General features: G+C 40.1%; 39 protein-coding genes (1 of these 39 running past the window's edge). 25 read left to right on the top strand and 14 right to left on the bottom strand.

The features are described 5' to 3' along the window. Positions 1–182: the start of an RNA polymerase sigma-70 factor gene (locus R2S08_RS27385; RefSeq protein ID WP_316838088.1), read on the bottom strand. 406 nt of this gene lie to the left of the window's left edge; 182 of the gene's 588 nt are visible here — the first part of the coding sequence; its start codon is at positions 180–182; its stop codon lies off the left edge, out of view. Between the two features lie 266 nt (positions 183–448). Between R2S08_RS27385 and R2S08_RS27380 the strand changes: the two genes are divergently transcribed. Together R2S08_RS27380 and R2S08_RS27375 are read left to right on the top strand one after the other, a co-directional pair. Then, complete coding sequence (locus R2S08_RS27380; RefSeq protein ID WP_316838087.1) at positions 449–3,139, top strand: hypothetical protein; 2,691 nt, start codon at positions 449–451, stop codon at positions 3,137–3,139. Positions 3,140–3,336: 197 nt separating this feature from the next. Then, positions 3,337–6,276: a glycoside hydrolase domain-containing protein gene (locus R2S08_RS27375; protein ID WP_316838086.1), complete on the top strand. Its 2,940-nt coding sequence runs from the start codon at positions 3,337–3,339 to the stop codon at positions 6,274–6,276. 5 nt (positions 6,277–6,281) lie between these two features. On the opposite strand, the gene R2S08_RS27370 is transcribed toward R2S08_RS27375, so the two are convergent. Further along, complete coding sequence (locus tag R2S08_RS27370; RefSeq protein ID WP_316838085.1) at positions 6,282–9,377, bottom strand: glycoside hydrolase domain-containing protein; 3,096 nt, start codon at positions 9,375–9,377, stop codon at positions 6,282–6,284. A gap of 347 nt (positions 9,378–9,724) precedes the next feature. On the opposite strand from R2S08_RS27370, the gene R2S08_RS27365 reads away from it, so the two are divergent. Continuing rightward, the gene (locus tag R2S08_RS27365; protein WP_316838084.1) at positions 9,725–10,279 is read left to right on the top strand and encodes an RNA polymerase sigma-70 factor; all 555 of its coding nucleotides are present in this window, start codon (positions 9,725–9,727) and stop codon (positions 10,277–10,279) included. Between the two features lie 10 nt (positions 10,280–10,289). On the opposite strand, the gene R2S08_RS27360 is transcribed toward R2S08_RS27365, so the two are convergent. Continuing rightward, complete coding sequence (locus R2S08_RS27360) at positions 10,290–11,333, bottom strand: Fic family protein (protein WP_316838083.1); 1,044 nt, start codon at positions 11,331–11,333, stop codon at positions 10,290–10,292. A gap of 214 nt (positions 11,334–11,547) precedes the next feature. On the opposite strand from R2S08_RS27360, the gene R2S08_RS27355 reads away from it, so the two are divergent. The 8 genes from R2S08_RS27355 to R2S08_RS27320 all read left to right on the top strand — a co-directional run bounded on the left by R2S08_RS27355 (position 11,548) and on the right by R2S08_RS27320 (position 29,303). Next, positions 11,548–12,465, top strand: coding sequence for a FecR family protein (locus R2S08_RS27355; protein ID WP_316838082.1), 918 nt, complete (start codon positions 11,548–11,550; stop codon positions 12,463–12,465). A gap of 32 nt (positions 12,466–12,497) precedes the next feature. Further along, positions 12,498–15,860 carry a TonB-dependent receptor gene (locus R2S08_RS27350; RefSeq protein ID WP_316838081.1) on the top strand — a complete coding sequence of 1,121 codons (3,363 nt, stop codon included), beginning with the start codon at positions 12,498–12,500 and terminating at the stop codon, positions 15,858–15,860. A gap of 25 nt (positions 15,861–15,885) precedes the next feature. Further along, on the top strand, positions 15,886–17,493 hold the full coding sequence (locus tag R2S08_RS27345; protein ID WP_316838080.1) for a RagB/SusD family nutrient uptake outer membrane protein: 1,608 nt from the start codon (positions 15,886–15,888) through the stop codon (positions 17,491–17,493). A 211-nt stretch (positions 17,494–17,704) separates the two neighbouring features. After that, positions 17,705–19,582 (top strand): right-handed parallel beta-helix repeat-containing protein, encoded by a 1,878-nt coding sequence (locus tag R2S08_RS27340; protein ID WP_316838079.1) that lies wholly within the window; start codon positions 17,705–17,707, stop codon positions 19,580–19,582. Between the two features lie 96 nt (positions 19,583–19,678). After that, positions 19,679–23,560 (top strand): beta-galactosidase, encoded by a 3,882-nt coding sequence (locus tag R2S08_RS27335; protein WP_316838078.1) that lies wholly within the window; start codon positions 19,679–19,681, stop codon positions 23,558–23,560. A 61-nt stretch (positions 23,561–23,621) separates the two neighbouring features. Then, positions 23,622–24,758 carry a glycoside hydrolase family 88 protein gene (locus tag R2S08_RS27330; RefSeq protein WP_316838077.1) on the top strand — a complete coding sequence of 379 codons (1,137 nt, stop codon included), beginning with the start codon at positions 23,622–23,624 and terminating at the stop codon, positions 24,756–24,758. Between the two features lie 139 nt (positions 24,759–24,897). Beyond that, on the top strand, positions 24,898–26,772 hold the full coding sequence (locus tag R2S08_RS27325; RefSeq protein WP_316838076.1) for a hypothetical protein: 1,875 nt from the start codon (positions 24,898–24,900) through the stop codon (positions 26,770–26,772). Positions 26,773–26,828: 56 nt separating this feature from the next. After that, positions 26,829–29,303: a glycoside hydrolase family 3 N-terminal domain-containing protein gene (locus R2S08_RS27320; protein ID WP_316838075.1), complete on the top strand. Its 2,475-nt coding sequence runs from the start codon at positions 26,829–26,831 to the stop codon at positions 29,301–29,303. A 124-nt stretch (positions 29,304–29,427) separates the two neighbouring features. Here R2S08_RS27320 and R2S08_RS27315 read toward each other — a convergent pair whose 3' ends face one another. The 11 genes from R2S08_RS27315 to R2S08_RS27265 form a co-directional block, all read right to left on the bottom strand. Continuing rightward, on the bottom strand, positions 29,428–30,690 hold the full coding sequence (locus R2S08_RS27315) for an MFS transporter (protein WP_316838074.1): 1,263 nt from the start codon (positions 30,688–30,690) through the stop codon (positions 29,428–29,430). 41 nt (positions 30,691–30,731) lie between these two features. Continuing rightward, positions 30,732–32,954 carry a HEAT repeat domain-containing protein gene (locus R2S08_RS27310; RefSeq protein ID WP_316838073.1) on the bottom strand — a complete coding sequence of 741 codons (2,223 nt, stop codon included), beginning with the start codon at positions 32,952–32,954 and terminating at the stop codon, positions 30,732–30,734. A gap of 11 nt (positions 32,955–32,965) precedes the next feature. Continuing rightward, positions 32,966–33,712, bottom strand: a complete 747-nt coding sequence (locus R2S08_RS27305) for a ThuA domain-containing protein (protein WP_316838072.1) — start codon at positions 33,710–33,712, stop codon at positions 32,966–32,968. Positions 33,713–33,724: 12 nt separating this feature from the next. Then, entirely contained in the window at positions 33,725–34,129 is a 405-nt protein-coding gene (locus tag R2S08_RS27300) for a c-type cytochrome (RefSeq protein ID WP_316838071.1), read from the bottom strand. Between the two features lie 89 nt (positions 34,130–34,218). Continuing rightward, a complete protein-coding gene (locus R2S08_RS27295; RefSeq protein WP_316838070.1) occupies positions 34,219–35,619 on the bottom strand; it encodes an alkaline phosphatase family protein in 1,401 nt (466 codons plus the stop codon). 1 nt (position 35,620) lies between these two features. Further along, complete coding sequence (gene eboE, locus R2S08_RS27290; protein WP_316838069.1) at positions 35,621–36,844, bottom strand: metabolite traffic protein EboE; 1,224 nt, start codon at positions 36,842–36,844, stop codon at positions 35,621–35,623. A gap of 1 nt (position 36,845) precedes the next feature. After that, a complete protein-coding gene (locus tag R2S08_RS27285) occupies positions 36,846–38,021 on the bottom strand; it encodes a 3-dehydroquinate synthase (RefSeq protein ID WP_316838068.1) in 1,176 nt (391 codons plus the stop codon). A gap of 9 nt (positions 38,022–38,030) precedes the next feature. Beyond that, on the bottom strand, positions 38,031–38,909 hold the full coding sequence (gene eboC / locus R2S08_RS27280) for a UbiA-like protein EboC (protein ID WP_316838067.1): 879 nt from the start codon (positions 38,907–38,909) through the stop codon (positions 38,031–38,033). Positions 38,910–38,916: 7 nt separating this feature from the next. Continuing rightward, positions 38,917–39,903, bottom strand: a complete 987-nt coding sequence (locus tag R2S08_RS27275) for a TatD family hydrolase (RefSeq protein ID WP_316838066.1) — start codon at positions 39,901–39,903, stop codon at positions 38,917–38,919. Positions 39,904–39,910: 7 nt separating this feature from the next. After that, positions 39,911–40,615, bottom strand: a complete 705-nt coding sequence (locus R2S08_RS27270; RefSeq protein WP_316838065.1) for an EboA domain-containing protein — start codon at positions 40,613–40,615, stop codon at positions 39,911–39,913. 7 nt (positions 40,616–40,622) lie between these two features. Beyond that, positions 40,623–40,994, bottom strand: a complete 372-nt coding sequence (locus tag R2S08_RS27265; RefSeq protein ID WP_133777924.1) for a transmembrane 220 family protein — start codon at positions 40,992–40,994, stop codon at positions 40,623–40,625. A gap of 231 nt (positions 40,995–41,225) precedes the next feature. Here R2S08_RS27265 and R2S08_RS27260 point away from each other — a divergent pair, with 231 nt between their 5' ends. The 14 genes from R2S08_RS27260 to R2S08_RS27195 all read left to right on the top strand — a co-directional run. Next, a complete protein-coding gene (locus R2S08_RS27260) occupies positions 41,226–43,619 on the top strand; it encodes a glycosyl hydrolase family 95 catalytic domain-containing protein (RefSeq protein WP_316838064.1) in 2,394 nt (797 codons plus the stop codon). Between the two features lie 21 nt (positions 43,620–43,640). Next, positions 43,641–46,184, top strand: coding sequence for a hypothetical protein (locus tag R2S08_RS27255; protein ID WP_316838063.1), 2,544 nt, complete (start codon positions 43,641–43,643; stop codon positions 46,182–46,184). A 219-nt stretch (positions 46,185–46,403) separates the two neighbouring features. Then, positions 46,404–47,063, top strand: a complete 660-nt coding sequence (locus R2S08_RS27250) for a glycosyltransferase family 2 protein (RefSeq protein ID WP_316838062.1) — start codon at positions 46,404–46,406, stop codon at positions 47,061–47,063. Between the two features lies 1 nt (position 47,064). Then, positions 47,065–47,679, top strand: a complete 615-nt coding sequence (locus R2S08_RS27245) for an FkbM family methyltransferase (protein WP_316838061.1) — start codon at positions 47,065–47,067, stop codon at positions 47,677–47,679. Between the two features lie 206 nt (positions 47,680–47,885). Then, positions 47,886–48,869 (top strand): hypothetical protein, encoded by a 984-nt coding sequence (locus tag R2S08_RS27240; RefSeq protein ID WP_316838060.1) that lies wholly within the window; start codon positions 47,886–47,888, stop codon positions 48,867–48,869. 9 nt (positions 48,870–48,878) lie between these two features. Beyond that, positions 48,879–49,967, top strand: a complete 1,089-nt coding sequence (locus R2S08_RS27235; protein WP_316838059.1) for a hypothetical protein — start codon at positions 48,879–48,881, stop codon at positions 49,965–49,967. 17 nt (positions 49,968–49,984) lie between these two features. Further along, positions 49,985–50,602: a hypothetical protein gene (locus R2S08_RS27230; protein WP_316838058.1), complete on the top strand. Its 618-nt coding sequence runs from the start codon at positions 49,985–49,987 to the stop codon at positions 50,600–50,602. Between the two features lie 5 nt (positions 50,603–50,607). Then, positions 50,608–51,456 (top strand): hypothetical protein, encoded by an 849-nt coding sequence (locus R2S08_RS27225; RefSeq protein WP_316838057.1) that lies wholly within the window; start codon positions 50,608–50,610, stop codon positions 51,454–51,456. Between the two features lie 118 nt (positions 51,457–51,574). After that, positions 51,575–53,158, top strand: coding sequence for a cysteine peptidase family C39 domain-containing protein (locus R2S08_RS27220; RefSeq protein WP_316838056.1), 1,584 nt, complete (start codon positions 51,575–51,577; stop codon positions 53,156–53,158). Positions 53,159–53,298: 140 nt separating this feature from the next. After that, the gene (locus R2S08_RS27215; RefSeq protein WP_316838055.1) at positions 53,299–53,568 is read left to right on the top strand and encodes a hypothetical protein; all 270 of its coding nucleotides are present in this window, start codon (positions 53,299–53,301) and stop codon (positions 53,566–53,568) included. Between the two features lie 164 nt (positions 53,569–53,732). Beyond that, a complete protein-coding gene (locus R2S08_RS27210; protein ID WP_316838054.1) occupies positions 53,733–55,175 on the top strand; it encodes a TlpA family protein disulfide reductase in 1,443 nt (480 codons plus the stop codon). Positions 55,176–55,223: 48 nt separating this feature from the next. Then, positions 55,224–55,871, top strand: a complete 648-nt coding sequence (locus R2S08_RS27205) for a hypothetical protein (protein WP_316838053.1) — start codon at positions 55,224–55,226, stop codon at positions 55,869–55,871. Positions 55,872–55,894: 23 nt separating this feature from the next. Further along, a complete protein-coding gene (locus R2S08_RS27200; protein ID WP_316838052.1) occupies positions 55,895–56,596 on the top strand; it encodes a hypothetical protein in 702 nt (233 codons plus the stop codon). Then, on the top strand, positions 56,586–57,671 hold a 1,086-nt coding region (locus R2S08_RS27195; protein WP_316838051.1), incomplete at its 3' end, for a peptidase domain-containing ABC transporter. The genes R2S08_RS27200 and R2S08_RS27195, both read left to right, overlap by 11 nt.

Below are 57,671 nucleotides of genomic sequence, written 5' to 3'. Positions count from 1 at the left end.
TCTTGAACAATATCTTCAGCGGCTGTCATATTACCGGTTTTTTGAGCCGCGTAATAAAGTACCTGTTTCCAGTGGCGGTTGTAAATCTCAGTAAAAGCACCGTCATCTCCTTCAGAAAATAAAGAAATGAGCTCTAAATCCGTAAGATTATGATAGGTCGCTATCTTTAGGAGAGGTATCATAACATGCTATTTGGTTTTAGTAGAGTAAGTTGCTGCTTACTTTTCACTGATCAGGAACTGGCATCTAAGCTAATAAATAAACAGAATAGTTGTTTAAAAATTATCACTTTGCTAATTGTGCTGATTCTTCTGCTGTTTTGGCTGATTCAAGTTCTGATGTTTAAGCAAAAAAAACATCTATTTTGGTCAATTTAGCATCAGTAAAGAAGAGCTGAAAACTGGTTATTTGAGTTCATGATTATCGGAAATAAAAAAATTAAAAGATAATGAAAAGAATTAATCTGGGATTTTTACTGTTGGTTGGTTTTACCACATTTGGACAAAACAAACCGTCTGAAATACCGTCTGTAAATCCGAATGTTAAGGAGATCATTGTGATTTTTAAAACACATTTCGATATTGGCTATACTCATCGTGTGAAAGATATAGTGCAATACTATCGTACCGAAATGATAGATAAAGCATTAGACATCATGGACCAAACAAAGGACTTGCCTAAAGAACAGCAGTTCGCCTGGACAGCTCCGGCCTGGGTAATGGCTAAGGTACTCGAAGACTGGCCCGGACAAACACCAGAAAGACGCCGGCGATTAGAAGATGCCTTTAGAAAAGGGCGATTTGTAACCCATGCTATGCCATTCTCTGTTCAATCGCAAATTTTGTTTCCAGAAGATGTAGCCAGGTCTTATGAATCGGCGTCTTTTGTTAACCGTAAATATGGATTGTCATTGCCTTGGGCCGCTAAAATGACGGATGTACCCTCTCAGGCAGGTGTTTTGGCAACTGGACTGGCTCAAGGTGGGGTGAAATTTATGCATATAGGAAGTAATTGGCCTAGTCCTTATGTAAAGTATCCTCCGCTTTTTTGGTGGGAAGGCCCAGATGGGAGCCGCGTTTTGACACTTTATTCACATGATTATGGAACTACGCTTGGCTTGGGATTTAATACATGGGGCGAAAATGATGTTACTATTGGGCGAAACCTTATTCCGCCAACTGATTGGCCTTATCCTGTATGGCCTGCAATTTTTGTGACTTCTGATAATTCCGGGCCTCCAAGTGCCGAAGCTGTAAAGGCATTATTTGATGAAGCTGCTAAAAGGATGCCTGGCGTAAAGGTTAGGGTGGGAAGGCTTGAAGATTTTGCCACTGCAATTCAAAAAATACATCTTAAACTACCTGTTATTAAAGCCGAGGCACCTGATACCTGGATTCATGGTAATATGGGAGATCCCGGTGGAATGAAGATTTCCCGTCATATTAATCCACTAATACCTGCTGTGGAGGGCCTAAATACTCAACTCAAAAATTGGAATATTGCTGTGGCAGATCCAACCAAAGATATTTCGGAAGCTTATGAAAATGTTTTACTTTACGCTGAACATACCTGGGGTGGTGCAAGTTCTGTTGATAAATATGGAGAAGCATTCAAAAAACTGTCCCCGGACAGTTATAAGGATCTGGAAGGATCTTGGGAAGATAAGACAGATTATATTCGAAAAGTAGAGAATATTATAAAACCGATGTTGTCAAAAAATCTGAATGCTCTTGCTCAAAATGTCAACATCGCAGGTAAACGTTTTGTTGTTTATAATCCACTCCCATATGCTCGCTCAGGATGGGTGGAAGTAAAGAATGAAAACAAATTCATCTATGCTCAGGATATTCCCCCGAGTGGTTATAAAACATTTACAGAAAAGGATTTGACAGCAAATAAATTAAGCGTGTCAAATTCAAACCAGATGGAAAACAAATACTTCATCATTAAATTAGATCCTGCCCGTGGTGTCATTTCTTCATTTATTGATAAGCGCACAGGAAGGGATTGGGTTGATGCCAATGCTAAAGAGGGTTTAGGGCAATATATGAATGAACGGTTTACTTATGAACAAACTGTAAAGTATGTGACCGATTATCAGGGTAATCGTGCTATAAGTGAAAAGGGGAACTGGCTTCATCCTGGTTTATATAAGCCTGGGATGATTTCAGAAAAACAAGTTCCATATCGTGCAGCTTTATCTAAGAATGGAACGTTGAGCATCACCAATGATGGGTATCAGCAAACCGCTATAGTTGATATGCCTTCTGATACCACAAATCATTTCCCCGCTTCTTCTTTGAAGGTAACATTACAAAATGATGAACCATTTGTTGATATGGAAATTACCATTAAAGATAAGGCAAAAGACAACTGGCCAGAAGCAGACTGGTTCTGTTTCCCATTTAAATTGAATTCAGCTAAATTTACAGTAGGAAAGTCTTTAGGTATGATGGATCCTTCAAGTGATATTATAGAAGGTGCAAATAAAGACTTGTACGCTGTGGGAACTGGAGTTACCATAACAGATTTGGATGGATCCGGTATTGCTTTTTCTCCGTTTGATCATCCATTACTTAGTTTGGATAGACCCGGGATTTGGAAGTTTTCTAAAGATTTTGTCCCTAAAAAACCAGTTATTTATCTTAATCTTTATAATAATCAATGGAATACTAATTATCGTTACTGGTATTCTGGTACCTGGAGTTCTAAAGTCAGAATTTGGACTTTTACTAAAAATAGCACAACAGAGTCCAGATTAGTAACACCAGCTCTCGAAGCACGTACCCCGTTGTTAATAGCAGAAGCTGAGGGTAAAGCGGGTTATCTTCCTGTCGAACAAAGTGGGATTTCTGTTTCAAAAAAAGGGATACAGATTACAGCCTTTCGTCATGATGCTAGAGAGAATCCAGTATTTGCAACAGCTCCAGTTGACAAAAAACACACCTTGTTTCGATTATGGGAGCAAGGGGGTGTTTCTGGTAATCTTAAAGTAACTTTCCCTAAAGGAGTAAAGTATACTAAAGCAACCCCGGTAAACCTTCGTGGGGAGATAACGGGTAAACCTATCCCAGTCATTGACAACAAGCTTAACTTAATGATCAAAGCCTATGCCCCTATAAGTATTGTATTGCAATAGATAAAAATCAAACGTATTTTTCTTGGGTGCAGATCCGTAAAACTAATCAGAAAACTCATTGTATGTCCCTTCTTCTGAAGTGATGCTTTTAAGCAATCGTTTGTGTTGTGCTTAAATGAAAAGATAATTTATTTAGTTTCTATATTCAAAATTGGTTGTTGATTATTGAGGAGATTCATTATTTATTCATAAAGAAAATGCTAAAATTAAGTAGGATTATAGGTTTGTTAAATTTAATCTTTTTGGTTTCTCCGGCTTTTGCCCAGGAAATTAAATATGAAACAGCAACAGATTTATGGGCTGATACCTTAGGTAATCATCGTGCGGTTATACAAGTAGATAAGCCGGAAAATGCAGTGGAAGTCAACATTGACTGGCGTAGAAGGGACTTGAATGCTGCTGACCGGTGTCTGATCATTACGAATGAAAAAGGTGTTGCTGTTCAAAATATATATCGTATTGAAATCAACCGGGAGTTTGGACATTTTATTTTCCAGCCAAACAGCGGTATTGGTAAGTATTTTGTTTATTACTACCCCTGGAAAGGACACAAGTACGATGGGGGTTTTAGCGGGGATTATATGAAAAAGGAGGATAGCCCTTCAGGTGCCTGGCTTGCTGAAAATAAGATTGGATCCAGGGGTGATGTAAATTTTTCAAAAGCAAAAGTTTTAAAAATAGAATCCCGTACTGCTTTTGATAGTTTTTATCCAATGGAGGTTGTTGCAAAACAATCGGAAGTAAATGCATTGACTGCAAAAGAACAGAAATCTTATTTGATCTTTCCGGAGGATAGAAAAAATGCGATTAAAATGTTTGAGGATATCCCTGTTAAATGGATTAAATCGGGGGCATCCAACTCCTTTACCGGAACTGCCCTGAAAGATGAATATTATGTTTTTCAACTGGGTGTTTTTGCATCAAAAGCAGCGCTTAAAAACATCAAATTATCCTATATTAATGCTCCCTATCCAATTACCTGTTTTAATTTGGAAGGCAATGACTCTAAAGGCAATTACTTTAAAAAGAATGTAAGTTTAGCTAAAGGTAAAGTGCAGCCGTTATGGATTGGTTTGGATGTTCCTAAAAGTGCTTTGGCGGGTACCAGGACATTTCAAATCAAAGTAAAGCCGGAAAATGCTGCTGAGCAAATTGTAACGGTTAAAATTCATATAGACAACAAAACGATTAGCAACAGGGGAGATGATGAACTATGGCGTTATTCCCGCTTGCGCTGGTTAAACTCTACCATGGGTATTAATGATAAAAATACCAGGAATTATAGCCCCTTACAGGTAAATAACCTGGAAATTAAGGCTAAAATGACACAAGTTGTTTTAGATCATCTGGGGATGCCGGCCAAAATCTCTATACACAACAAACAAATTTTGCAAAAGCCAATTTCTTTTGAAATAGCAACAGATAAGGGTGTTCTGCAGTTAAATGCAGGTAAGGTCCAGTTTATAAAAAGAGCATCTGGAATTGTGACATGGACGAATACTTCGGAAAATGAAAAAGTGAAAATAGTTTGCCTGGGGACCATGGAATCTGATGGTTATTTGCGCTATAGCTTGCAAGTGCAAGCAAAGGAGAACTTTACAGCAAAGGATTTGCACCTTAATTTACCTGTAAACAAAGGCGATGCGAAATATTTTATGGGAATGGGCAGGCCTGCTGAGCTAACGCCCGAAAGTTATAACTGGAAATGGAAGGGACCACAGGATGCTTATTGGATAGGAGACTATGATGCCGGATTGTATTGTAAGCTTTTAGGTGCTACTTATGCCGGGCCGTTACTTAACTTATACAGACCTGCGCCGCCTCAATCCTGGTACAACAATAATGCAGGTGGTTTTAACATCAGTTCAACTGAAAAAGCAGTCAACACGCAAACTTTTACCGGCGAAAGAATATTAAGAAAAGACAGTGTTTTAAAGTTTGAGTTTTCTTTATTGATCACGCCTTTTAAGGAGATTGATCCAAAAAGTCAGTTTACGGACAGGTATTACCAGGACTATATGGGAAATCCAACTCCGCCTCAGTCTGCGATTGATGCAGGGATAAAAATTATCAATGTCCATCATGCCAATCATTTTAACCCCTATATCAACTATCCTTTTATACGGGCCGATAGCATTAAAGCTTTTGCCGATAAATGGCATAAAAGAGGCATCAAATCTAAAATATATTACACCATACGTGAGTTAAGCAATCAGACTGCTGAGATTTGGGCTTTACGAAGTTTAGGTACAGAAATTTATGCCGATGGGGATGGGGGTGGTTATATGTGGCTGCAGGAACATTTGGTTAAAAATTATGATGTACAATGGTTTACACCAATTGTAGGCTATGAGGCCTGTGATGCAGCAATACGTACCAGTGGTGATTCTCGCTGGTTTAATTATTATATTGAAGGTTTAAATTGGTTATTGCGTAAAACGGACATTGATGGCTTGTATTTAGATGATGTTTCTTACGACAGGACGATGTTAAAACGGATGCGTAAGGTTATGGAAAATGTGAAGCCGGATGGTATGATCGACCTGCATTCCAATACAGATTTTTCTAAAGGACCTGCAACACAATACACGGAGTTTTTCCCTTACATTAATAAGCTGTGGTTTGGAGAGAGTTTTCTTTATAAAAAAATGTCACCGGCAAATTGGCTGGTTGAAACTTCAGGTATTCCTTTTGGTTTAATGGGAGATATGTTGTTTCAATGTGGAAATACAGCCAGAGGAATGCTTTATGGCATGTCGGCAAGACTTGGATGGAGTACTGATAATATGGTTTGCGACCCGAAACCATTATGGAAAGCCTGGGATGAGTTTGGAATAGCTGATGCTAAAATAGCAGGCTATTGGCAAGCTGATGCTGTGGTAAAAACATCAAACCCAAATGTTTTGGCAACGGCTTATGTGAAAAACAACAAAATGTTAATTTCTATAGCCAGCTGGGAAAAGGACAAAACGGAGGTTACACTGACCATTGACTGGGAAAAATTAGGTTGGAAACCAGGAAATGCAGTACTCAAAGCAAAAGCCATAGAGAATTATCAACCTGCTAAAACCTTTGCATTAACAGATAAAATTATGGTAGAACCCTTAAGTGGATGGTTGCTTGAAATTGACAGATAAATAATTTAGTTGGCATAAGATTTCTTTGAAATAATAATAAATCCTCCTTGACCGGGAGAAACGTCAATCTTTTCCAGATTGGCGTACTCCTGTTTTTCCTGAAGGCCGGCTACGGCAGGTGCAAGGATCGAAGCCTGCGCTGGCGTCATCTTTAAGGCATTCCAATCTGGAGTAAGCTGGATCTGTACATGCTCTTTAGCCCAGCTGGCGTAAACGATCAATATCTTGTCCTGCTGTTGGTAAACGGTTACTTTGACATCCTCACGGTTGCATTTTACGGGGATGGCGGGATCCCAATAGCCAATCATTCTGGAATTCTGGATACCAAAACTGTCCCAAAGTTTCCATAGGGCAGCAGGATCACAACCCAGCCAGCCCAGGCGGGAGGTCATTCCGTAAAGCATACCCCGGTAAGCATTTCCACAGCCATTGAGCATTTCGCCGTATAGCCCAAAAGGTAGACCAGCTACTTCCGTTAGCCAGTAATCCGGTGCTTCGTTGTAATTATATCCTTCACCCAGCCAAAGAGTATTGATGCAGGGAAAGAGTTCCATGTATTGATTGGCAGGGCTGTTCATTCCATAAGAAGCACTGAAATTATTGCCGGAATGGAAGTCAATCAAACAACTGTCTGCTGATCTGTCCAGTACTTTGCGGACCCGTTTCATGATTTCCCGGTCGTAACCCACACCGTCCAGATAGATCCCACGCATTCCGGTATTCTTGGCCAGCCAGCCCAGCCCTTCCAGGTAATAGTTGTGCAAACGGGAAAGTCCCTGTGTGCGGATGGACATATCATATTCACCACCTTGCAGTGGGGTATGCCAGGCGGCGTCGTACCTGGTGCGGAGGTGTTCTACCAGCCAGGGTCCTCCTTTTGCATAGAGATTGCCTCCAAGTCCATCATCTGCAAACTGATCGGCCAGTTGTGCTCCAAGGCCAGGTGTGAAAATTTCATCACCCAGACTGCGGAATGCCCAGATCTCGGGTGCATAATTGCTCAACTCCCGGACTGTATAATAGATTTTGGTCCTTATTCCGGATTTTCTATTTGCTGAGATGTACTTCTTTAAGGTATCTGTAGTTAGGAATGGATAATTGATATAAGGGTTCAACAAGTTGCCCTGGTGAACGTTCATAACAGTAGCGCCTTTATCCAAGGCTTCTTTTCTCCAGTTGTCTACCGGAGGATCGGCTTGAAAATACCGCTCGTTCCAATGGTTATTGTCCAGCGGTTTAAGGGGTGTAATCAGTAAGCCGAAATTAAGGTGAATGCTCTGGCCTGCATGAAGCGTCTTTTTGCCTGTAAAGGCTTTAAGCATCACCTGTCCTTTAGACTGTCCTTCGTCATCTAAGGTACATCCCCCAAGTCCTTCATTGCTCCAGTCTTTATAAGTACCGGTCTTACTGAAATTATACAGTGACCAGTCCGGACTTTCATGCTTGAGTTTGCATTGAAGACCTGCATTCATATCTCCAAGCCAAATCAGGTTATTGGCCAGTTGTTTATCCCATTTCCAGTCCCAATGATCTGGCCTTTTGCCCCCTTTTCGGCCCAGTCCCATCATATAGGTGGCTACTTTGGAGGAATAGGGGATCTGTAGTTGAATGTCATCAAGGGGCAGGTCTTCTCCGGCCGTTAGTACAACCTGGTAATCGATATGCCCATCGCATTCCATTTTCGCAGCAATTTCAAGCAATGTTTTTCCATTGTGTAATTGGGTCTTCCAGCTTACTGCACCTTCTGATTTCTGAGTGATAAGCGGTTTACTACCCTTCCATAGGAGCTCTTTACCCTTATATATAGCCGTCAAACGCATGGAACCATTCAGAATATCCTTGTCTGGTCCGCCGGTTCTGTCGTTAGAACCTGTAAAATTGCTGGTGATTTTTTCTGGTAAGCCGTATTGGTTAAAACGGAGTTCCCGGCCTAAAATCCGAATGGTATTATCCCGAAGCTGAACAGGAGTATAGGGCTTGTACAGGCTGTCGTCCAACCCGATCTTTGAATCGAGCCAATTGAGCCTTGCCATCCTGAACAATTCTCCGTAGCCGCGATCTGCCAGTACGGAATCCTGCACATTCAGCCTGATGGTGACCTTCCGGCTTTCTATACCTTCTGCCTGAACTTCTATCTCTCCTTCATAGGCACCTGGTTTGGCCGTAGAGGAAATGTCTATACCGATCCACAAAGGCTGGACTTTATCTTTTTGAATATCTACTTTTTTGGTGAAAGTTTTGCCCAGCCAGTCTGTTCCGGCCATGTTGAAACAGCGGATGGCCGATCTGGGGATCTTGGCACCCTGTTTATCTCTTAGATCGGAGAAGATCAGATGCACATTTCGCAATTCCTGGAAAGGCGTATATATGCCCAGCTGAAAAGCAAAGAATTCATTTCGCAAGGCTGTAGCGTTAAAGGGCTCGTTGTCTTTTCGTTGCGTCCAGCGCACAGGGATATCAGCATCCATACGGATCGGGTGTTTTCTGTCCTCGGGGAAAAGGAGGAATTCCTTGTTCTTATTGGCAGACAGCAGGTCTTTCCTCTCACTGGCCGTAGCAACGATTTCCATAGGATAGAAACTGTCGAACTCCGTTACAGATTCGAAACGAAGTAGCTGGGCAGAAGCTAATTTTCCGCCTTCATTTTTCAATGTCCATTTGGGATCTGCAGTTTCGTGTGCAACTGGATAGACTGTATTTGGGAAATACCAGCTGCCGGTATTTTTATAGGGCAGGTAATATAAATAATAAAGGCCTTTTCCGGTACTTGGTTCGAAAGCCAGATCTGCAAATTCTTTACCGAGTGTCTGGAAGCTATAGTTGTGTATAGATTTTCCGTTTGAAGCATCTACCAGGATAACGGATTTGCCAGCAGGGTTGTCTACCCGTCTCCAGGGGATATGGACCACAACAGATGGAGCATCGGTACTTACTTCTATCACTGCCCGGTGGTTGCCAAACTCCTTGCGGTCCCATTGGCCGGTTCCATAAGGAATCGTTTGGGCAGATAATTTTCCAATACCTTGCAAAAGCATCAGCGAAGCACCGAATATGAATGAAAATATCTGAGCTTTACGCAGCAATTTCCCAAAATCTGTCATGCAAAAATGTTTTAGATTTGAAAATTAGTTAATCAATTTTGAAATTTAGGTTTAAGGTCAAAAATGCATAAGTATTGATCAAAATAACAGAGCTTTTAATCTTATAATTCAGCTTGTTGGTCAAAATAACATCTGTATTGGTCAAAATAGTATTGATTTATCAACCAAATGGAATCTTATTACAAGATCAAATTGCTGTATATTCGTTACAAATAAAAAGTCATGAGCTTTAGTATCAATGCTTATGACCAAAGTTTGTACGGTTAAAGTTACAAGCAATATGAATAGTGTATAAATTAACGCTTATCGGCATAATTAGTTTTTAACCAGCACTTTTAAATAGTTTTGTGAAGAAAATAAGTGATATAGAACTTGTTCGCCTGGTTAAGGCGGGCAATAGGGCGGCTTTCAACGAACTATATGAACGTTATTGGGAGGTAGCGTATGATATTGCCTACAAACAATCGCATGATGAGGATGACGCCAAAGATATTGTTCATGATGTCTTTATCCACATTTGGACCAAACAGGGACAGTTGAGCATTGACAAATCTTTTATAGCCTATCTGTATACCTGTTTGAAAAACAGGATTATTGATAAAGCCAGAAAGGAAAATTTCAGATTAAAGCAATTGGAGATCTTACGGTATACACTTTCAGAAGAAGACAACTCCACAATGGAACATCTTATTTCCAGAGAATTAGGAGGGCAAATCGAATTGAAAGTAAATAGCCTTCCGGAGAAAATGAAAGAAGTTTACAGGCTTAGCCGGGAAGAAGAATTATCAATTGAAGAGATTGCAGAAAAGTTGTCCTTATCTCCACAGACTGTAAAAAATCAAATCAGTAGTGCTTTGAAACGCCTGCGTTCGTCTATTTATACCGTCATTGGTTTTTTATGAGTTTAAAAAGCTATCGGGTATAGAATGTTCCCTTACCTACACCGTTCTTTTGCAATTGCTTGCTCAACACTAAGTTTTCCAAATGCTTTTTAATGGTATTTCTATTGGCCCCGGTAATGGTAACAATATTACTAATAGTTACTTGTCCCCTTGATTTTACCAGTTCTAAAATATCTACAGACAATTGCGGAAGTTGTCCCAATAATAAATATTCTTTCTCCAATTTTGTCTCCAATCTTTGTTTTTGTTTCAATAAGGCTTTCAAAAAAAACAATACCCAGGGATGCCAATCAGGAGCCTCATTTTCCAATGTTCCCTGTGTTTGTCTAAGTGCCAGGTAGTATCCTTCCTTGCTATGTTCAATAATAGATTCCAATGAACTGTATGGCACATAAGCATATCCTGCTGATAGCAATAAATAAGTAGTCAATACCCTCGAAAGTCTTCCATTACCATCTTGAAACGGATGTATTGCTAAAAATTCTACAACAAAAATAGCAGTCACCAATATTGGATGTAATGATTTATTAGCCAGGGTTTCATTTGTCCACTCTACTAAATGTTGCATTCTTAATGGTGTATCAAAAGGGCTTGCCGTAACAAAAATAACCCCAACACTTTTACCACTAGCATTAAATGCCTCTACCTGATTGCTATGTTTTTTGTATTCCCCTCTATGACGGGAGTCCTTATCACTATACTTTAATAAGTCTCTGTGAAACTGTCTTATGTAATTTTCAGTAAGAGGAATTTCCTGATAATTTTCAAAAACGGTATTCATTACTGCTGCATAACCTGCAACTTCTTGCTCGTCACGATTTTCAAATTTTTGAATCTGTAAATTAAATAGTAGTACTTCCACCTGCTTGTCACTTAACTTACTGCCTTCTATCCGGGTTGATGACCCTATACTTTCGATAGTAGCGACTCTTCGCAACGAAGTTAATTGTTCAGGTGCAAGATTGCCCAATACCCTCCATGTACCTTTAAATTCATCAATGCCCGAAATAATGCTTAAAATTTCAGGAGTTATTCTAAGTGAGTTGATCTTCATTATCCAAAAATATACCCAAAAATACCCATAAAAGAATAAATACCCAAAAGAATACCCATAAATATCCATAAGGATATTTACTTAAGTAATTTTAGGTCATAATATATAAAGTAGGCCACTAAAAGATGTAGACTTTATTTTAAAAAAAAATGAAATCTATATAGTACCATAATCTGGTACATTCGTCTATTAGATATACGGCCACATAGAACGAATGGATTTAAACGAATTATATAGAAAATTTGGTCTCAAAAGAGAACCTTCGTCCATAAAGGATGAAGTTGAACGGGAGAGAATTAAGCAGGAGATCTTAAACAGGATCAATGAGACCAAATTGAACTTCGATCAGCATAAGATAAAAGAAGACAGGAGGAGTAATCACCTTGTTCCTCTTTTAAAGATCGCGGCTTCTATTGTTCTTTTATTGGCTATAGGTACATTGACGTATAAATCTGTTGTTAAGAGAAACAGTGAAATTGACTACCTCACTTTTAGCGCCCCTAAAGGACAAATTATCCAGGTGTTGCTGCCTGACGGTTCAAAAGTCTGGCTGAATGCAGCCTCTACAATTAAATACCCGAGGCACTTTAATAAAACCCGGGATATTTACTTGTTAGAAGGAGAAGCTTACTTTGATGTAACGCACAACCCGGCTAAACCATTTATTGTTCACGCCTCAAACGTTAGTACAAGGGTTTTAGGCACCGCGTTTAGTGTTAAGGCCTACAGGGCATTACCAACTGTAACCGTTACTGTAGCGAGAGGAAAAGTACGTGTAAATGAAAAAGAGAAGCAGTTGGGGGTATTGACTCCCGATCAGCAATTGGTTTTTGAAAAAGGGAACCACTCGGTTCGAAATGAAACTGTCAATTCGTCTTTTGCAACAGCTTGGAAACAAGGTGACTTTATTTTAACGGGTGCTTATTTTAGTGAAATCATGCTGGCCATTTCAAACCGGTATAATGTAGAGATCATTTATGATCATAAAGTTTTCAGTAATTGTCAGAACAGTATTCATTTTACAAAAAATGAGTCATTGGCAGAGGTGCTATCCGTATTAAAGGAAATACAAGGAATAAATTATACAATAAAAAATAACCAGATCATCATTACAGGCAAGCCATGTAAATAGTCAAGAAAATAAACCAACAACTTTAACTAAATATGAACTTAAATCTACAAAAGTTAAGGCGACGTGTCGCCCAGGGAGGGCTATGCGCCTTACTCAGCATTGCTACATTAACCACATGGGCGGCGGCCCGCCTTCAGGATCTTCAGGAAATTAAAGTGACCATAGGCTTTAAAGGGGGAGAAACGCTTGAAAAAGCATTTGGCCGTTTAAGTGAAGTATCAAAAATTCCGTTTAATTATAACCATAATGAGCTTAGGCAGGTCTCTGCTAAACATTTGGAGTTTAAGAACGAAGCGTTAATCCATGTATTGAATTCCATTTTAAGCGGTACAAATTTTCAATATAAAGAAAGCAATCATGGTATTGTTATTTATTATAAACCTGTTGAAAAACAAAGTGCTTCTAAAACGGTAGCCGAACAGGCAATTGTACATGGAGTTGTCTCAGATGAAACAGGGCCTCTGCCGGGGGTAACAATAAGTGTTAAGAACAGATCGAGTACAACCATCACCAGAGCCGATGGAAGCTATTCGATAAAAGCAGAGCAAGGAGATGTTCTGCTGTTTTCTATGCTCGGTTACAAAACAAAGGAGGTTGTAATTGGTACGGAAACCAATATTAATCCAATGTTGGAGCCAACAACGAATTCGTTAAGTGAAGTAGTGGTAGTGGGTTATGGAACACAGAAAAAGATAAATGTAACGGGTTCTGTTGTAACTGTTGATGCAAAAGATTTTGCCGACCGACCAGTTACCAGTGTGACAAATGCCATACAAGGTAAAATGGCAGGCATCACCATCACCACAACAAATGGACAGCCGGGAAGGGATGATGGTACAATAAGAATACGTGGTATTGGTTCTGGTTTGGGATCTGCTGGAGCAAGTGCCAGTCCTATTGTTATTATTGATGGTGTACCTGGTTCAATGGGGGAGGTAAACCCAAATGATATTGAATCTATTTCAGTACTAAAAGATGCAGCCTCCTCTGCTATTTACGGAGCACGTGCTTCCAATGGAGTCGTTTTAATCACCACCAAGAAAGGGAAGAAAGGAGCACTTCAACTGCATTACGATATGTATGCAGGCAAGCAAAGCATAAACAAACGTCCGGATTTTTTACCGTCCTGGCAGCAAGCTGAATTGTATAATGAGGCTAGGGCAAATGAAAAGCTGGCACCTAAATGGACAGCAACTGATATTCAATTGTTCAAAGACGGAAGCGATCAGACCGGTGCACACCCGAATACCGACTGGTTGTCACTTTTGTACACTGAACCTGGGTTGCAGCAAAATCATAATCTGAGCCTGAGTGGTGGCGATGAAAAAACAAAATATATGTTTTCACTGGGTTATCTGGGGCAAAAAGGAAATGTGAAAGGCACAAGCTTTCAAAAATACAATGCTTTGTTTAACGTGAGTTCACAATTGAACAAAAGTCTTGCAATTAATGCTCGCTTAGGTTTTTTATATTCTCCGTTTAATGAACCAGTAAGTACCTATGCAACAGGTTTTTCGCAACTTGTTCGTATGATTAACCGGGTGTCTAACACGGTTCCTTATAAGTGGGGTAATGGTGCATACGGCTATGTGGCGGATGGCAGCCCGATGGCGTGGCTGGAATCTGGATCCTATAACAGAACACAAGACTATAGACTTACCGGTAATGTGGGCTTGGACTGGTCTCCTTTGTCGGGTTTGCATGTTAAACCCAATTTTGCCTATCGTTTAGCCACAGGCCAGGGGCAACAGTATGTTAACGATATTCAGTATTACTCCGGCGGCCCCGCTGGCACTCCTCTTGTACCAACTAAATATGAAGGGCCTAATAATTTAACCAATAGTAACAATAGAACAACTTATACGCTGGTACAGGCAGTGGCCGATTATGAAAAATCTATCAGCAACAATAATTTCAAATTGCTGATCGGTGCATCTCAGGAGCATTCTGCCTACAATGATTTCTCTGCTTATCGTCAGGGATTCCTGAACAATTCGTTGCAGCAAATTAATGCTGGTCCTCAATCGGGTCAATCTACAACCGGTAGTGCAAATGAGTGGGGGCTGGAATCGGCTTTCAGCAGGTTGAACTATAATTTTGAGGAGAAGTATTTGTTTGAAGCGAATTTTCGGGCGGATGGATCTTCCCGCTTTGCGCCAGGCCATAGGTGGGGGTTCTTCCCTTCTGCTTCTGCGGGATGGGTAATTTCAAGAGAGGATTTCTTCAGTCCTTTGGCTGATGTGGTAGACGTATTTAAATTGCGTACTTTTTGGGGCAAACTGGGTAACCAGCAGATTTCCAATAATTACGCCTATTTTGAATCCATCGCTACCAAGGACAATCAATATTCTTTCAATCAAAATTTATCCACAGGTATTGCGCCAGGAACGGGAGGAAATCCGAATGTTTCCTGGGAAGTAACAGAGTCTTACGGTGCTGGTTTGGATGCTGTTTTGATACACAATAAGCTTAATTTTTCAATTGATTATTTTGTAAAAAATACGAACAACCCTTTGATGCCGGCTGTGGTTGGTGCACCTTATGCTTTCACCGCTCCATATGTAAACGTAGATGGTGGTATTAGTAATAAGGGTGTTGAAATCTCTACAGGCTATGCAGATGCGATTGGAAATGTGAAGTATAGTGTGAATGGAAATTTTTCCTACACGGAAAATAAAGTGACCAGGTTAACTGGTGGTAAGGTGATTAACGGAAATACTTTTTACGATGTGGGTACGCCGCTAAATTCTCTCTATGGTTTTCAGGCAGAGGGGATTTACCAGAGCGCAGCAGAGGTCAACGGAACAGCCGTGCTTAATAATAAGGTCTCTGCCGGAGATATTAAATATAAAGACCAAAATGGTGATGGTAAAATTGATGCGGATGATAGAGTTTATTTAGGTACTTATTTTCCAAAAATCACCTACGGGCTTACATTAGCGGCCGATTGGAAGAATTTTGGACTATCTCTTTTCTTGCAAGGTACAGGTGGTGTAAAAGCCATGGGGGGGAGCATGATTGGCCAGATCGGGGCAGATGTTCAGAAACCAACCCCCGTTTTTTTAGATAGATGGACATCAACCAATCCAAGTGAAACCTTTCCGAGGCTGTGGTATAATAACAAACAAAATGACCCGGGGAGTAATCCTTCTTCCTTTTGGGTAAAGGATGCGTCATACCTGCGGGTTAAAAATTTAACTTTCTCTTATACGATTCCAACAACTTTGGTTAAAAAAATAGGTTTAAGCAATCTCAAAGTATATTACAGCGGACAGAATTTGCTCACCTTCACTAAGTTCTACAAATGGATTGATCCGGAGATCGGGTCTGCAGGAAGTATTTACAGCTATCCACAGGTAATAACGAATACCATTGGTTTGAATGCCTCATTTTAAAATGAACATCGTAAAAAATTAAACAATGAAAACAAAATTCCTCTATATATTTCTTGCTGCAGCTGCTTTAACAGGCTGTAAAAAAGATCTTTTAAACACCGCTCCACTGGATGTGTACAGTAACAGTTCCCTATGGACGTCTAAAAATGATGCTATGGCTGCCTTAACCGGTTGTTATAGCGGATGGGAATATGGTGATGATGTCATTTATGACGACTGTATATCTGATAATGGGATTGATCAGTTTCCCTGGGAAAACTATGAAACCTTTGCATCAGGTCTGGCCTCTGCTTCCAACCCTGGCGTCAATAAGTACGATTATAAAACCATTCAAAAATGCAACTGGTTTTTAGCCAATGTAGACAAGGTACCGGCAACAGCTCTGGATGCGAACCTCAGACTACGGATGAAAGGGGAAGCCCGGTTTTTAAGGGCCTACAAATATTTTGTAATGAGCCAGGTGTATGGTGATGTTCCGTTGGTTGTGCAGAGCCTTAGCATAGATGAATCAAAGACACTTAAACGTACAGAAAAGGCAGCAGTAGTTGATTTTGTTTTGAAAGAACTGGCTGAGATTGCGCCTGCATTACCTGTGAGTTATGCCAGTGGCGATATTGGTCGGATTACCCGTGGTGCAGCTTTAGGTTTAAAGGCAAGGGTGGAATTATTTAATTCTAAATATACAGATTGTATCACGACCTGTCAGCAATTAATGACAGCACCATTTACTTATGGGCTGTATAATGATTATGAAGGACTGTTCCGTCCGCAAAATTCGGGTAACAAAGAGGTGATTCTGGATGTTCAATACCTTATTAACACCAATAGTTTTGCTACACTGGGAAATATGACGATCAGTTCTCAGGGTGGCTGGAGTTCTATGGCACCTACGCAGTCGTTGGTGGATGCCTATGAAACCAAGAATGGGATGCTCATTCAGAATGATCCTTCTTATAATCCGCTTCAACCTTACCAGAACAGAGATCCCCGCTTAGATGCTTCTGTTATTCGTCCGGGTTTGAAGTATATGGATGCTTATTTTGATCCATTGTCAAAAAGTTCTCCGGATTTGGTTGGAGGTAACAATGCTTCTCCAACTGGATATAATTTTAAAAAATACCTGGCCAACCTTGATGACTATAATAATACAGCATATGGTGTTGATATTTGGAATACGGGTGGAAGTATTATTGTAATGCGTTATGCCGAGATTTTGCTGACTTATGCGGAAGCCAAAATTGAAGCCAATCAAATTGATGCCTCTGTTTATACAGCGATTAACCAGATCAGACAAAGACCAACAGTAAATATGCCTGCTGCGACAGTTGCAGTTTATCCTGATCAATCTTCGTTACGTACATTGGTCCGTCGTGAAAGAAGGGTAGAATTATCTGGTGAAGGTTTGCGCTGGTATGATATTCAACGCTGGAAAATTGGTTCAACTGCATTGAATGGTGAGGTAAAAGGATGTTTAACCGGATCAGTTGATCCTTCAAATGGTCATCTTACACTGAACCCGAATTCAAATGTGGTTGCAGGAACAAGGACATTTCAAGATAAATTTTATCTATGGCCTATTCCTCAAAAGGAAAGAGACATTAATTCGGGATTAACACAAAACGCTGGATATTAAATGTACAAGGACTTCGTTTGATGAAATCTTTGAAAATTGGCACGGGGGTATTAAGTTACCCCCGTGTTTTTAAATTATAACCATAAGATGTTAACAAGAACATTGTTTGCAATCTTGAGTGAAGATTTTATCTTTTTTGGTGGAATATCTTGTTTAAAGGGGGAACTCATTTAAAATAGTTGTTTTTTTGGAATACTTATATATAACCAAGATGTTAAAAAGAACATTGCTTAACTTCTTCATTCTATCAGGAATGCTTTTCGTTCTATTGCCTATGACAACGAAAGTGTGGGCCTTGGATAAAAGAAAGCAGGTTTCAAAGGAATATCATGTTGCGGCTAACGGTAACAATAGCAATAGCGGTAGTATTTCAAAGCCGTTTAGAACAATAATGGCGGCTGCAAAAGTGGCGATGTCCGGAGATGTCATTACCGTACATACGGGTGTTTACAGGGAGCGGATTAGTCCTCCACGTGGTGGTCATTCAGAGAAGGAACGGATTTGGTACAGGGCTGCCAAAGGTGAAAAAGTTGAACTAAAGGGATCTGAAATCATCAAAGGGTGGAAAAAATCAAATGCATCTACATGGATGGTTACCATACCTAATCATTTCTTTGGGAAATTCAACCCCTATTGCGATACCATCCATGGCGATTGGCTGGAAAAAGGGAAGTGGTGCCATACCGGTGAAGTGTACTTAGGTGGGAAACCTTTGACAGAAGCCAGGGATATTCAGCAATTATACTCTACGAACACTGAAGCTCCACTTTGGTATTGCAAAGTAGACGAAAAGAATACGACGATCTGGGCTAATTTTTTTAATGCAGATCCGAATAAGCAAATGGTGGAGATCAATGTTCGTCAATCTGTATTCTATCCATCGCAGCCAGGAATAAATTATATTAGGGTTTCGGGTTTTGTGATGAGTCAGGCAGCAACGCCATGGGCGCCTCCTACGGCCGAGCAGATTGGCTTGATTGGTACACATTGGAGTAAGGGATGGGTAATTGAAAATAACCAGATCAGCTATTCAAAATGTGTAGGTATTACACTTGGTAAATATGGAGATGAGTGGGATAATAAGTCTGAATCGGTGGCGGGCTTCGTTAAAACAACAGAGCGGGCACTTGATCATTCATGGGATAAAGAACATATTGGAAGCCATTTGGTTAGAAACAACCAGATCAGCTATTGCGGACAGGCGGGTATTGCAGGCAGTCTGGGGGCAATTTTCAGCACTATTTCCAGAAATTCTATTCATGATATTGCCGGACAAAAGTTATTCTGGGGCTATGAAATGGCTGGGATAAAGTTGCATGCGGCTGTTGATGTAGAGATCAGCAACAACCATATATACCGTACAGAGGGTGGAATATGGTTGGACTGGATGGCGCAGGGAACCCGCGTGTCAAAAAACTTTTTGCACGACAATCGTGTACAGGATTTTTCTTTGGAAGTAGATCATGGACCAGTATTGGTAGATAATAATTTATTTCTTTCGCCAGAGCAGGCACAGGTGAGGTTGTCGCAGGGTGTTGCGTTTGTACACAATCTTATTGCTTGGCAGCTCTGGGAAACAAAAGATGTTGATCAACGGCCAACTCCCTTTCTAAAACCACATTCAACTGCTATTGCCGGTTTTCATGATAATCCCTGCGGCGATACCCGGTTTTATAATAATGTGTTTTTAGGAAGAACAGATTTGTCGCCTTACAATAATGCGGCATTACCCGTGCAAATGGAAGGGAATGTATATTTGATGGATGCCAAACCTTCAAAACATGAACAGCAGGCAGTATTGCTACCCGGATATCATCCAAACCCTCAACTGGAAGAAAAAAATGGGGAATGGTTTCTTACTGTTCATCTGGAAAAATCATGGTCGGAAAAAACACATCCGAAACTGATTCATGGTGAATTGCTTGGAACGGCCATCATTCCTAAGCAATCATTTGAAGACAGTCATGGTCGCAGCCTTGTTTTTAATACGGATTATTTAGGAATGGAAAGAAATACGGAGCGGCCAAGTGCCGGGCCTTTTGAAATAAAAAACAGTGGGCAGCAAAAAATAAAGGTTTGGATGAATTAATTTTAATGCATCTGGAAAAAAACGATTTAAAGATATATGATTAAAAAAACGATTCTCCTTTTTGTATTCGCTTTTTGTGTACAAAGAACCTCGCTTATGGCGCAAACTCCATTTGTGTCCAAGGGATGGACAGCAGATCAGGGCAATGGGCATTATAAAAATCCTCTGCTCTGGGGCGATTGGCCAGATCCGGATGTGATCCGTGTAGGCGATACTTTTTATTTTGTTTCTACGAGTATGCACTATGTACCGGGTTGCCCTGTTCTGAAATCGAAAGACCTGGTGAACTGGGAAATGGCCGGATATGCTGTAGATAAATATACGGAAGATCCCCGTTATAATTTGCAGGGTGGCGATCGATATCTCAGAGGCTCCTGGGCAGCAACTATCCGGCATCATAACGGATTATTCTATGTGGGCTTTTGTACACCAAACTGGGATAAAGAGAAAGGCAATTTTTCGATCTGCACAGCGAAAGACATCAAAGGTCCGTGGAAAAGAACAATTTTTCCTGAATATTTATATGATCCAGGCTTGTTTTTTGATGATGATGGTAAGGTGTATGTGGCACATGGGCAGCAAAAGCTTTATATCACTGAATTGAATGCTGATGCCCGATCGGTGAAAACGCCGCAAAGGGAAATTTATAACAATCGGGATTACCCTTATCTGGAAGGATCTCATGTATACAAAATCAATGGAAAATATTATATCCTGGGCTCTACCGGAGGTACAACAGGGAGACAGGTTTGTTTGCGATCGGATAATATTTATGGACCTTATGAATCTAAGGTAGTGATTAACGACGACCATACTTATCCTGGCAATGGTTTGCATCAGGGAGGTATGGTACAACTTAAAGACGGTTCCTGGTGGTTCATTATTATGCAGGACCGTGGAGCGATTGGACGTACTCCGAATCTGGAACCTGTTACCTGGGTAGATGGATGGCCCATGTTGGGCCTGGATGGAAAAGGAGTAGAAACTTATAGAAAGCCCGATGTTGGCCAGATTTATCCGCCTGCTGTTCCCGCTACTTCCGATGAGTTCAATACCTCTTTACTTGGTTTGCAATGGCAGTGGAACCATAATCCCGCTGATGACCAATGGTCGTTAAAGGAAAGAAAAGGATATATGCGTTTACATGCCTTGCTGGCAAAAGAACTCACCACTGCGCGTAATACCCTTACGCAAAGGGTACAAGGGCCCGTTTCGGAAGGTGTCGTGGAGATGGAGGTGTCTGGACTGAAAGAGGGAAATGTTGCTGGTTTTGGTGTTTTTCAATCTCCCTATGCTTATATCGCCGTTCGAAAAAGAGGAAATGGAAAGACTTTGCTGATGGTAAACAATGGTAAAGTGATCGACAGTATCCTGAATTTCCGTCCTGATAAAATATGGTTAAAGGCAAATGTTACGCATCTTGGTTTCACCGCTTCATTTGCTTACAGTGTGGATGGAAAAAAATTTATTCCCTTTGGCAACCAGCTGAGCATGGGCTTAGGTTTGGATTGGACAGCCAACCGATTTGCATTGTTCAATTATAGTACCCAAAAAGAAGGTAGCGGTGGTTATGCTGATTTCAATTGGTTCCGTTTCAAAGGAGAAGACGTTAACCTGAATAGTCAAAAGGTAACTTATAATGGCAATAGTCTTAAAATTGATGGTAAAGAAACTTTTGTGTATAGTGCAGCATTCCATTATTTCAGGTGCCCTAAAGAATTATGGAGAGACCGGTTTAAGAAAATAAAAGCGGCAGGTTTTAATACCGTTGAGACTTATATTCCCTGGAACTGGCATGAACGGAATATGCCTAAAAACATTAATGATTATTCACAAATAGATTTTTCTGATTTGCAGGAGTGGCTGCACATGGCTCAATACGAATTTGGATTGTATACCATTGTGCGTCCTGGCCCTTTTATTTGTGCAGAATGGGCAGGTGGGGGCTATCCCCGCTGGCTGGCGAAGTTCAGACCTGAGGGGCTAAAAGACTTTTGGCTGAGAAGCAATGATCCCGAACATGTAAAGTGGAGCCTTCATTGGTACAAAGCCGTGAATAAGTTCATCGCCGATGAACAAATTACCTCCAAGCAAAAGGGCGAAAAGGGGATCATCCTGGTTCAGATAGAAAATGAATATGATGCAGATGAAAGCAAGAACAAGACGGCTTTTTTACAGTCTTTATATGGTTCTGTTAAAGGCGCAGGTGTAACCGTTCCTGTATTTACCTGCCTTACCGAACAATGCAGAGCAAGTAAGGACGGTTTGCTGTCGCAAGTTTTTGACTGTGATAATTACTATGTGGGTTTAAATGATGCGCTTAGTTGTGCCAAACGCATGAGCGATTTAAAACACAAGCAGCCCAACGCACCTGGTTTTGTAACCGAATTGCAGGGGGGCTGGTTTTCTACCGTGGCCGGACGTTTAGGCGAAGACCATGAATCTAATGATAAACATTTTTATGCGATAGGAATGATGTCTATTTTGGGCGGTGCTACGGGCCTGAATTATTACATGTTTTATGGAGGTACTCATTTTGATGGATGGGGAGCAAGAGGTCAAACAACAAGCTACGACTATAATGCAGCGATTAGGGAAAATGGTTCACTATCAAAAAAATATGATGCCGCTAGCAATATTGGAGCTTTTATTAAGAAATATGAACATCAGCTGATTCATTCTAAGGGTGGAATTTGCGCTTTTGAAAAAGCCGCAGGTGAATTGGTAGGTGGGGTTCGTATTGCAGAAGATGGGACCAAATTTGTTTTTCTTCATAACAGTTCGGAAAAGAAGAAACTGGCAGGAACTGCAATGGTTAAACCTGGTGTCGATGCTGCAATAACCACACCCATTTACAATGTAAATCAGAACGAAGAAAAAGTTTTGATCACCGCTGATTCCAACAGGAAAAACGAATTGTTCTCGGAACCTTCATTTGAAATAAAATATGAGCTGGATTCTTTGGAGACAAAAGTACTGGTCATTCCTCCCAAAGCCAGTGCCAGTAAAGGTTTATGGTGGAGCATGCGGGGGGATTTAAATCAACAGCCAAAGGCACAGAAACCTAAAGTGCATATTCCAATAAAGAAAGTGCTGGCTTTCGATGAGGATTTTGATGCAAAATGGAAAGTATTAAAGCCAAATGTTTCCTTACCTGAATTGGAGGTGAATGATTCCAGATATGTTCTCTATCGTTCACAAGATTCATTGACGCAACAAGAAGCCAGCCGTTTTTCGAAATTGTTGTTCAACACGTATTCAAGAGATGTATTGAACGTTCAGGTAAATGGCAAAATGGCCACCCGCCTGTATCCTACGGATAAATATGCTGCGGTGGTTAGCAGAAACGTAAACAAGTCCTTTGCCCGGATTAAAGACAATGAATATGATAATATTTTCGATATCGCCGGATTATTGCATGCGGGTGAGAACGAGATCATCGTGGTGTATGAAAACATAGGCCACGAGCATGGTTATTATCCGATGGAAGAATTGAGCGGCATTAAAACGGCCGGCTTTTCTGATGCCACAACAGAGATACAAAAAGTGCTGAAATGGAAGGTTGCAACCAATCTGGCTGGCGTTGATCATGGTTTTATGAAGCCAGGTTTTGTAGCAGACGGATGGAAGGAAGTGCAACTGGATACCAGTTTTTCTATTCCAAGAAAAGGAAATGGGATACAGCCCCAGGGAAAGCAAACTGCTTTGTTTACCTGGTACAGGGCAGAATTTGAGTTTCCTGAAAATGTCGATCCGGCAACCACCTGGCGGCTTCTGATTAATGCTTCTGGTAATGGTTATATGTACCTGAATGGACACAATATTGGAAGACATTGGGAGGCAGGTCCTCAACGCGAATTTTATCTGCCTGAATGCTGGTTGAATTTTGGAAAGGGTAAAAAGAACGTGATCACGATTGGACTGCGTCAAACCATGAATGGAGCCGTAATTAGAGGCATGGAAGTAACAGCATATTGACAGCCAAGGTAGTACATGATTGCTTTAAAATAATGAACGTCAAATCAATAATTATATTCTGATGAAAAAAAGTATACTATTTGCTTTTACTTTATTTACAGTGGCAAATGTATTTGCCCAGAAATCGCAAAACGAACAGCCTTCTGCAGATTTAACAAAACAATCCATTAATAAAGTAATGAGCCTTGTTGTAAATTGGCAAATGATGGAAACGCAGGGAAAGGAAACCGCTGATTGGACCTATGCTGCGCTTTATACAGGGATGGTTGAATATGCAAAGACGACCAACGATACAACATGTTTCCATTGGCTTAAATCGGTAGGTTCGAAATTAAATTGGGCGCAAAAACTTGAAGCAGATCCGAGTTTGAGATATCACGCCGATGATTATGCTGTTGGAATGATGTATGCCGAAATGTTTCGTGTTTTTAAAACTAAAAACATGTACCGTCCGATGGAACGCTATTTTGATTTTATTTTGAAACATCCTTCAAAACGAAATCTGAAACATACTTTCGAACCGGGTAATTATTGTACCGAGCGCTGGAGTTGGTGTGATGCCTTGTTTATGGGGCCTACCGTATGGGCAAAGATGGCCAACATTACGGGTAACGAGGCGTACTTGAAATTTATGGATAAGGAATACCGGTTTACTTATAAATATCTTTATAGTAAGGAAAATCATTTGTTTTTTAGGGACGATTCCTTTTTTGATAAGAAAGAAGAGAATGGTCAACCCGTATTTTGGGGACGAGGAAACGGTTGGGTTTTAGCTGGATTGCCTATTATTATTAATGAGCTTCCTGCCAATTTCAAAAACAAGAAATTCTACGAAACCCTATTTGTAGAAATGGCAGAAAAAATAGCTGGTCTGCAAGACGAAAAGGGCTATTGGCATGCAAGTTTGTTAGATCCGAACAGCTATCCAAATCCAGAAATGAGTTGTACTGGTTTTTATACTTACGCTTTAGCATGGGGGATCAATCATGGTTATTTAGATAAGGCAAAATATCAACCTATAGTTGAAAAAGGATGGCATTCGATGGTGAAATCAGTGTTTCCCAACGGTAAATTGGGCTGGGTGCAACCTGTAGGTGCTGATCCGCAGAAAGTAACTGAAGATATGACTGCACCTTATGGGATAGGCGCATTTTTATTGGCAGGTACAGAGCTCGTTAAGTTAGTTGGCAATAAATAGTAATTTTTAAACTCTTTTATATCTCATGCAAATGAAATCATATATTCTCCTGGCTTTTTTAGCATTTACTTCGATATCATATGCTCAAAGTCCAAATATACAGCCGAATAATTTAGTAAATAAAAATGTTCAAAAAGTTATGGACTGTAAACTTTCTGATCCTAAACTATATGAGAAAGAAGAAGCGCGTATATACAGATTAATTGAAGGGCAGGTTCATTATTTGCGTGGATTAATCCATCCGTGGAAAAACGATTCATCCATGTTACTCATTACAGAAAGTAAATCATGGGAGCATTACATCAGGCCTAATGCTACTTTTGCAGCTGATTTAGCATTTCTGTATCGTTTTGGAGATTTTGATGAAGGAGTTGTAGGAACGTCGCGTGAGTTAATGTTATCTAAAGAACTGATTCCTTTGCTGCGGTATTTGGTGCGGACGCATAAAACGGGTGATCTTAAAACAGATGACGGTAAATCGTGGGGAGATGCATGGCAATCGGCACATTGGACAGCCGATTTAGGCAATGCAGCCTGGTGGAGCTGGAAAGCTTTACCGCCTGATGTAAAGGAGGGTGTTCGCCATGTTGTAGCGCATGAAGCAGATAGAATTGAGCGGACTATTCCGCCGCATCAGGTTAAATTAGATAGCAAATCTGAAGAAAATGCCTGGGATAGCCAGGTTCTTTCGGCGGCCCTTTTGCTGATGCCTGATGATCCTCGTTGTGCAAAATGGGATTTAGCCGTAAAAAGGTGGAGTCTTTCCTCGTACTTACGTCCTGCTGATGCTGCTTCGGAAAAGCTTGTTGACAATGTTCCCATTTCCAAACAATTTACGGGCCCCAATATCCACGATGATTTTAGTCTGGAGAATCATGATATTGTTCATCCGGATTATATGGGAGCCTGGATAATGAATGCAGGCAATGATCTGGATTATCTTTTAACAGGCCGAAAAACATCTGAAACTTTTTTATATAACCTCAGCGATATATATACTTTGCAAAAAAGATTTCTTTTGCCCGATGGGGGGTATTGTTACCCGAATGGTCAGGATTGGGCTCTTTTTAGAAATGCAGACTGGATGCCGTGTCATGCAACTGCTCTGGCTCGATTTAATGATTCGGAAGCATTGTATTATTTACATAATGCCATTGAAACTGCAGAGAAAATGCAGGCGCGCAATTCAGATGGTGCAATTTATGCGCCGGGCGAAAATTATTTCCCATCTGCACAACCACATTTGGCATATTGGATGACACAGGCTTGGTTGATTTTGCATTTTGCTGAAAAGGAATTGAAAGAAGCTACTCCCGTAGCTGGATTAAATTATCTTCAGGAGGGAAAAATAATCTTACATCGGGACAGTAAAGCAATTCAAACTGTTTCATGGGGAGAAAAGGTAATGATGCAGATGATGCCATTGGCGAAAGATCATATTGTTTCTCCTGATCAAAGAAATGGCATTGGCAGAGTAGTTGTAAAAAGCTCAATAGATAAAGACTCCATACTTGCTGTCACTGTAAAGAATATTGAGGTAAAACCAAATAACGATGGTTTCCTTGTGAAAATGACGCTTAATCATGGTAATTTAATTCAAAGCAATATCATCTGCGAAACGCATACCGATGGAAGTTTTACCATAAGCGAAGAGCTTAAGGCACTAAAACCATGCAGTACAAATGCAATTGAAACACTAACATTTGGCATTCTAAACAATCCGAATTGGGTATACGAATCAGGTAAAAGAAATTTGATGATTGGTCATGGATCCTTTGTGGCAAAAGCGGCAAGTGGTTTAGAGTATACAGGCACTGCAGCAACTGCATCTATAGACAATTTACTTTTTAAAATGAATAAACCATCTGCAATTATGTATAAAGTTGCACAACAAATAGATCGTTCACGTTTTACGGACATGTTAATATTAAATTCAATTCCAAAGAAACATGAATGGAAACAGGATGAAGTTATATCAGAACGTCAGTTAACCGTTACGGTACAAGTAAAATAATTCAGTAAGCTTTGTTCATTTATCAAATTTTAAATTTTTATTTATTCAATTAGATTATGAGATCAAAATTCTATCTGGCATGCATACTGATGATTGCACAGAGTTTCCATTTGTTTTCGCAACAAATTAATCCATATCCATCTAAAAGTGAGATTTATAAGAAGGGATGGATCGATTTTAATAAAAACAACAAGAAAGATCTTTATGAAGATCCGGCTCAGCCGATAGAAAAGCGGATTAACAATTTGCTTTCTCAAATGACACTGGAAGAAAAATCTTGTCAGCTGGCTACTTATTATGGGCATGGAAAAGTGCTCAAAGACAGCTTACCCACTGCTGCCTGGCAACAGTTAATTTTGAAAGATGGAATTGCCAATATCGATGAACATATCAACAATACCCCGCGTATAAAGGAAAATGAAACGCCCTTTAATAATGCGGTGGCAATGAAAGAAACCCAGCGTTTTTTTGTGGAATATACCCGCCTGGGTATTCCCGTAGACTTTACCAATGAAGGTATTCGCGGATTGTGCGCCAGGCATGCAACCAGTTTCCCGTCAATGAATGCGCTGGGCTGTACCTGGGATAAAGAACTTGCGCTGTTAGAAGGAAAAGTAGAAGGAAAAGAAGCCCGTGTATTGGGTTATACCAATGTATATGCGCCTATTTTGGATGTGGTCAGGGATCAGCGCTGGGGAAGATGGGAGGGCTGTCTCGGTGAAGATCCCTTTCTCGTAGCCCGTATGGGTGTAGCTATGGCAAAAGGTATTCAGTCTGAGCATGTGGTTTCTACGCCTAAACATTTTGTTGGCTATGGGGATACGAAAGGTGCACGGCAATGGGATGCCCGTACCGATCCGCACATCACACCATCGGAAATGTATTATATCCATGAATACCCTTTTCGGAAAGTATTTCAGGAAGCGGGTGCATTGGGTGTAATGAGCTCCTACAATGATTACAATGGTGTGCCTATGGCGGGTAACTATTTTTACCTGACAACAAAACTTAGACAGGAGATGGGATTTAAAGGATATGTTGTTTCTGACAGTTATTCTATTGAAAGGCTTTCTGATATTCATAAAGTGGCCGCTGATCATAAAGAGGCCTGCCTCCTTGCGCTTAAAGCCGGTTTAAACGTCAGGACTGATTTTGATAAACCAGATGAATACATTGAGAATGTGAGGAGCCTGGTGAAGGAAGGAAAGATCTCTATTCAGCGAATTGATGAACTGGTGCGTAATGTCCTGTACGTCAAATTCTGGCTCGGATTGTTTGATCAGCCTTATACGAGTAATCCGGAAGAGGCAGAAAAAATTGTTGCGGGAAAGGAGCATTTAGATATAGCATTGCGCGCATCAAGAGAATGCCTGGTTTTATTGAAAAATGACAACAGCGTACTTCCTTTAAAGAATAATTATAAGAAAATTGCGCTGATTGGTCCAAATGCAAATAGTAATGCTTATGTGCCAACGCATTATGGCCCTATGGACTACAGCTTTACCAGTGTGTATGATGGATTGAAAAATGTCTATAAAAATGATCCTGTGGAAATTAAATATGCCAAAGGAATAGACCTGGTTTCTAAAGGCTGGCCAGAAAATGAACTTATACCGGATACTTTATCGGCCAACGAGAAAAAGTCTATAAAAGAGGCTGTGGATATCGCTTCGCAAAGTGATGCAGTAGTTGTTGTATTAGGGGATGGGAACAGTACCTCGGGAGAAAGCCGTACCCGGAGCAGTCTGGATTTGCCGGGGCACCAGGAACAATTGCTGGAAGCGCTTGTGAAAACAAATAAACCCGTGATTTTGGTTTTGGTATGGGGCAGACCTGCGACGATCAACTTTGCGAACAAATATTGTAAAGCGATTCTGAGTGCTCCTTATCCAGGGGCCCAGGGGGGAACGGCTATTGCCGAAGCCTTGAAAGGGAATTACAATCCTGGTGGAAAACTCAATGGGACATGGGTGAAAACTGTTGGTCAGCTGCCCTTTAATGTTCCAACAAAACCACATGCCAACTGGGAACCGATGAACAATTATTCTATTGCGAATAAAGGCCTTTTGTATTGCTTTGGTTATGGCTTATCTTACACCAAATTTGCCTACGACAGTATTACGGTTGACAGTGTAAACACCAAAACGGGCAATATTTTGGTGGGCTGTAAAATAACCAATACAGGATCAGTAGCTGGAGACGAAATCGTGCAATTATATGTTAATGACGTGATCAGTTCCACGACGACTTATGAAAAACAATTACGTGGCTTTGACCGTGTTCATCTGAATCCTGGTGAATCGAAATGGGTACAATTTAAGATTGTTCCTGATGACCTGGTCTTGATCAATGCAGAGCATAAAGTTGTGCTCGAGCCCGGAGAATTTAAACTGATGATTGGGGCATCGTATGAGGACATCAGGTTACAGAAAAGCTTCTTTGTTACTGGTAAGTTTCCTCAAAGATCAATAGAAAGGAAGGAGAAAGCGCCTGTGAAAAAATCAAAAATGATGCGGGATACAGATGCCTAGCAATAAGCAAAATTCAAATAGAAAGCAGAAACATATTAAGACACATCTTGTTTATTGATCAAAATAGTAGAGCTTAGGGGGCATATAAGGTGAATATGCTCCCTAAGCTCTACTTACCGAATGATTAGAGACTTTCCTGGACTGCTATGGGCCTGGAACGCATATAGAACGCCAGTCCGCCAAAGGCCAGGATCAATACCACAGGAATGATTAATGTGGCCTGTAGAATCTCCGGGCCAGCCAGGTTTTTTGCATGGGCAAGTGCTTGGGCAGAAGCGGAATTCTCCGGAGCTTTTAAATACATATCCAAATCCTTTCCTGAAGGTAAATGTTTTACAATTAGACGGTCATAAAAACTACCCATAAATATGGTGTAAACAGAAACAGCAAACATGCCTGCTCCACCCATCAGATTCAAACCTAATGCTCCGGATTTAGGAATATTCTCGGCTACAAAGCCAATCATGGTAGGCCAGAAATAACAAACACCTATACCAAAAATGATCGCGGCAAAGAAAATTGAATTTCCGGTGAAGGTGCTTAGCATGTAAAGTCCAGCTGCAGCAAATATTGCAGATAGCAGTAATACACCCTGTGGGGCTAAGCGGTGCACAACCGGCTCGGCAAAACCACGTCCGATCACCATAATGCCCGTGGTAAGGGTGAGCAACAAAATGGCATTATCTGTTACATTTTTAAGCAATAGACCAATCCATTGACCAGTAAACAATTCTGTAATGGCCGTGCCAAACATGCAGATGAACATAAAAATAAACAATGGAGAAAGTACGGCTTTATACATATCCTTATTCGAATAGCCAGAAGATACTCTTTCTGTAACCGGGAAATCCAATTTGGAAAACATGTATCCATAAATTAAAGTAGGAATAAGCATCATAGCTACCTGTACCTTCCAGCCCAGGCCAATCTGAACAAAAAGGGCAACCAGTAATGTGCCGATAACAATACCTCCCGGAAACCATAAATGGAAATGATTTAAACGGGTAGTTTTGTTGTCTGGATATAAGGTAGCCACCAGTGGATTGCAGGTTGCCTCTACCAAACCGTTGGCAATGCCGATGAGGAGGGTAGAGAAAAATAAGGTCCAGTAACCCTGTGCAAAAATGGTGAATACAATTCCAAAGAAGTGAAATATAAAGGCCATGACCAGCAGCCTTTTCATTCCAATGATATCGACAATAAATCCTCCGATCACAATGGCGAGTGGAAATCCCCAGAAGGCAGTGGCTGTAATGGTACCCAGTTGGGTTGCGCTCAGATGAAAATCGATCCCGAGTTGGTTCATCATTCCGGCACGGATGCCGAAAGAAAGGGAAGTGACGAGCAGGGCCAGGCAACTTGCACGGAATAGTTTGTTCTTTTGCATGTTTAGCATATGTTTAGGTTTATATTGGTTTTAGCATTGGATTATTTTTTTATGGTTTCCAATTCTTTTTGAGTCCAGGATTTGGTCCTTCCAGTCGTTTCCTTCCTTACTTTTTTAACGTCTGACGGTTTTACGGCCCGAGCTTTATTTCCGATATCATTCCGGATATAGCTCAATACTGAAGCGATGTAATCATCATCGTTTGCACCAAGTGAAGGCATTACATCAGGATAGCTTTTTCCATTTATAGGTCCAGATAGTCCATGAAGGAGGATTCTAATCAATTTCTCCGGATCTCCGGTAACATCAGAAGAATTGGCCAGAGGAGGGGCAATCATATTTTTTCCACCAATTGCCACACCTTTTCCGTCGGCACCGTGGCAGGTAGCGCACAGCTGTTTAAAGATAAGTGAACCCTGTTTAACCAGCTTCTTATCGGCCTCGCTCAATAACTCCTCACTTTTCTTAGAGGAAGCTCTGGCATCCAGACTACTTTGGTATCTGTTTTGCGACGCTGTCAATGCCGGATCATTCGGATTTTTAAGGAGTAGTTCTTTAATCATAGCCTGTGCTTGTTCCGAGCTGCTGAACCTCAGTGTTAAGGCAAGTTGAAAACGTACATCAGCACTTGGATCATTAATGATTGGCTTCATTGCACTAATTAGTGACTCATCTCCTTTAAGGATCCTTTCCTCGCTCGCCCAGATGGTTGTTTTGCGTATTTCAGGATCTTTGTCTTTCAGAACGCTAAGAATGGTTTCATCATCCAGGGATTTTAATCCATTTAATGTCCATAGCGCATGAATGCGGCCGAGTTGCGATAAGTTGGTATTCAGAACCATTGTTTTTAGTACAGGGACAACGGATTTATCACCATGAAGTACAATAAGTTTCTGGGCATTATCTCGCCACCAACCATTGGCATGACTTAAATAAGGAATTAACTGGCTGGATGACATGTTCAGCATTCCTGGTTTGGTTCTATCTGGTTTTATCCCATCATATACCACCCGGTAAATTCTTCCTCGTCCAATGTTCTTGTCCAGTTTCTTTTCTTCAATTTGCTTACGCAGATAAGCCCCTTTTCTTGTCCAATTGCTTTCCTGGATAATACCCCGGTACATATCTAAGATATATAAACAGCCATCCGGACCTGTTGCTGTATTTACGGGCCTGAAATTCATATCGGTAGAAGCCATAAATTCTTCTTTATCGTAGGCGTTTTTCAGCGTTATTTTCCCTTCGGTATCGGTTAATTTTGCCCGCCTGATCAGCCTGCCTACAGGTTCACAGATAAATAGATCACCAATGGCATCCGGAGGCAATGAATTTCCCCTGAATATCGACTGCCCGCAGGACGCGGTAAAATGGTTTAAGGTACTGTCTGCTCTAAGCCTACCTAGTCCCCCCTGTACATCAGGGGTGGAGATAATTGGCCATACGGCTTGAAAATCCTCATTAAACTGATCGCTAAAATCGAACCTTCCATATGCAGGGTTTTGCTGAAAGGTATTTGCAGGTACTTCTCCTCCTGCGGAAGAAAAGAATAAACGGCCATAATTATCGTTTGTTAAACCCCACTGTCCGCCAGGTCCTTCATAAAGATCTTCTGATTTAATCATTCCATCTTCATAATAGTAACGCTTACCTTCTACTGTGACATAGAGCTTATTGTCAAGGTTCCAGATCAGTCCGCTTTTCTGGTGTTCCAGATTACTCGTGTTAATCTCATCATTTTTAAATACGATTTTCTTTTCATCAGCTATTCCGTCGCCATTGGTATCACGGTAACTGTAGATGTTATTGGAATTGGTTTCGTTCACCAGCAAACGGTCGTCCAGCGCCAGGATCATGCGAGGCAATACCAGGTTACTGATAAATACAACAGATTTATCCATTTTTCCGTCACCATTGGTATCTTCTAATCTTTTTACGGAGCAAACAGGTTTCATCTGCCCGTTGCCATCTGCGTCCTGCATATAGGTGTTCATTTCAGCAACGTACATTCTGCCATTTCCATCCCAGGCCATGGCTACGGGTTCATGAATCATAGGTTCTGCTGCAACGAGCTCCAGCCGGTAGCCTTTTGGCAGGTGTATGGTTTTAATGCTTTCTTTTGGGGAAAGATAGGCAGGAGAGGGATTTGTATTCACTATTATTTTGCCTTCGGCATCTCGTTTCAGGGTATTCTTGGAAACCTTGCAGGTATAAGCCAGTAAGGACAGTCCCATGATGGCCGGTATCCAGAGTTTATTTTGTCTCATTTTTTGAAGTTTTATTTGTTTTGACCTAATGCATACTTAATTCCACCCAGCAGGTGCTGTAGAAAAAGGGGTTCAGTGTAAGATTCTGCAGTATGACCAAGCTCTGTATAAAAGGCTCTGCCACCATCATATTCGTGATACCATGCCATAGGATGATCAGCCCCCATTTTTCCTTTGCCAGCGTCATAGCTTGTTTCATCAATGGACATCAGGATATTTAATCCTTTGGCTACCCATTTGAAATTGTACCATTCGTCTCTTTTTTTGTATTTCTCCGGAAGGTGTTTGGTCGAAATATGCTTTCTGTCGGTTACGTTTAATATCGCTTCCTGTGGTGAAGGGTGATTGGAAAAATAAGCACCAACAAGGTTTCCGTACCATGGCCAGTCGTATTCGCAATCCGTTGCCGCATGAACGCCAACAAAACCACCTCCGGAACGAATGTATTTTTCAAATGCATTTTGCTGCTCATTATTCAATACATCACCAGTAGTGCTTAAAAAAATTACGGCCTTGTATTGTTTCAGGTTAGCTTCTGTGAACTTTTCAGCATTTGTGGTACTGTCCACCTCAAACTTATTTTCTTTACCGAGCAGTTGGATGGCTGCTACGCCCTCTTTGATAGAGCTGTGGTGAAAACCTGTAGTTTTACAGAAAATTAATACTTTTTTTCCTTTTGCATAAACCATATGATTTATGGATACCATGATCATCATAAGGAGAAGAGTGATCACTGGTTTTGAACCAAAAACTTTCATGTATAAAATTATTTAACGAAGTGAAAGGATATATTTTACCATTTTCTTAGCATCGGCCATAGGTAAAGTTGAATGTGGCGCCATAGCAACCTCTCCCCACACGCCAGCACCACCTCTGATGATTTTAGCGGCCAGTTGTTCATAATTGCCGGGGGTGGCAGGGTACTTTTGAGCTACATTATTGTATGCAGGTCCTACCAGCTTGACATCCAGTTTATGACAGGCCAGGCAGTCAGACTTTGTTAACAGGGCTTTTCCTTCAACAATTTCTTTAGATAGACTACCTGTAGCTGGCTTGGCCGGAGCAGTGGTTTTAGCGGATTTAACCAATTTTTTCTTGGCCTTTTGGCCAAAACTTAAATTTGGAGCGATTGCAAAAAGTGCAATGAGTGATGTGATCATTAGTTTTTTTTTCATTGTGTGTTAAGTGTTTATATGTGTAATTTAAATTGACAATCGATTGCCTAAAATTGATCTCAGCGTTTTTATTGTATGATGACTATTATCTATGACATAGGGGGAAGATTGAAGTTAACCTCATCATCTGCAGATGACTGAGGAAATAATGCTTTCCAAATGACTTCATAAACGCCCGTCGCATGTATATCTCGGGAGTTGATCTGCTGATCTGTAATGAGTACCGGATGGAATGCCACAGGTGTATTTATACTGCCGTGTGAACCTTTTATTAAAGTCGCATCTAAAGGAATTACATCCATGACGTACCTAAAACCGGCCTTTTTTCTGAGTAGTTTATAGGCTGCCCTAAGCTTCGATGACATGAGCATTTCAACAGGGTCATAGCCAGGTTTTTTGTGTATATCCACACATCTTGCATAGTCTGGTGCTTTGGCATCATCCAGCCAGAAATAGTAAGTAAACCAACTTTGTGTTTCGGCAACGACAACAAAATCACCGGCCCTTTTATGGTCCAGACCATGGGCCTTTTTACCCTCCTCATCCAAAACCAGTGCAATCCCAGGTGTATTTGTAAGAATGTCCTCTACTTGCGCTCTCACTACCTGATCATTGATATATACATGGGCAATCTGATGATCGGCAACAACAAATGCTTTCGAAGCACCTGCATCCAATAGTTCCAGGCCCCGTTCCATACGAATTTGTAAAAGCCCGGCCGCTCTGAATAGGCGGTTTAAATGAATTGGCGTATTGACCGGTGCAATGCCGTATTCTGAAAGTATAATGATATTGGCATTTTTGCTTTCATAAAAACCGATGAGGTCCTTAAGTACCTGGTCTATCTGGTTCAGGTCTTTAGCAATGTGGTTAAAATCATGCCCAAGTTTTTGCAGACAATAATCCAGGTGCGGAAGATAGACCAGTGTCAATGTCGGGTCGTAAAGCTGATCTGCCAATATCGAAGCATCGGCAATCCATTGGGATGATTTAATGTTAGCACCTGGGCCCCAGAACTGAAACAAAGGAAATTGCCCTAGTTTTTCCTGCAATATATCCCGTAGTTCAGCGGGCTCTGAATAACAATCAGGTATTTTTCTGCCGTCTGCCAGATAATTGGGACGTGGTGTTACCGAATAATCTGCAGTAGAGTACATGTTGTACCACCAGAACATATTAGAGCAACTGAAGTCGGGATTTTCTCTTTTTGCACGGTCCCAGATCTTTTCGCTCTGTACCAGTTTGTTCGATTGCTTCCAGAATTTGATTTCAGCGTCTGTCCTGTCATACCATCCATTACCTACGATACCATGTGCTGCAGGCTGCTTACCTGTTAAATAAGTCGATTGTACTGCGGTCGTAACCGCTGGTAACATGGGCGTAATGACACTCAGTTTTTTACTTTTGACATACTGTTCCAAAAATGGAGTGTGCTTTCCAATGAGATTTGAGGACAATCCTACCACATTAATTACGACAGTTTTCTTCATTTTAACAGGCTTTGTGTGTAGACATTGTATGAATGACCCAATTTAGTTCATCACTGATCGATTGGGCAATTGGTAATTTGAGGTGTTCAGGTAAAACTTCCCATGTGTAAGTTTCAACCTCAAGATGTTTGGTAAATGGCTTGTTTTTTTGGAGTTTAAGTAAGGTAACTGTATCGTCCTGAGTAGATTGAAGCAGGCCTATCTCTTTAACCGAGATGGGAACATGGAAATGGGAGCGCCATTGCAATATGTTTTCATCATCGGCGGCTTCAAGTGCGGCTGGAAGATCGGGATAGCGGATTAAGCTTCCGTCTTTTTTTAAACCAACTACCTGGTGTAAATAGGTGGGTTCATTGAACATCGCAAAATTTGTTTTTATTAACGCCCTGTTGGCGGATGTACCACTTAAATCTGCTTTCAGTGCAGAACTGATTTGAATCTTGCCTACTCCAATTCGTTTCTGCGCCAGTTCTGTCAATACAGATTCATGGTCTTCATAACCAATTGCAAAATGACAAACATCATAACAAAGACAAACGTGTTCTTTTAACAGGATTTCTGCCTGATCAGCCGAAAGATTAAAATGTTGAGCGATACTGGGGATGCCAGATACAAGCAGATCCTTTTCAAACCAGTCTATAAATTCTCTGCCGGTCTCTAACAGACCATCGGGTTCAGGTTCTACGTCCAGATGTAATAATTGCCCTGTTTCCTGGTTAATGCCGATTAATATTTTAACTACTTCAATGATATTGGAGGTTGCCGTTTGTTTGGCCTGTTCGATATCTTCTTTGTTATTAAACCAGTGTCTGTAGCTTAGCGGGGAAGTTGAGATCCCACCATCTATGCCTGAGGGCAATAGCGCTTTCAAAATGTAGAAAAGCCTGATGGTATAATCTTTTCGTTCTTGTGTCGTCCAATCAGGTGTATGCACATTTTCTTTAACAATTGCATGGTGGAAATCTCCATAGGGAAAGCCATTCATCGTAAAAACATAGGCCTCGTTTTGCTGTAGCCATTGTTTAAATTCGGTTAGCGTATCAGGCTCGCTCAATTGCAGACTGGCTTTATGAGATAGTCTCAAGCCCAGACCTAAGGGTTGGGTAGGAGAGACCCGCTGTTTAATATCCGGAAAGTTCTGTTTTAAGGCATGAAAATCTTCTGTCCAGTTTTTTCCAGCGTGAATATTGGTACAATAAGTTAAATGTCCTGTATCTACTCTCATCTTAGTAACTGTTGGCGTTTATTTCCGCGTGTGTTTTAACAAATTTTACAATATAGGTGCTTGCTTTAATCAATAGTTGATGGTCCATCTTGTGCACTTCCTTGCCGGTGCCCAGGTCGGTTAACAGGGTAATGGTTAACTTTCCGCCAAGATGTTCCTGGAATTCTATCAGGCCTTTCAGGATGGGGGATTGCTGATCCTTAATCTCCATAATGGCATCTGTAATTTCGAAAGAAAGTTGCACCAGCACATTCAGAATCCTTTCCAGTTTATCCTCGGTTAGGAGACCTGTTAAAAATGAATATGTACTGTCGAGGGCTATACCCATGGCCACTGCTTCTCCATGCAAAACACTAAAATTGCTCAGTTGTTCCTGTTTATGTGCACTCCAATGACCAAAGTCGAGAGGTCTCGCTGATCCGGTTTCAAAGGGGTCAGCACCTCCGATATGCTCTAAATGAAGTTTTGCACAATGTTTAATCAGATAGTTCATCGGCTCGGCTGCCCTGTTTGCCAAAGCACTTGCATTTTTTTCTATCCAATAAAAGAACTCAGGGTCCTTAATCAGAGCAACTTTTATGGCTTCAGAGATTCCAGAGCGGTAATCTCTATCCGATAAGGTCGTTAAAAAATGCTCATCGTTAAACACTGCTGCAGGAGGCGCAAAAGTGCCCAGGAAATTTTTCTTTCCTTTATAGTTAATGCCATTTTTAACGCCAATTCCTGAATCATTCTGTGAAAGGACCGTAGTAGGTATGCGAATATGTTTAATACCACGATGGGCAACCGCTGTGGCATAGCCAACCAGATCAAGGATTGCACCGCCTCCAATGGCAGCAATATAAGAGTGCCTGTCAATTCCGTGGGTATCAACGGCAGCAATAATCTGATCAAATAATGCTGTATTATTCTTAGACATTTCTCCACCAGGAACGATCAGGAAATCGGGTACGAGTTTGATCACTGAATGCACCGAAAAATAACTACGGATTTCATGGACCAGATTGGGATGTGCAACATAAACCCCTTCATCTATTACAAAATAGATTTTCTGACCTTCTGCCGTTCTTTCTTTAAAAAAGTGGGCAAGGGTGGTGTTTTCTATATTGAAAAGGGCATTTGTAAAGTATATTTTATAGTCAAATTTTACACTAAAAGACTGTTCTAAATAACTCATAATATCAAACTAAGTAACGGCAAAAGCTTTGCCTAATAACACGGATACCGGCAATAAAATAACGATAAATATGGCGACATTAAAGATCCCAAAAGCGGCAGTCCATGCCGCATTCATGAGTATTAAAGCAATTACTCCTGATTTTACAGCTTGACCAATATATTTACCGATGGGTTTTTGAATAGCTATTAATAAAGGACTAAAAATCATCACAGCAAAGGGAAGGATGAAAATCAGAGCATATAATAGGTTGCCTTTTATCCGGGCCAAGGTTATGATGGCAGCAATAACAACAGTATATAAAAAAGCAGCAAAATAGAGTGTTTTTTTACGGCCTCCATGTACCTCACCCCGGCTGATCATTGTAATTGCCCCGATATAGACAATTGGCAAGATGGCCAAAAACCACCAGTGCTGAATTTCAGAAGGAATGATGCTGATACCGAGCAGTAAGTTCAGACCGCGGCAAAGACCCATATTTATGGGGCCGAGAATCAGGTTGTGCTTTAAGAACCGATTGTAAACAAGGGCGCAGATCATAATCGCCACGGCCAGGTACTGGGAACTTGAATGATATAGGCCAGCGGTAAAGATCCCAATGAACAAAAATATGCAAGCAAAAATTGTTGCTGCTTTTTTGGAAATCAGGCCACTTGGTATGGGACGTTCCGGGCGTTCTTTGGCATCCAGGTCTGCATCAAAGACGTCATTCATAATGATACCCCCACTATATAGCCCTATTGTAGACAGACAGAGCAATACAACCGGAACGATGGTGATCTCAGCAGAGAAGTATCCTGCTATGGCTATACCAGCCAATACATCAGCTACTGCGGTAACTACATTTGCGGGGCGCATTAACCTGAGGTAGCCTAAAAATTTGTTCATGTTATAATTAAGAAATGATGATCGAATTTTTATTTATTCTTGGTTGTTGTCCGCCACGTAAAATGGAGTTGTTTGCATATTTCTGACTTTGATCAATGGAGTTGATTTTAAGAAAATCCTGTTCATCAATCTGCCCGCTCTGTGCAAAAGCCGTAATGGCATTTCGAAAAGTAACCAATTCAATATCAGCTAAACTGATACCTGATTTTTTCATTAAGGCAGCAGTTTTAGGAATGGCCAATGGATCACTGATGCCCCAGTCGGCGGCAGAATTGATCATAATTCTTTCTGAACCATATTGTTTCACTATTTCTACCATGCGCTGATTGCCCATTTTGGTAAATGGATAAATGGTGAAAGCTGCCCAGAAGCCCCTGTCTAATACTTCTTTCACGGTTTCCTCATTGTTGTGGTCTACAATGATCATATTCGGCGCATGCCCTTGTTCAATGGCAATATCCATACTGCGTTGCGTACCTTTTTTCTTATCACGGTGCGGTGTATGGATTTGTACAGGCAGTGCTGCTTCTTTTGCGAGATCAAGCTGAAGGCGGTAATATTTTTCTTCTGCAGCGGTTTGATCGTCAAAACCAATTTCACCAATGCCAACTACGCCTTCTTTAAAAATAAACCGCGGAAGGATTTCCATAACTTGTTCCGCGAGTTTTTCATTGTTAGCCTCACGGGAATTCAATCCAATGGTACAATAGTGCTTGATACCAAACTGGGAAGACCTGAACCTTTCCCAGCCAATAAGGCTGCTGTAGTAGTCTATAAAACTATCTATTCCTGTACGAGGTTGTCCAAGCCAGAAAGCAGGCTCTATAAGTGCTACAATACCAGCATCTGCCATAGCCTGATAATCATCCGTTGTGCGCGAAGTCATGTGTATGTGTGGATCGAAAAACTTCATCCCACTGATGTCGCTTAAGTCAAGGCTGGTTGTTATTTTCTCTCCTAGATTCCTTTCTTCAAAATTTTCATTACAGCACATAGTTTATTTATGGTTTTATTTGTTGTGTCAGTTGATAAATTTCCGGGGCTACACTTCTGTTCGCTGCCAGGCGTTCCCTTATATAATCCTTCAGTGCAAGGGTTAGCGCTTCATTTGCCCGGTCACTAATTCCTACAATCAGGCTAACGTCTTTTTCTGTAAAAAAGGCTTTTAATATCAGTTGATTCCATGCGGGTTGGGAAAGGAATTTGGCAGGGTAGGGATTGTGATACATAATCGCTTCAAGTACTGGTGCAATATTGCTTCTTATGCCTTCTTCACATTTCGTTATCCATTCTTCCTGATAATGGTATAGTGGCAGGGCCGTGTAAAGCGCAATTTGTTCATTCATCTCTGCTGCGGCAAACAGGCCCCTGATTTTTTTAACATAGGTTTCCTTTTTGTCTGCGGGTAACTGCATCAGCATCCAGACCCTCGACAATTTATCTGATGTCCAGTTGTTGATGACCAAGCCAGGCATTAAAGTTGCGATCTGTTGTTCTTCCTGATCCAACAGTACGATGGTTTCTTTTGATGTTATTCTTGGGAGATGAGAAAAGCAGAGGTTTAGCTGAACAGACTTGTCTTCTATGATCATCAGGCTAACCTTATGCTGCAGCCATTCCATTGCCGCGATGCTTAGGTTCCTTTTAAGGATCTGTAGAAAAACAGCACTTAGTTTTTTTAAATCAGTTGCATCTGTTAAAAGCATGGTCAGTCTAATTAATGGCAACAAAATAATTAATGACCAGCGCTCCGCTAATAATCAGCAGGCCAAAGAATTCCCTGGTTTTTTCGATATAAGGCTTTGTGGCCTGCATACTTTCTACCAGACTTGGTCTTTTGTATCGTATGATCCAGTCGCGGACCCCGTCTTTAGCGAAAAACAAAATAACTGCATAGACCAGATAGAAAGATATGGCAATAAGGTATATTATCGGATAGAAATGACCAAAAACAGCTAGTCCACAGCAAATGGAAGCGGCCATATAAATAGGTACCCAAAGCCAGAAATCATTGTCGTTCAGATTTACATAAGCGAATAAAATAAAAGCAATGCAAAAAATAGAGTTTAGAATATTCAGCAACATGAAATTAAATTTTATTTAAATAACAATCGATTGTCATCGATGTAATCCTAAATTTAAGAAGATGGAATCTATTCTCAGAATATTTAATGGAAAAAAATAGGATATATCAAAAAAGCATCGATATTGGTCAATATTGGATTGATATATTCTATTATATAGGCTATTATGCCATAATAACTAGTCAAATTTGATGTTGTTTTGATGGAAATATTGGTCGAATTTTATCGCCAAATGAAATTATTTTTAAGAAGATTTTTGACTGGATGCATTTTGTTGTATTCTAGTTCGTTGTATGCTTTCAGTTCGATTACTCCCGATCAAACACTTTGGTTTCAATACCCCGCTACCAACTGGTCTAAACAAACATTACACTTAGGTAATGGATTTATGGGAGCTTCCTTTTACGGAGGTGTAGAAAAAGAGCGGCTGGACATTGCAGAAAAAACATTTTGGGCTGGTGGGCCCAATGTTTCTCCCAATTATCATTTCGGTAACATAACCGGAGGAAAAGATCAGATCGCCTTAATTCGTGAAAAAATCAAAAATCATGAGTTCAAAGCAGCCGACTCCTTATGCCGGAAATACATGACTGGTAACTTTTCAAATTATGGCTACTTTTCAACTGTAGGAAACCTGGAGATTGATTTTAATCAGGACAGCAAAAAAGCAACAGATTATGTGAGGGGATTGGATTTGTCCAATTCTACGGGCTTTGTTCAGTATAAATATGAAGGCGTGACTTATAACAGGGAATATCTATGTAGTTATCCAGATAAGATACTAGCTCTGCATTTAACAGCTAATGCAAAAAATAAGGTCGCATTTAAACTGTCTCATATACTTACCTACAAGCCAGATAAAATTGTAAAACAAAAAGATGAGCTCATCTATTCGGGGCTCATTACAGCTAATGGTTTGCGCTATTCTATACGCATGAAAGTTGTACAAAGTGGAGGGACAGTAACGGTTGGTGATGATGGGATACGGGTCATAAATGCGAATGAGGCTTCCATTTATTATACCGTAGACACAGAATACAAGTATGACTATCCAAGCTTTAAAGGCGAACATCCAGATAAAAACACGGAAAGTGTAATGAAGGTGGCTACATTTAAAGGTTACGAAAAACTAAAAAGTAACCATATCGCCGACTATCAAAACTTATACAACCGCGTTAAATTAACTCTGAAAGGCGATTCTGTGTTAGAAAAAAAGCCAACGAATGAGCGTGTAGAGGAATTGAAAAAGGGAAGTACCGATGATGCTTCGCTTAAAGCTTTATGGTTCAATCTGAGCAGATACCTGGTGATCAGCGCTTCCCGGCCAGGAACCCTGCCTTCCACTTTGCAGGGGGTATGGAATACCTTTGAATCTGCGCCCTGGGGAGGCAATTTTCAGAGTAATATCAATCTGGAGGAAATGTACTGGGGATGTGGCTCAACGAATTTGCCTGAGTGTCAGGAATCCTATATTGAATGGATAGAAGGGCTGGTGAAACCCGGACGGATAACGGCAGAGACCTATTACGGCACCAAAGGTTGGGTAAGTAATGCTACAGGAAATATCTGGGGCTTTACAGCGCCTGGATCTGATATTTTGTGGGGTATTTATCCATCTGCAAATGCATGGCATAGCCGTAATTTATGGGAGCAGTACCTTTTTACAGGAGATAAAGCTTATTTGAAAAACCGCGCTTATCCCGTAATGAAAGAAGCTGCAGAGTTTTGGTTGGAGAACATGGTAGAGTATAAAGGCAGGTATATCATTGCTCCAACTGTTTCTGCCGAACATGGTGTTGAAATGAAAGGCGGTAAACCGGTAGACTATTCGACTGTAAATGGAGAAGTTTATGAGAATAAAGCATTAACCATTCCGGCTTATCAGGATATAGAAATGGTGTACGACCTTTATACTAATGTAATTGAAGCATCTGCTGCGTTAAATATAGATGCGGATCTGCGTGGTAGAATAATGGAAATACGTGATAAACTGATGCCGCTAAAAATAGGTAAATATGGCCAGCTGCAGGAATGGATCCTCGATGCAGATAATCCACGCGATCATCATCGCCATATGGCTCATTTATATGCGCTGTATCCGGGAAATATGATTACCCTGGATAAAACAGATGATTTGGCACAGGCAGCGAAAAAATCGCTGGAGATGAGGGGTGAGGGGGTGCAGGGAACGCGTTGGCCACATGCGGGTGGAAATTGGTCAATGGCCTGGAAAAGTGCCTTATGGAACCGATTGAAAGATGGAGATCGGGCCATACGCATATTTAATACCATGATTAAGGACTGTGGGTACGAAAATATGCTCTCTAACCAATCGGGTAATGTGATGATGGATGCACCTATGGCCACTTGTGGTATTTTTGCTGAAATGCTGTTACAATCGCAAAATGGCTATCTGGATATTCTGCCTGCCCTGCCTACTGAATGGCCGGAAGGTAAGGTGGAAGGTTTGGTTGCGCGAAACGGATATACCGTTAACATAGAATGGAAATACGGTAACCTGGTGAAAGCAGTCATAAAATCGTCTAAGGGAGCTTTGCTTCCCCGGATACAGATCAAGGGTGTTGATTTGAAGAAAGGTGACAGGAGAATTGCTTTTGAAAATTAAGAATTTAACCTTATAAATTATATGATGAGATCACGTTTGGTGAGCGTATTTCTGTTGGTTTTGATAAACAGTGTTATTCAGGCACAACAGGTTACTTTAAAAAATGAATTCATACAACGTACATTTTCCTATGTAAACGGGGCATGGCGTACCATAAAGTTCTCCAATATAGAGGGGACCCGGCTTTTGATGGTGAACAGTGAGGAGTTTAATATTTTGCCATTAGAAGGAAATAAGACCCTTTCTGTAGCCGATTTTACTTCAACAGCAAAGCCAAAGTTTTATAGTAAAGGTGACACTTCCTTTCTGGAAATAAGTTATAAACCCAAAGCTGCGGCATTAAAAAATGCCGCATGTCCGGATGAATTGATTGCCTCCCATTTTGTGGTGAAGGGACAAAGATTTATCCGTAAAAAAATCAAATTGCTGTTTAAAACGCAGGCTACTGTTGATCGTTTGGAAGTAGAGCGGTTTGTAGCCGCAGGTAATCAGAGTGGAGGCGGCAGGGGTGAACCGGTATTTGTTGATGATGCCTGGTTTTTCGGATTGGAATATCCGGCAGGATACAGCCGTTGCAAGGATGGAAATACGCCTGCAAGCTATGGCAGATATTATGATAAAGTTGGGAATTATAGCTTTATTGATCTGGAAGGTAGGGATGTTGCCTCAAATTGTGTTTTGGGAACAATTAGACTGATGCATTTTCCTGGATATGCAGTTCCTGAAAAAAGGCAATTTCAGATTTTAAGTAAAATCAGTGTAGCCGGTTTTTCATCAGAAAAGGGTGAAATCAAGCATGATTTTATGCAATACCTTGCTACACTTTGGAAGACACCCCGCTCTTTTTTAAATTATAACAACTGGTTTGATCAAAGCGCGAAGGACCTTAAGGGAGAATCTTTTGTGAATGTGTACAAAAGGTATAAGGAAATGGTGGAACCCTATGGTGTTAAAATTGATGCTATGGTACCAGATGATGGGTGGCAGGATAGAAATGGCATTTGGAAACCTTTGCCTGATTTCTTTCCAAATGGGGATGCGGATCTGGCTTTGCTAAGTAAGAAATTAAAAAATGAAGGTACCGGTTTAGGCCTTTGGCTATCGTTAAATAGCTATAACAACCATATAGACTGGGGCTTAAAAAACGGCTACCGCGAAGCAAAACGGAATGCTTATTTTAAACAATACAACAGGTATTATAGTTTATCTGCAACTAAATATAAAGAAGCAATTTTAAACAGAATTCCCGAACTGGCCAAACGGGCTGACCTGATTTATTTTAAGCACGATTTTAATGAGTTGTGCGATATGGATTCTGGTAATAATCACCCGCCTACAGACAGACATGGTCATGAGGCAAATCTCGATGTTGCTTTAGAAGTATTAACCGCTACCAGAAAAGTAAAGCCTGAAATTTTTCAGAACCTGACCAATTGGATCTGGCTTTCGCCCTGGTGGTTGCAGTATGCAGATTATCTCTGGATGTTGGCTGGCGATGACGGCATTAATGGGAACACTCCTGAAATTTCAACCAAAGCCATGTTTACTACAGATAGGGATACTTATATCTGGCGTTTATACGGTAATCCTCAAGACAGGCCTTTAGTGCCTGTTTCAAGGTTAATGACTCACGGTATCCTCCAAACTTCGGCTAAGGATAAGGACATTCCGTTACAGGATTGGATGGACTATGTACTGATGCACTACGGCAGAGGTACGCTGCTTAAAGAATGGTATGTTTCGCTGGATGCAATGAGTGCAGACCAATGGAAAACATTGTGCAATGTACACAATTGGGCAAAGGTACACGTAGGTGAATTAAACAATACCCAATTTGTAGGCGGAAGGCCTGATGAAGGAAACGTATATGGCTATATTGGATGGAAAAATGATAAAGCGGTACTGGTTGCCCGTAATGCAGGGGTGAATACTCAGAAACTGACTATACCTTTTAATGCTACAACTGGTTTTTATGGCATTGGTGGTGAAATGTTTAAAGTAAATGTGGTTTATCCATACCGTGCTACTTACCCATCGTCATTCTTGTCTGGAAAGGATATGGTGATTGAAATACCGGGATACTCGACAATGGCTTTTGAAATTCAAAAAGGGACATCTATATCCGCTAAAGTGTGGGAGCAACCTGTTGTAAATTCTAAAACGACAAACGAGCCGGATGGAACTGTGAAGACGATATTAAGTGTGCCAGCTCCTGTTAAAGGACGATGTGATTTGTTATTAATCGGCTATTCCGTTTTGCCAGAGGTGTTTATCAATGGCACTCCTGTTAAGGCTAAAAGTAGTTCAAAGGCATTGCTGAATAATTTTGCAAGTTATGCTATATCAGGCATGCCGAGTACTAAAGCCGTAGATTGGAAAATGTGTGCAATAGATTTATTGCCCTATGCCGGGAAGGAAATAGCGATCACTTATGGCAAAGCAGATAAATTTGAGAGCCATATTTTATATGAGCAGACTGTTAAAACGGAAAATGATATCAAGGCAGAAGATGAGCTGATACCTGTTGCAAATGATACCAGAAGACATGTGTTGAGATTGTATTAGAGGTTTCCAATTTAATTGATCAATTCTTAGCAAAGTAGTACTTATTCCAAAAAATACACGGGTTATTCATAATGGAGCGTATTGTGCATAAAAGGATTTGACCACAATATGTAACTTGCTTTATCTACAAGATCATTAAACGAATGATCTTGTAGATAAAGCAAGTCTTATGAGAATCAAATAAAGATGTACCATATAAACGTTATCTCAAAACCTAAGGTGAGCATTATCACAATTGTGCTCAATGGAGCTAAAACTATTGAAGATACCATTAACAGCGTAATTGGTCAAACTGCTGACAATATAGAATATATCATTATAGACGGTGGTAGCACAGACGGGACGATCGATATTGTGAAAAAATATGCCAAACATATAGAGGTGTTTGTTTCAGAACCCGATGCCGGCATTGGTAATGCTTTTAATAAAGGCGTCTTAGCGGCCTCTGGAGAAATTATTGGCATCATCAATTCAGATGATTGGTACGAAAAAAATGCTGTTGCTGAGGTGATAAATACATATGGAAAGTATCCATATTATGATGTTTATTATGGGAGTTGTAATATTATAAGCTCTAACGGAGCATCCATAACCAAAGGATCAGAGAACAGCCATTTACTACTCTTAAATGGTATGAGCATTACACATCCTCCAACTTTTGTTAAAAGAGATGCCTATTTTAAATATGGATTGTTTAATGAAAACTATCGGATTGCCATGGATTATGAATGGTTGTTAAGGGCTTATGTAAACGGAGCCATTTTTAAGTCTGTTGGTGCATTACTGGCGCATCATAGGCCGGGTGGGATTAGTCAGGTCAATTATGATGAGGGTTATGCCGAATGTTTAAAGGCCAGAAAGGAATACACAGGTAAATAGAATGATGATGCGCTATTTTTCAGAAACTGGATTAGATCAATACCTTGATGAGGAAATTTTCGAAAGGCAAGAATCAGGCTTCTTTGTCGATATTGGTGCTTTCGACGGTATAAGGGATAACCATAGCTTTTTTTTTGAAAAATATAGAAAATGGGAAGGTATATGTATAGATGCGGATAAAAATGCGATTACTGAACTGAGAAAAAACAGAAGATCGAAAATTATAGAAGCCTGTATCCATGAGAATTCCGACTGCCTATGGCTTGAATCGGGCAGGTTTAGTGGGCTTTTAGCACATTACGATAGAAGCAGGTTAAGCCCTGAACACATTTTTCTTCATCAGGATAGAATTAAGCCCATACAAGGTCGATCATTGACCAAACTACTTGTTTTAGAACATAGAACGGAAGTTGACTTGTGTGTTATTAATGCGATGGGGTCTGAAATATCTGTACTCAATTCAATTGATATGCAAAAAATCGACATCAGTATTTTTGTGGTCTATAGCAATGACGAGGCATCAAATTTTATTTCTACCTGGATGAAAAAGAAAGGTTACCGATTAATTAAAATAGCAGAACAGGAACAAGTATATGTTAAACACGAACATGTATAGGACAAGAATTGCAAATTAATATGGCCAGGTATCAGGAACCGGATTTAGTTTCCAGGATTATTCTGGACGTTGAACAGATGGGGTATGTAGTTGTGCAGGAGAAAGGATATGTATTGATACATTCCGGTAAAGACCTGGGGAACGATTGTATTTGCCTTATTTATCATCAGGACTTTTGGATGCACCATATTGATTTTAATCAACCGATGCATTACATTGCTCTAGGTAAAGAAGTCAAACTATTGGACTGGGGCGTGCCTGGTGAATTGATTTCAAATTTTGAATATCCTTTTTTTGAAAGACCTGATCCTTTTCCTTTAAAGGCTAGTAAAGGATATCCAGGTAAAATATTTTATATTTTAGACGATGTGCCAGATGGGATAAATTTAAGTATTTGTTTGTCTGTTATTAAATCATTTAACAGCCTTTTACATCTTGAATTTTATTGTGTTGTTCCGAGTGCTTTGATCTCCTTGCTTGAACAAGTAGCGAATGACAATATTATATTTTTTGCGAATACAAGCGATTATTCTTCATTTTTTTCTGAATGTGGCTTGTTAATCGGTTCTGAAAGCATTGCAGCCAAAGGAATATTATCAAATCTACCGGTTATTGTGGCAGGTAAGAAGGGTTTTGGGGGATTGGTTACAAAAGACAATTTAATTTCCTTTCTTCCTAATCGCTTTTCTGGCAGACCGGGGGGGAATTTTAATGAGCGGATTTCACCAGTTCTGCTGGTACAGGAAATTATTTATGTTCTTGATGTGATGAATACAAAGGAACTGGATGATTTGGTAGATATTTCTGATCATGGCATTGAGCGAATGAAAGCATTTTTCTGGGAAAATATTTTTGATTCCATAAAAGGAATGATCAGTGAGCAATGTTTACTGAGGGAATATATTCATGATGATTCTTTGATTCTGCAAGTAAAACCAAAATTATCTTCAGCAATTGTTGTTGATAAACTGGAATTAATTTCAGGTGGAATATTTTGTTTGAGAAATATACATACAAACAAGATGCTTGCTGAGATCACTGATGCTGAAGCAGGGCTGATCGAGCAATGTAATGGTGAAAATAGGGTGAGCGATTTGGTTGTGATGGCGGGAAAAAATGGTGACATAAACGACTGCATGGAATTCCTGAGGTCATTATGGGAATTGAGGGTAATTCATTTTCGGCATTAACCTTTTAAAATGGCAGGACTTCCAAAGATGAAATTATTTAACCTTGATTTACACGCAACAGTAATAAAGGATCTTATAGATCTGTTTGAAGGAATTGGCCACCAGGTGGATCATTGGTCTATTTCCTCGCATAGCTGGATTCATGGTTGGGCGATGAAGGATGTAGATGTTGTGAACCAGTTTACCTGGCAGCATCTCAATGAAGAAATGTGCAGAAGATTTTACGAGAGATATAAAGATGAGCTAAGTAGTTATGATGCATTTATTGTAACACATACACCCTCTTTTGCATTGCTTTATACGGAGTTTAATAAGCCGATCATCACCGTAGCTTCTACCAGATACGAGGCTCCTTTTTCTGGCAGTAAGCGACATTGGGAATGGTTAAACAGCAGTCTGCACGATTTAAGCAGGCGTCAGCTCATTGCAAGAGTAGCCAATAACAAATACGATCAACACTATTGCCAATTGTTTACAGGCCTTTCCTGGACGCATATACCGAGTTATTGTGGCCATATGAATGTGCATTGGAATCCAGAGTCTCCTTCTTTTTTAGTGGACAGTAGAATATTGTCAGTTCGTTTAAAAAACGTAAGCGTGATACATAAGAAGTCTTTAGGTCGTTTTGAGTGGACGGATCTGGTAAAATATGCTGGTATTATTGTCATTCCCTATAATGCTTCGGTTATGTCTGTGTTTGAATATTATACAGCGTGTATACCCTTGTTTTTCCCTTCCAGGAAATTTTGCATGGAGCTGTATGAAAACTTCTCCGACTTAGGTGTGCTTTCAGATCTTTCCTGGTCTCAGATTTCGGGCGTAGATGGGGGTTCAGTATTGCGAGTAGAACACAATGATCCTAACAATTATAAGAATCTTGAGGTTGTGGAGCATTGGTTAGGTTACGCGGATTGGTATGATACGGAATGGATGCCTTATATAACCCATTTTGATTCTTTTGCAGATCTGGAAGAAAAAATCAACTCGACTGATTTAGAAGGGATTTCCGAAAAAATGCGCTTGCATAATGAAATTCGAAAACAAAAGATTGAGATGTTGTGGGATAAGGAATTAAACATTTTGATGAATAATAAATAGTTAAGTAACAAGATAGTATGAAGAAAATTATTTCCTTTTCATTATGGGGCGAAAATCCGATGTATTGGGTTGGAGCGCTAAAAAACATTCAACTGGCTGAGGTGTTGTATCCAGACTGGGTTTGCCGGTTTTATGTGGATGCCAGGTCTTCAACAGCGTTGATTAAGAGCATTGATCAGGCAAATTGCGAAATGATATTGATGGAACCTTCGGAAGAGTTTGCTGGTTTGTTTTGGAGGTTTTATGCAGCAGAAGATGCTGATGTCATGATTTGCAGGGATGCTGATTCAAGATTGTCGAAAAGAGAGGTGGATGCAGTTAAAGAGTGGCTTGATACCGACCATCACTTTCATGTTATGCGGGATCATCCACAGCATACAGCATTGATTATGGGAGGAATGTGGGGCTGTAGAAATACGGAGGGAATAATAGATTTAGTAGACCAATATGAATACAAATGTTTTAAGGGAACTGACCAACGCTTTCTGGCTCAAGTGATTTATCCGCAGATAAAGGATTATGCAGTAGTACACGATAGTTATAATCTTTTTGGCGATGGTAATGATTTTCCAACTCCTCGTGTTAATGAGGAGTTTGTTGGAAGAGTTGTTGATCTGGATGATGTTGAATTTTAACATTTATGATGGACTTACTGCAGTTAAATAAGTTTGGTGACCTACATAACAATCAAAATATTATTTTTTGCAAAACTGATTTCCTGATAGAGGAGTTTAAGGCCATACAAAAGTTGAAAAATGAAGTGATCCTGATTTCGGGTAACAGCGATTTTGGGATCACGCCGGGTCTTGTTTCGCTGATGCCCGATAACATTCATACCTGGTACTGCCAAAACAACCTGGTGTATCATGATAAATTAAGATCCATACCCATTGGTTTGGAAAACACATTTACCAACAGAAGAAAGGGGCATGGTGTTGCCTGGCAACATGCCATGGAAAAAATAGAATTGTTAAATGAGGTTTCAGCTAAAGCGGAGAAACATGACGTCTCAAAACTTTTGTATGCAAATTTCAACATCCAAACCAATATCAAACACCGCTTCCCTATAAAAGAAATTTGTGCAGGGACGGAATTTATTACGCTTGATGAATCCAATCTGGATTATGTTACTTTCATCGATAGGGTTTTAGCTCATGAGGCAACGGTTTGTCCTATAGGCAATGGAATAGACACGCATAGGTTATATGAAGTATTGTGTTGTCAGAGGATTCCGGTAACTATTAAAAGCGGCGACTACCCGATATATACCGATATCTACGATCATCTTCCTATCGTTATTTTAAAACATGAAAGTGAGCTTAGAGATGTTGAAAGATTACAATACCTGATTGACAAAGCAAAAGAAAAAACAATAAAGCGGGAATTGCTTGATTTTCAATACTGGCAAAAGCTAATTTCCGGAGTGGCGGAGAATATCGCAATTCATAAGCCTGGTTTTTTTGGGAAATTCTTAGTAAAGTGGCACTAATTCAGGATGCTATACCGGTAATTCATAATACAGGGTGCTGCGCTTAAAATGATTTTGCTACAATATGTAACTTGCTTAAGTAACAAAAGCCAATATCTTATTAAACGAGTATTATTGTATGAATTTAACATTCTCAAAACAGGCTAACGCAACAGCTGTACTTTGTCAATTGCTTAAAAAACTGAGTATTTCAGTAAGTCGTTTTACAATTAAGAATGATCTGGAGAATCATCCCGAATACCCAAGTTTATTGGCATTCACCGATTGCCTTGACAGTTGGAATGTACCGAATGAAGCCTATCAGTTAAATCCAGCGGAGTTAAATCCAGAGGAGTTGAGTTATCCGTTTATTGCTCATGTCAGGGGGGAAGGTGGCCGGTTTTTATTGATCAATGAGATTAATAACGGGCAAGTAAAATATGCCGATGAAAGAGGTGTAAATCAGACAATGGCGCAAGCAGAATTTCTGATTAGGTGGGGAGGGATAGTGCTGCTGGCCGAAAAACATGAAGATAGCGGAGAAAGTGGCTACAGGCAATCTGTAGTTAAGGGTTGGCTGGAGGATCTTAGAATTCCTTTTCTGGTTACTCTGGTTCTGGCAGTTGTGCTTACTACAATTGACTTGACCAGCATTGGTTTGCCCTATTTATTATTATTAATGATTAAAATGGCGGGCGTGTCTGTAAGCGTATTACTGCTTATGTATTCCATTAATGCAAATAATCCTTTTATTCAAAATTTGTGCAGTTTGGGTAAAAAGAATGATTGCAATGCGATTTTAAAGTCGGATGCAGCAAAAATCTCCAGCTGGTTAAGCTGGAGTGAAGTAGGGATGTTCTACTTCGCGGGTTCTTTACTGTGCCTTATACTTAATCCGGCCAGTGTTGCCTTATTAATTTGGCTGAGTGTAGCCTGCCTGCCCTATACTTTTTATTCTATTGGCTACCAGTTTAAGCAAAAGAACTGGTGTGTATTATGCTGTAGTGTGCAGGCATTGTTATGGGCTGAGGCTTTGGTGTTTGTTTCGAATGTGCCATTTTCTACTCCGGAATTTTCTGCAGTTCAGTTATTTACATTTGCCCTGTGCTTTTTATTTCCGGTAGCCATATGGATCGTTCTACGGCCTTTATTGCTCAGATCGGGTGAGAATCAACCCTTAAAACAGCAGTTGAAAGCGTTCAAATACAACACTGATCTTTTTATGAAAATGCTCACCAATCAACCCCGTTATACTGTTCCTGATGATCTATTGCCAATCCGCCTAGGAAATGGGGATGCCGCGACTGTAATTACAATGGTTTCTAATCCACTTTGCGGACCATGTGCTGTTGCTCATAGGGCCTTGGACAGCTGGTTAAACAATAGAAAAGATATACAGTTGAAAATTGTATTTACGACTGCCAACCACGATAATGATGAGCGGACAAAGATTGCTAAACACATTTTAGCCTTGAGTAAGTCTAAGGATCAGGATGTGCTGGAAAGTGCTTTGAATGATTGGTATAAGTCCAACAACAAAGGCTACGAGGACTGGGCGACTCAGTATCCGGTCAATTTGGATGTAGAATTGAATGAAGCAATTCAAAAGCAGAAAGATTGGTGTGATATAACTGATATTACTTTTACACCGACCATTTTAGTTAATGGTTATAAATTACTAAGTCCGTACAAGCTGGAAGACCTGCAGTATTTGTTGCCATGACATAACAATAAGATTTTGTACAAAAAGGGCTTTCGGTTGCAAACGTAGAGTCCAATAACCAGTATGAAGTTATAAAATCATGCAGCTTGAGTAGCCTGGCTTAATGAGGTTACAAAACTTAAAACGTCAAATTAGAAAGTATGAAAAAATTATCATTAAAAGCCTCAGCTTTAGAAAGCTCTGAGGTATTAACCCGAGGCCAGTTGAAAAAAATCACTGGTGGACTAAGTGATCAATGCATTATTACTACAAATGAACCAAATGGAGGAACGACAGTGACAACATTAACCTATACCGGTTGGAGTTGTTCTGCTATGAGTGCGGATGCCGGGATACGTGCCAGTGAACAACAAATTTCTTTGGGCGGGCATACTACCTATGATTGTGGCTGTGATGGTTGGGGTTCTTAATTAAAATTATCCGGCTTGCTGAGACTTGGTCTTGGCAAGCTTTTGTCCGGTCTTATTTAATGTGATAGAAACTTATGAAAAAGCTAAAGTATTTCTTTCTTCTGATATTTTTTTATCTGGTAACCCCTGTAAATGCTCAGAATAGAGTCTGTATTCAAAGTTATATGTCACCCCAAAGCCGTATAATATTCAATTTAGTTCAGAATGACCATTCCATTAATCTGGAATTCAAGAATCCCTTATTGAAAGACAGCTTAATTATTAAAGAGATTTTAATTGACAGACCTACTCAATTGTTTTATTCTAGGCAGATCATAAATTCCGGTAAAAAATCTTTTGATTCAGAATATGGAAGTCTATTCATCTTGCCAGGTGATACACTAAGCTTGGACAGAAGTGGGTATAATGTGCACTCATCTACTGGTTTTAAAAATTTTACTGAAAGGCTTATTCCAATTTCTTTAGAGGAATATGCAATAGATGTAAATGCAATAAAAGCAATGAAACAGGAACTGAACAATCGTGGGCTTAGGGGCTTACTTCATCAGATTAATGATAAATATGATGAAAGAAATAATTCCATTAAGAACTGTGTCTTAGCAAATAAAGTAAATGTTAAACAAGCCAGCATCCTAAATAATTTCAATTATGTGATCAGGAGTTATAAGATCAGCTATATACCTTTTTTAGAAACTTCGCTATCGACTTCTGATAAAAGCATACTTGATAGCTGTTATGATGATATTTTGAAAAATATTGGAAAGATTAGCAGTATTAGTACCAATTGTAATTTTCAGATTTATTATTCAATGATAAAATATGACGCTCTTAAAAATGGAAATTTTAGTAAAGACTTCTGGGGTTATTTTAACTCTGTAAAACCTGGTATAAAAGAAGCTGATTTTTATCATCCTTATTTGGTTACACAACTTTATTCCGGATATGGTTATAATCCAAAGAGCTTAAATATTGTGGTGTCAAAGCTCAGTGATCAAAAGAAAGATTTGTTTATTGATACTTTGTGCCTGATCGCCAGATCGCTTTTAAAAAGTGAGATTGACATGGTGTCTGGGAGAAAGGAATTGATGAGTATATCCAAAGGTAAGTATGCCTATTTTCTTCCTGCTAAATCGATGAACAAAGGTGGACGTAATATTGCTCAACTCAAATCGGTTAAAATAGTAAACCGAAAAGGAGAATTGTTTAGTTTAAAAGAGAAGTTATTAAAAGGAAATGTAAAAATAACTGTAATTGATCTTTGGGCAAGCTGGTGTTTGCCCTGTATTCAGGATCATGCTATTTTAAATAAGATCAAGCCCATTTTTGACCCAAAAGTGGTTAAGTTCATATACCTAAGTATTGACAGGGACGAGACGAAATGGAAGAAAATGCTGAACGAGATGGAAGAGGGACGTGACGCTCATCACTATTGTTTATCTGCAGTCAGTTACCAGGATTTGATGAGGTTTTTTAATATCAGTACAATTCCCAGGTATATTGTTGTTGACAGACATGGCAGGATCTTAAATGAAGAATTCTTTAGGCCAAATGATGTGAATTTTAAAAGGGAGTTGAACGCTTTTTTGGCTTCGGCAGAACCTCAATAAATAGCCCCGCGAGACATGGCTACACAACTTAAAATTAATTCTCAAACAATGACAACATCATTGAAGGTATATGCAATAAATCTTAAAGCGCGCTTAGAAAGAAAAGAACATATTTTACAAGAATTTAAGCATCGGGATGAATTTGACTTGAATCTTGTAACGGCGCAGGAACATGAAATTGGGGCTATTGGTTTATGGCTTACGATTAAGCATATTTTAGAACATTTGATAAATCAGGAGGAGAAGTTTATCATTCTATGTGAGGATGATCATCAGTTTACGGCGGATTACAATAAAGATCAGCTTCTTTTTGCAATACAAGAAGCAGAAAAAAGAGAAGCGGATATATTGCTTGGCGGCGTAAGCTGGTTTACCACTGCACTACAGATTTCTTCAAATTTATTCTGGGTGGATAGATTCTCTGGTCTTCAATTCACGGTTATTTACAGGAAATTCTATAAAACCATTTTAGACGTAGATTTTGTGGCAGGCGATGCTGCTGATTACAAAATTTCATCTCTAACAGACAATAAAATGATTATGCATCCTTTCATATCCACTCAAAAGGAGTTTGGTTATTCTGATGTGACTTCAAAAAACAACAAAAAGGGGTATGTAACCCAAATATTTGAGGATTCAGCCGAGAAATTGGGCCATTTAAAGCAGGTGGGGTCATTTTATAATCTGGGATTCTAAAATTTGAAATTTAAATTATTGAAATGAGTGAAGACACTGAATATGAAGATCTGAGTATACCAACTTATGTCATCAACCTTGAAGAGAGAAAGGATAGGCTCAAGTATATAAAAGAACAATTTAAAGGTAAAAATGAATTTGATCTGCGTTTTATTTCTGCACAAAAACGTGGGGTTGATGCTGTAGGGCTTTGGGAAAGTATGCTTAATGCGATTAATATGGCGATAGAAAATGATGAGGATGTCATCATTATTTGTAAGGATGATCATGAGTTTACTAAAGATTATACAAAAGAGTATATGATCAGCAATATCATTGAAGCGCACCAAAAAGGTGTAAATATTTTACTTGGAGGAGTGGGTGGTTTCCAACAGGTCGTCCCGGTTACCGAAAATCACCTTTGGGTCGATACTTTCTGGTGTACACAATTTATGGTGATCTATAAGCAATTTTTCCAAATCCTTTTAAAGGAGCCTTTTGAAGATGGGGATACTGCTGATGGTAAGTTCTCTGAAATGACCAGTAACAAAATGGTGCTTTATCCATTTATATCGGTTCGAAAAGATTTTGGCGATTCTGATGTCACTAAAAGCAGTGATGAAATAAGCCTAAAGGTCACTAAACATTTTTCAGATTCAGATCTGAAATTGAATACAGTCATGAATGCTTACCGAAAATATAAAAGAATGGAAATTCAAATGAAAGAACTGAACAATGTCAATTAAGAAATTTCCACACTATAAACAACTTGACCAGATGGACTGTGGTCCAACGTGTTTGCGAATGATTGCCAAACATTATGGACGGAATTACAGTTTGCAGCGCTTGAGGGAAATCTCTGGTATCAACCGGGAAGGCGTATCCTTACTTGGTATCAGCGAAGCAGCAGAAAAAATTGGTTTTCGTACCACAGGGATCAGAATTACCCTGGATAAGCTTCTTGAGATTGAATTACCCTGTGTTTTACACTGGAACCAGAAGCATTTTGTTGTTTTATATAAGATAGTCTCCAAAAGATCAAAAGGATGGGTCTTTTATATTTCTGATCCAGCTAAGGGATTAGTGGAATACACCGAATCAGAATTTTTAAAGCATTGGTTAAGTACCCAAAATAATGGTCATTCTGAGGGGATTGCCTTGATGATTTCTCCTAGCCCGGATTTCTACAAACAAGGTGGCGATCCTGAAAAAGGACTGAATCTAACTTACATGTTAGGTTACCTTTTTAAGTATAAGCAGTTGATCGTTCAATTGTTTGTGGGCCTGGGTGTAGGGAGCTTGTTACAGCTTATTCTTCCGTTTTTAACACAATCTGTAGTAGATGTCGGGATAAACACCCGGAATCTGAACTTTGTATACATCATCCTGATTGCCCAGACCATGCTGTTTCTGGGGCGTATGAGTGTAGATTTCATCCGCTCCTGGATATTGCTGCACATCACTACCCGGATCAACATCTCTATTTTAACGGATTTTCTGATCAAGCTGATGAAGTTGCCGATGAGTTTTTTTGAAACCAAAATGACAGGGGATATCATGCAGCGGATGAGTGATCAGGGCAGGATTCAGAGTTTTTTAACCGGCTCCTCTTTAAGTACCGTTTTTTCTTTGTTCAACCTGGTTGTATTTGCGTTTGTTTTGGCTTATTACAATGTCAATATCTTTATTATTTTCCTGGTGAGCAGTGTGCTTTATAGTTTATGGGTGGTGTTTTTCTTGAAGAAACGGCGTGAACTCGATTTTAAGCGTTTTGATATTTCCTCAGAAAACCAGAGCAATATCGTGCAGCTCATTGGTGGT

The organism is Pedobacter nutrimenti (assembly GCF_032678445.1).
GTDB classification, from domain to species: Bacteria; Bacteroidota; Bacteroidia; order Sphingobacteriales; family Sphingobacteriaceae; genus Pedobacter; species Pedobacter nutrimenti_A.
This window is presented reverse-complemented; position numbering and strand designations above follow the sequence as displayed.

What these genes read in the sequence shown, in the direction of transcription:
- R2S08_RS27230 (WP_316838058.1), top strand. Translation starts at nt 49,985, where the DNA reads ATGAAGAAAATTATTTCCTTTTCATTATGGGGCGAAAATCCGATGTAT.
- R2S08_RS27215 (WP_316838055.1), top strand. Translation starts at nt 53,299, where the DNA reads ATGAAAAAATTATCATTAAAAGCCTCAGCTTTAGAAAGCTCTGAGGTA.
- R2S08_RS27305 (WP_316838072.1), bottom strand. Translation starts at nt 33,712, where the DNA reads ATGAAAGTTTTTGGTTCAAAACCAGTGATCACTCTTCTCCTTATGATG.
- R2S08_RS27335 (WP_316838078.1), top strand. Translation starts at nt 19,679, where the DNA reads ATGGCGCAAACTCCATTTGTGTCCAAGGGATGGACAGCAGATCAGGGC.
- R2S08_RS27210 (WP_316838054.1), top strand. Translation starts at nt 53,733, where the DNA reads ATGTCACCCCAAAGCCGTATAATATTCAATTTAGTTCAGAATGACCAT.
- R2S08_RS27235 (WP_316838059.1), top strand. Translation starts at nt 48,879, where the DNA reads ATGGCAGGACTTCCAAAGATGAAATTATTTAACCTTGATTTACACGCA.
- R2S08_RS27225 (WP_316838057.1), top strand. Translation starts at nt 50,608, where the DNA reads ATGATGGACTTACTGCAGTTAAATAAGTTTGGTGACCTACATAACAAT.
- eboE (WP_316838069.1), bottom strand. Translation starts at nt 36,844, where the DNA reads ATGAGAGTAGATACAGGACATTTAACTTATTGTACCAATATTCACGCT.
- R2S08_RS27270 (WP_316838065.1), bottom strand. Translation starts at nt 40,615, where the DNA reads ATGCTTTTAACAGATGCAACTGATTTAAAAAAACTAAGTGCTGTTTTT.
- R2S08_RS27285 (WP_316838068.1), bottom strand. Translation starts at nt 38,021, where the DNA reads ATGAGTTATTTAGAACAGTCTTTTAGTGTAAAATTTGACTATAAAATA.
- R2S08_RS27350 (WP_316838081.1), top strand. Translation starts at nt 12,498, where the DNA reads ATGAACTTAAATCTACAAAAGTTAAGGCGACGTGTCGCCCAGGGAGGG.
- R2S08_RS27245 (WP_316838061.1), top strand. Translation starts at nt 47,065, where the DNA reads ATGATGATGCGCTATTTTTCAGAAACTGGATTAGATCAATACCTTGAT.
- R2S08_RS27310 (WP_316838073.1), bottom strand. Translation starts at nt 32,954, where the DNA reads ATGAGACAAAATAAACTCTGGATACCGGCCATCATGGGACTGTCCTTA.
- R2S08_RS27315 (WP_316838074.1), bottom strand. Translation starts at nt 30,690, where the DNA reads ATGCAAAAGAACAAACTATTCCGTGCAAGTTGCCTGGCCCTGCTCGTC.
- R2S08_RS27320 (WP_316838075.1), top strand. Translation starts at nt 26,829, where the DNA reads ATGAGATCAAAATTCTATCTGGCATGCATACTGATGATTGCACAGAGT.
- R2S08_RS27255 (WP_316838063.1), top strand. Translation starts at nt 43,641, where the DNA reads ATGATGAGATCACGTTTGGTGAGCGTATTTCTGTTGGTTTTGATAAAC.
- R2S08_RS27330 (WP_316838077.1), top strand. Translation starts at nt 23,622, where the DNA reads ATGAAAAAAAGTATACTATTTGCTTTTACTTTATTTACAGTGGCAAAT.
- R2S08_RS27265 (WP_133777924.1), bottom strand. Translation starts at nt 40,994, where the DNA reads ATGTTGCTGAATATTCTAAACTCTATTTTTTGCATTGCTTTTATTTTA.
- R2S08_RS27205 (WP_316838053.1), top strand. Translation starts at nt 55,224, where the DNA reads ATGACAACATCATTGAAGGTATATGCAATAAATCTTAAAGCGCGCTTA.
- R2S08_RS27380 (WP_316838087.1), top strand. Translation starts at nt 449, where the DNA reads ATGAAAAGAATTAATCTGGGATTTTTACTGTTGGTTGGTTTTACCACA.
- R2S08_RS27345 (WP_316838080.1), top strand. Translation starts at nt 15,886, where the DNA reads ATGAAAACAAAATTCCTCTATATATTTCTTGCTGCAGCTGCTTTAACA.
- R2S08_RS27260 (WP_316838064.1), top strand. Translation starts at nt 41,226, where the DNA reads ATGAAATTATTTTTAAGAAGATTTTTGACTGGATGCATTTTGTTGTAT.
- R2S08_RS27200 (WP_316838052.1), top strand. Translation starts at nt 55,895, where the DNA reads ATGAGTGAAGACACTGAATATGAAGATCTGAGTATACCAACTTATGTC.
- R2S08_RS27355 (WP_316838082.1), top strand. Translation starts at nt 11,548, where the DNA reads ATGGATTTAAACGAATTATATAGAAAATTTGGTCTCAAAAGAGAACCT.
- R2S08_RS27375 (WP_316838086.1), top strand. Translation starts at nt 3,337, where the DNA reads ATGCTAAAATTAAGTAGGATTATAGGTTTGTTAAATTTAATCTTTTTG.
- R2S08_RS27220 (WP_316838056.1), top strand. Translation starts at nt 51,575, where the DNA reads ATGAATTTAACATTCTCAAAACAGGCTAACGCAACAGCTGTACTTTGT.
- R2S08_RS27340 (WP_316838079.1), top strand. Translation starts at nt 17,705, where the DNA reads ATGTTAAAAAGAACATTGCTTAACTTCTTCATTCTATCAGGAATGCTT.
- R2S08_RS27325 (WP_316838076.1), top strand. Translation starts at nt 24,898, where the DNA reads ATGGACTGTAAACTTTCTGATCCTAAACTATATGAGAAAGAAGAAGCG.
- R2S08_RS27295 (WP_316838070.1), bottom strand. Translation starts at nt 35,619, where the DNA reads ATGAAGAAAACTGTCGTAATTAATGTGGTAGGATTGTCCTCAAATCTC.
- R2S08_RS27240 (WP_316838060.1), top strand. Translation starts at nt 47,886, where the DNA reads ATGCATTACATTGCTCTAGGTAAAGAAGTCAAACTATTGGACTGGGGC.
- R2S08_RS27300 (WP_316838071.1), bottom strand. Translation starts at nt 34,129, where the DNA reads ATGAAAAAAAAACTAATGATCACATCACTCATTGCACTTTTTGCAATC.
- R2S08_RS27370 (WP_316838085.1), bottom strand. Translation starts at nt 9,377, where the DNA reads ATGACAGATTTTGGGAAATTGCTGCGTAAAGCTCAGATATTTTCATTC.
- R2S08_RS27360 (WP_316838083.1), bottom strand. Translation starts at nt 11,333, where the DNA reads ATGAAGATCAACTCACTTAGAATAACTCCTGAAATTTTAAGCATTATT.
- R2S08_RS27275 (WP_316838066.1), bottom strand. Translation starts at nt 39,903, where the DNA reads ATGTGCTGTAATGAAAATTTTGAAGAAAGGAATCTAGGAGAGAAAATA.
- eboC (WP_316838067.1), bottom strand. Translation starts at nt 38,909, where the DNA reads ATGAACAAATTTTTAGGCTACCTCAGGTTAATGCGCCCCGCAAATGTA.